Annotated in this window: 65 protein-coding genes (2 of these 65 cut by a window edge); 13 read left to right on the forward strand and 52 right to left on the reverse strand. The window is 63.3% G+C overall.

From position 1 onward, the window contains the following. Together secY and rplO are read right to left on the reverse strand one after the other, a co-directional pair. Nucleotides 1-367: the start of a preprotein translocase subunit SecY gene (secY, locus tag N6L26_RS06285; RefSeq protein WP_263607181.1), read on the reverse strand. Its footprint begins 998 nt before the window's first position; 367 of the gene's 1365 nt are visible here — the first part of the coding sequence; its start codon is at nucleotides 365-367; the stop codon falls past the left edge of the window. A gap of 104 nt (nucleotides 368-471) precedes the next feature. Then, nucleotides 472-996, reverse strand: coding sequence for a 50S ribosomal protein L15 (gene rplO / locus N6L26_RS06290; protein ID WP_263607182.1), 525 nt, complete (start codon nucleotides 994-996; stop codon nucleotides 472-474). 154 nt (nucleotides 997-1150) lie between these two features. Here rplO and N6L26_RS06295 point away from each other — a divergent pair, with 154 nt between their 5' ends. Beyond that, the gene (locus N6L26_RS06295) at nucleotides 1151-2638 is read left to right on the forward strand and encodes an ArnT family glycosyltransferase (RefSeq protein ID WP_263607183.1); all 1488 of its coding nucleotides are present in this window, start codon (nucleotides 1151-1153) and stop codon (nucleotides 2636-2638) included. Between the two features lie 58 nt (nucleotides 2639-2696). Here the strand turns inward: N6L26_RS06295 and rpmD are convergent, their stop codons facing one another. The 27 genes from rpmD to N6L26_RS06430 all read right to left on the reverse strand — a co-directional run bounded on the left by rpmD (nucleotide 2697) and on the right by N6L26_RS06430 (nucleotide 19728). Then, nucleotides 2697-2882 (reverse strand): 50S ribosomal protein L30, encoded by a 186-nt coding sequence (gene rpmD / locus N6L26_RS06300; RefSeq protein ID WP_253515105.1) that lies wholly within the window; start codon nucleotides 2880-2882, stop codon nucleotides 2697-2699. A 5-nt stretch (nucleotides 2883-2887) separates the two neighbouring features. After that, the gene (gene rpsE / locus N6L26_RS06305) at nucleotides 2888-3721 is read right to left on the reverse strand and encodes a 30S ribosomal protein S5 (protein WP_253515102.1); all 834 of its coding nucleotides are present in this window, start codon (nucleotides 3719-3721) and stop codon (nucleotides 2888-2890) included. Next, on the reverse strand, nucleotides 3721-4065 hold the full coding sequence (gene rplR, locus N6L26_RS06310; protein ID WP_263607184.1) for a 50S ribosomal protein L18: 345 nt from the start codon (nucleotides 4063-4065) through the stop codon (nucleotides 3721-3723). The genes rpsE and rplR overlap by 1 nt, the downstream gene beginning before the upstream one ends. 1 nt (nucleotide 4066) lies before the next feature. Beyond that, on the reverse strand, nucleotides 4067-4600 hold the full coding sequence (gene rplF / locus N6L26_RS06315) for a 50S ribosomal protein L6 (protein WP_263607185.1): 534 nt from the start codon (nucleotides 4598-4600) through the stop codon (nucleotides 4067-4069). Next, the gene (gene rpsH, locus N6L26_RS06320) at nucleotides 4600-4995 is read right to left on the reverse strand and encodes a 30S ribosomal protein S8 (RefSeq protein WP_067464745.1); all 396 of its coding nucleotides are present in this window, start codon (nucleotides 4993-4995) and stop codon (nucleotides 4600-4602) included. Before rpsH ends, rplF begins: the two co-directional genes overlap by 1 nt. 11 nt (nucleotides 4996-5006) lie before the next feature. Beyond that, on the reverse strand, nucleotides 5007-5312 hold the full coding sequence (gene rpsN, locus N6L26_RS06325) for a 30S ribosomal protein S14 (RefSeq protein ID WP_221600164.1): 306 nt from the start codon (nucleotides 5310-5312) through the stop codon (nucleotides 5007-5009). Between the two features lie 26 nt (nucleotides 5313-5338). Further along, nucleotides 5339-5917: a 50S ribosomal protein L5 gene (gene rplE / locus N6L26_RS06330; protein ID WP_263607186.1), complete on the reverse strand. Its 579-nt coding sequence runs from the start codon at nucleotides 5915-5917 to the stop codon at nucleotides 5339-5341. Beyond that, nucleotides 5910-6230, reverse strand: a complete 321-nt coding sequence (rplX, locus tag N6L26_RS06335; RefSeq protein ID WP_253515095.1) for a 50S ribosomal protein L24 — start codon at nucleotides 6228-6230, stop codon at nucleotides 5910-5912. Before rplX ends, rplE begins: the two co-directional genes overlap by 8 nt. Then, nucleotides 6230-6598, reverse strand: a complete 369-nt coding sequence (gene rplN / locus N6L26_RS06340; protein WP_050599048.1) for a 50S ribosomal protein L14 — start codon at nucleotides 6596-6598, stop codon at nucleotides 6230-6232. The genes rplX and rplN overlap by 1 nt, the downstream gene beginning before the upstream one ends. 65 nt (nucleotides 6599-6663) lie before the next feature. Beyond that, nucleotides 6664-6954 carry a 30S ribosomal protein S17 gene (gene rpsQ / locus N6L26_RS06345; protein WP_263607187.1) on the reverse strand — a complete coding sequence of 97 codons (291 nt, stop codon included), beginning with the start codon at nucleotides 6952-6954 and terminating at the stop codon, nucleotides 6664-6666. Nucleotides 6955-6964: 10 nt separating this feature from the next. Further along, nucleotides 6965-7174: a 50S ribosomal protein L29 gene (gene rpmC, locus N6L26_RS06350; protein ID WP_253515180.1), complete on the reverse strand. Its 210-nt coding sequence runs from the start codon at nucleotides 7172-7174 to the stop codon at nucleotides 6965-6967. Further along, a complete protein-coding gene (gene rplP, locus N6L26_RS06355; protein WP_253515093.1) occupies nucleotides 7174-7608 on the reverse strand; it encodes a 50S ribosomal protein L16 in 435 nt (144 codons plus the stop codon). Before rplP ends, rpmC begins: the two co-directional genes overlap by 1 nt. Nucleotides 7609-7629: 21 nt before the next feature. Beyond that, nucleotides 7630-8325 carry a 30S ribosomal protein S3 gene (rpsC, locus tag N6L26_RS06360; RefSeq protein WP_253515092.1) on the reverse strand — a complete coding sequence of 232 codons (696 nt, stop codon included), beginning with the start codon at nucleotides 8323-8325 and terminating at the stop codon, nucleotides 7630-7632. 1 nt (nucleotide 8326) lies between these two features. Next, entirely contained in the window at nucleotides 8327-8704 is a 378-nt protein-coding gene (gene rplV / locus N6L26_RS06365) for a 50S ribosomal protein L22 (RefSeq protein WP_253515091.1), read from the reverse strand. After that, nucleotides 8704-8979, reverse strand: a complete 276-nt coding sequence (rpsS, locus tag N6L26_RS06370; RefSeq protein WP_253515090.1) for a 30S ribosomal protein S19 — start codon at nucleotides 8977-8979, stop codon at nucleotides 8704-8706. The genes rplV and rpsS overlap by 1 nt, the downstream gene beginning before the upstream one ends. Nucleotides 8980-8985: 6 nt before the next feature. Further along, nucleotides 8986-9822 (reverse strand): 50S ribosomal protein L2, encoded by an 837-nt coding sequence (gene rplB, locus N6L26_RS06375; RefSeq protein WP_263607188.1) that lies wholly within the window; start codon nucleotides 9820-9822, stop codon nucleotides 8986-8988. 14 nt (nucleotides 9823-9836) lie between these two features. Then, on the reverse strand, nucleotides 9837-10145 hold the full coding sequence (locus tag N6L26_RS06380) for a 50S ribosomal protein L23 (protein WP_263607189.1): 309 nt from the start codon (nucleotides 10143-10145) through the stop codon (nucleotides 9837-9839). Beyond that, nucleotides 10138-10761 carry a 50S ribosomal protein L4 gene (gene rplD, locus N6L26_RS06385; protein WP_263607190.1) on the reverse strand — a complete coding sequence of 208 codons (624 nt, stop codon included), beginning with the start codon at nucleotides 10759-10761 and terminating at the stop codon, nucleotides 10138-10140. The genes N6L26_RS06380 and rplD overlap by 8 nt, the downstream gene beginning before the upstream one ends. Nucleotides 10762-10764: 3 nt before the next feature. After that, entirely contained in the window at nucleotides 10765-11631 is an 867-nt protein-coding gene (rplC, locus tag N6L26_RS06390) for a 50S ribosomal protein L3 (protein WP_263607191.1), read from the reverse strand. A 275-nt stretch (nucleotides 11632-11906) separates the two neighbouring features. Beyond that, nucleotides 11907-12218: a 30S ribosomal protein S10 gene (rpsJ, locus tag N6L26_RS06395; RefSeq protein WP_006831877.1), complete on the reverse strand. Its 312-nt coding sequence runs from the start codon at nucleotides 12216-12218 to the stop codon at nucleotides 11907-11909. Nucleotides 12219-12542: 324 nt separating this feature from the next. Continuing rightward, entirely contained in the window at nucleotides 12543-13718 is a 1176-nt protein-coding gene (gene tuf / locus N6L26_RS06400; RefSeq protein WP_263607193.1) for an elongation factor Tu, read from the reverse strand. Nucleotides 13719-13811: 93 nt separating this feature from the next. Next, nucleotides 13812-15905, reverse strand: coding sequence for an elongation factor G (fusA, locus tag N6L26_RS06405; RefSeq protein ID WP_263607194.1), 2094 nt, complete (start codon nucleotides 15903-15905; stop codon nucleotides 13812-13814). Between the two features lie 134 nt (nucleotides 15906-16039). Continuing rightward, entirely contained in the window at nucleotides 16040-16510 is a 471-nt protein-coding gene (gene rpsG / locus N6L26_RS06410) for a 30S ribosomal protein S7 (RefSeq protein ID WP_263607195.1), read from the reverse strand. A 176-nt stretch (nucleotides 16511-16686) separates the two neighbouring features. Further along, nucleotides 16687-17058 carry a 30S ribosomal protein S12 gene (gene rpsL / locus N6L26_RS06415; protein WP_006831873.1) on the reverse strand — a complete coding sequence of 124 codons (372 nt, stop codon included), beginning with the start codon at nucleotides 17056-17058 and terminating at the stop codon, nucleotides 16687-16689. 394 nt (nucleotides 17059-17452) lie between these two features. Then, entirely contained in the window at nucleotides 17453-18739 is a 1287-nt protein-coding gene (locus N6L26_RS06420; RefSeq protein WP_263607197.1) for a hypothetical protein, read from the reverse strand. A gap of 371 nt (nucleotides 18740-19110) precedes the next feature. Further along, complete coding sequence (locus N6L26_RS06425) at nucleotides 19111-19428, reverse strand: helix-turn-helix domain-containing protein (RefSeq protein ID WP_263607198.1); 318 nt, start codon at nucleotides 19426-19428, stop codon at nucleotides 19111-19113. A gap of 18 nt (nucleotides 19429-19446) precedes the next feature. Then, entirely contained in the window at nucleotides 19447-19728 is a 282-nt protein-coding gene (locus N6L26_RS06430) for a hypothetical protein (RefSeq protein WP_263607199.1), read from the reverse strand. Nucleotides 19729-20298: 570 nt separating this feature from the next. Between N6L26_RS06430 and N6L26_RS06435 the strand changes: the two genes are divergently transcribed. The 5 genes from N6L26_RS06435 (at nucleotide 20299) to N6L26_RS06455 (ending at nucleotide 24752) form a co-directional block, all read left to right on the forward strand. Next, nucleotides 20299-21015: a hypothetical protein gene (locus N6L26_RS06435; protein WP_263607200.1), complete on the forward strand. Its 717-nt coding sequence runs from the start codon at nucleotides 20299-20301 to the stop codon at nucleotides 21013-21015. Between the two features lie 67 nt (nucleotides 21016-21082). Then, nucleotides 21083-21244 carry a hypothetical protein gene (locus N6L26_RS06440; RefSeq protein WP_263607202.1) on the forward strand — a complete coding sequence of 54 codons (162 nt, stop codon included), beginning with the start codon at nucleotides 21083-21085 and terminating at the stop codon, nucleotides 21242-21244. 53 nt (nucleotides 21245-21297) lie between these two features. Then, entirely contained in the window at nucleotides 21298-21618 is a 321-nt protein-coding gene (locus N6L26_RS06445; RefSeq protein WP_263607204.1) for a hypothetical protein, read from the forward strand. A 279-nt stretch (nucleotides 21619-21897) separates the two neighbouring features. Next, nucleotides 21898-23991: a catalase gene (locus N6L26_RS06450; RefSeq protein WP_263607205.1), complete on the forward strand. Its 2094-nt coding sequence runs from the start codon at nucleotides 21898-21900 to the stop codon at nucleotides 23989-23991. Nucleotides 23992-24110: 119 nt separating this feature from the next. Beyond that, on the forward strand, nucleotides 24111-24752 hold the full coding sequence (locus tag N6L26_RS06455; protein WP_263607206.1) for a GNAT family N-acetyltransferase: 642 nt from the start codon (nucleotides 24111-24113) through the stop codon (nucleotides 24750-24752). Nucleotides 24753-24831: 79 nt separating this feature from the next. Here N6L26_RS06455 and N6L26_RS06460 read toward each other — a convergent pair whose 3' ends face one another. The 5 genes from N6L26_RS06460 to N6L26_RS06480 form a co-directional block, all read right to left on the reverse strand. Then, nucleotides 24832-25458, reverse strand: a complete 627-nt coding sequence (locus tag N6L26_RS06460; RefSeq protein WP_263607207.1) for a TadE/TadG family type IV pilus assembly protein — start codon at nucleotides 25456-25458, stop codon at nucleotides 24832-24834. Further along, a complete protein-coding gene (locus tag N6L26_RS06465) occupies nucleotides 25451-26074 on the reverse strand; it encodes a TadE/TadG family type IV pilus assembly protein (RefSeq protein WP_263607208.1) in 624 nt (207 codons plus the stop codon). The genes N6L26_RS06460 and N6L26_RS06465 overlap by 8 nt, the downstream gene beginning before the upstream one ends. After that, nucleotides 26071-27678: a pilus assembly protein gene (locus N6L26_RS06470; protein WP_263607209.1), complete on the reverse strand. Its 1608-nt coding sequence runs from the start codon at nucleotides 27676-27678 to the stop codon at nucleotides 26071-26073. Before N6L26_RS06470 ends, N6L26_RS06465 begins: the two co-directional genes overlap by 4 nt. Nucleotides 27679-27907: 229 nt before the next feature. Further along, on the reverse strand, nucleotides 27908-28705 hold the full coding sequence (locus tag N6L26_RS06475; protein ID WP_263607210.1) for a LysR family transcriptional regulator: 798 nt from the start codon (nucleotides 28703-28705) through the stop codon (nucleotides 27908-27910). A gap of 86 nt (nucleotides 28706-28791) precedes the next feature. Further along, the gene (locus tag N6L26_RS06480; protein ID WP_263607211.1) at nucleotides 28792-30720 is read right to left on the reverse strand and encodes an alpha/beta hydrolase family protein; all 1929 of its coding nucleotides are present in this window, start codon (nucleotides 30718-30720) and stop codon (nucleotides 28792-28794) included. Between the two features lie 260 nt (nucleotides 30721-30980). Between N6L26_RS06480 and N6L26_RS06485 the strand changes: the two genes are divergently transcribed. From N6L26_RS06485 to N6L26_RS06495, 3 genes are read left to right on the forward strand one after another with little or no spacing between them, the layout of a single operon-like run. After that, nucleotides 30981-33155, forward strand: coding sequence for an RNA degradosome polyphosphate kinase (locus N6L26_RS06485; protein ID WP_263607212.1), 2175 nt, complete (start codon nucleotides 30981-30983; stop codon nucleotides 33153-33155). Continuing rightward, nucleotides 33152-34684, forward strand: coding sequence for a Ppx/GppA family phosphatase (locus N6L26_RS06490; protein WP_263607213.1), 1533 nt, complete (start codon nucleotides 33152-33154; stop codon nucleotides 34682-34684). Before N6L26_RS06485 ends, N6L26_RS06490 begins: the two co-directional genes overlap by 4 nt. 60 nt (nucleotides 34685-34744) lie before the next feature. Next, complete coding sequence (locus N6L26_RS06495) at nucleotides 34745-35353, forward strand: DUF305 domain-containing protein (protein ID WP_263607214.1); 609 nt, start codon at nucleotides 34745-34747, stop codon at nucleotides 35351-35353. Nucleotides 35354-35363: 10 nt separating this feature from the next. Here the strand turns inward: N6L26_RS06495 and apaG are convergent, their stop codons facing one another. From apaG to N6L26_RS06510, 3 genes are all read right to left on the reverse strand, one after another. Next, nucleotides 35364-35762: a Co2+/Mg2+ efflux protein ApaG gene (gene apaG / locus N6L26_RS06500; protein ID WP_263607263.1), complete on the reverse strand. Its 399-nt coding sequence runs from the start codon at nucleotides 35760-35762 to the stop codon at nucleotides 35364-35366. Between the two features lie 92 nt (nucleotides 35763-35854). Beyond that, nucleotides 35855-37816: an alpha/beta hydrolase family protein gene (locus N6L26_RS06505; RefSeq protein ID WP_263607215.1), complete on the reverse strand. Its 1962-nt coding sequence runs from the start codon at nucleotides 37814-37816 to the stop codon at nucleotides 35855-35857. Nucleotides 37817-38132: 316 nt separating this feature from the next. Then, nucleotides 38133-38744 carry a 2-hydroxychromene-2-carboxylate isomerase gene (locus N6L26_RS06510; RefSeq protein ID WP_263607216.1) on the reverse strand — a complete coding sequence of 204 codons (612 nt, stop codon included), beginning with the start codon at nucleotides 38742-38744 and terminating at the stop codon, nucleotides 38133-38135. Between the two features lie 53 nt (nucleotides 38745-38797). On the opposite strand from N6L26_RS06510, the gene N6L26_RS06515 reads away from it, so the two are divergent. Both N6L26_RS06515 and N6L26_RS06520 read left to right on the forward strand, forming a co-directional pair. Then, a complete protein-coding gene (locus N6L26_RS06515; protein WP_263607218.1) occupies nucleotides 38798-39112 on the forward strand; it encodes an excalibur calcium-binding domain-containing protein in 315 nt (104 codons plus the stop codon). Between the two features lie 131 nt (nucleotides 39113-39243). Continuing rightward, entirely contained in the window at nucleotides 39244-39657 is a 414-nt protein-coding gene (locus N6L26_RS06520) for a DUF6628 family protein (RefSeq protein ID WP_263607219.1), read from the forward strand. On the opposite strand, the gene N6L26_RS06525 is transcribed toward N6L26_RS06520, so the two are convergent. Then, a complete protein-coding gene (locus N6L26_RS06525) occupies nucleotides 39654-40859 on the reverse strand; it encodes a trans-sulfuration enzyme family protein (RefSeq protein WP_263607220.1) in 1206 nt (401 codons plus the stop codon). The genes N6L26_RS06520 and N6L26_RS06525 overlap by 4 nt on opposite strands. A gap of 83 nt (nucleotides 40860-40942) precedes the next feature. Between N6L26_RS06525 and N6L26_RS06530 the strand changes: the two genes are divergently transcribed. Further along, nucleotides 40943-42214, forward strand: coding sequence for a phospholipid carrier-dependent glycosyltransferase (locus N6L26_RS06530; RefSeq protein WP_263607221.1), 1272 nt, complete (start codon nucleotides 40943-40945; stop codon nucleotides 42212-42214). A 124-nt stretch (nucleotides 42215-42338) separates the two neighbouring features. Here N6L26_RS06530 and N6L26_RS06535 read toward each other — a convergent pair whose 3' ends face one another. From N6L26_RS06535 to N6L26_RS06570, 8 genes are all read right to left on the reverse strand, one after another. Further along, nucleotides 42339-42644 (reverse strand): GIY-YIG nuclease family protein, encoded by a 306-nt coding sequence (locus N6L26_RS06535; RefSeq protein ID WP_263604815.1) that lies wholly within the window; start codon nucleotides 42642-42644, stop codon nucleotides 42339-42341. Between the two features lie 164 nt (nucleotides 42645-42808). Beyond that, a complete protein-coding gene (locus N6L26_RS06540; RefSeq protein WP_412071314.1) occupies nucleotides 42809-43969 on the reverse strand; it encodes a glycosyltransferase in 1161 nt (386 codons plus the stop codon). Between the two features lie 26 nt (nucleotides 43970-43995). Next, nucleotides 43996-45063 (reverse strand): 3-isopropylmalate dehydrogenase, encoded by a 1068-nt coding sequence (gene leuB, locus N6L26_RS06545; protein ID WP_263604816.1) that lies wholly within the window; start codon nucleotides 45061-45063, stop codon nucleotides 43996-43998. A 122-nt stretch (nucleotides 45064-45185) separates the two neighbouring features. Beyond that, nucleotides 45186-45782, reverse strand: a complete 597-nt coding sequence (recO, locus tag N6L26_RS06550; protein ID WP_263604817.1) for a DNA repair protein RecO — start codon at nucleotides 45780-45782, stop codon at nucleotides 45186-45188. 206 nt (nucleotides 45783-45988) lie between these two features. Beyond that, nucleotides 45989-46276: a GIY-YIG nuclease family protein gene (locus N6L26_RS06555; protein WP_263604818.1), complete on the reverse strand. Its 288-nt coding sequence runs from the start codon at nucleotides 46274-46276 to the stop codon at nucleotides 45989-45991. Nucleotides 46277-46444: 168 nt separating this feature from the next. Then, entirely contained in the window at nucleotides 46445-46690 is a 246-nt protein-coding gene (locus N6L26_RS06560; RefSeq protein WP_263604819.1) for an accessory factor UbiK family protein, read from the reverse strand. A 296-nt stretch (nucleotides 46691-46986) separates the two neighbouring features. Next, nucleotides 46987-47535 carry a TspO/MBR family protein gene (locus N6L26_RS06565; protein WP_263604820.1) on the reverse strand — a complete coding sequence of 183 codons (549 nt, stop codon included), beginning with the start codon at nucleotides 47533-47535 and terminating at the stop codon, nucleotides 46987-46989. Between the two features lie 75 nt (nucleotides 47536-47610). Next, nucleotides 47611-48630: an NAD-dependent epimerase/dehydratase family protein gene (locus N6L26_RS06570; protein ID WP_263604821.1), complete on the reverse strand. Its 1020-nt coding sequence runs from the start codon at nucleotides 48628-48630 to the stop codon at nucleotides 47611-47613. A gap of 71 nt (nucleotides 48631-48701) precedes the next feature. On the opposite strand from N6L26_RS06570, the gene N6L26_RS06575 reads away from it, so the two are divergent. After that, a complete protein-coding gene (locus N6L26_RS06575) occupies nucleotides 48702-49817 on the forward strand; it encodes an NAD(P)/FAD-dependent oxidoreductase (protein WP_263604822.1) in 1116 nt (371 codons plus the stop codon). 44 nt (nucleotides 49818-49861) lie between these two features. Here N6L26_RS06575 and N6L26_RS06580 read toward each other — a convergent pair whose 3' ends face one another. The 6 genes from N6L26_RS06580 to gorA all read right to left on the reverse strand — a co-directional run. Beyond that, on the reverse strand, nucleotides 49862-50098 hold the full coding sequence (locus N6L26_RS06580) for a hypothetical protein (protein WP_263604823.1): 237 nt from the start codon (nucleotides 50096-50098) through the stop codon (nucleotides 49862-49864). A 21-nt stretch (nucleotides 50099-50119) separates the two neighbouring features. Next, complete coding sequence (locus tag N6L26_RS06585) at nucleotides 50120-50683, reverse strand: hypothetical protein (RefSeq protein ID WP_263604824.1); 564 nt, start codon at nucleotides 50681-50683, stop codon at nucleotides 50120-50122. 58 nt (nucleotides 50684-50741) lie between these two features. After that, nucleotides 50742-51143, reverse strand: coding sequence for a cupin domain-containing protein (locus N6L26_RS06590; RefSeq protein ID WP_263604825.1), 402 nt, complete (start codon nucleotides 51141-51143; stop codon nucleotides 50742-50744). Between the two features lie 103 nt (nucleotides 51144-51246). Beyond that, on the reverse strand, nucleotides 51247-51876 hold the full coding sequence (locus tag N6L26_RS06595) for a hypothetical protein (protein WP_263604826.1): 630 nt from the start codon (nucleotides 51874-51876) through the stop codon (nucleotides 51247-51249). 63 nt (nucleotides 51877-51939) lie between these two features. Next, nucleotides 51940-52728: an AraC family transcriptional regulator gene (locus N6L26_RS06600; protein WP_263604827.1), complete on the reverse strand. Its 789-nt coding sequence runs from the start codon at nucleotides 52726-52728 to the stop codon at nucleotides 51940-51942. A gap of 91 nt (nucleotides 52729-52819) precedes the next feature. Beyond that, on the reverse strand, nucleotides 52820-54005 hold the 3' portion of the coding sequence (gene gorA, locus N6L26_RS06605; RefSeq protein WP_263604828.1) for a glutathione-disulfide reductase. It continues 167 nt past the right edge of the window; 1186 of the gene's 1353 nt are visible here — the last part of the coding sequence; its start codon lies off the right edge, out of view; it ends in the stop codon at nucleotides 52820-52822.

Below are 54005 nucleotides of genomic sequence, written 5' to 3' on the forward strand. Positions count from 1 at the left end.
ACTGGTTGAGCTTCTGGCGGCCCGCACCGCCTTCTTTCTTGAGCGCGGCGAGGCTGGGATGCAGCGCGGCTGCCAGCTGCACCACGATCGAGGCGGTAATATAGGGCATGACGCCGAGCGCGATGAGACTCATGCGCTCAAGGCTGCCGCCCGAGAAAGTGTTGAACAGGTCGAGGATACCGCCCCGCGTCTGATCGTAGAGATCACCCAGGATCAGCGGATTCACGCCCGGAAGCGGAACGAAACTGAGAAAACGGAAGACGATCAGGGCCGCGATAGTGAACCAGATTCGGTTCTTCAGCTCGGTGGCCTTGGAGAAATTTGCGAGGCTCATATTGCTCGCGATATTATCGGCGCGTGATGCCATGGGAATCTGTTCAATCCTGAATTGACGCCGGTCCCTCCCGGCACAGGAAGGCTAGATAGGGAGCGGGGGACGGATTGTCGAACCCGTCCCCCGAATTATCCCGCTTACTTCGCCTTCTTTGCCTTGTTGGCTTCGGCACGGGCAGCTTTCTTCTCGTGCTCGGGCTTGTCAGCCGCGATCACCTCGACCTTGCCGCCCGCCTTCTCGACTGCCTCGATGGCGCCCTTGGAGGCACCGGCAACCTTGAAGGTGACCTTGGCCTTGAGCTCGCCTTTGGCGAGGAGACGGACGCCGTCCTTGCCACCGCGCGCGAGGCCAGCGGCCCGCAGCGTTTCGTGGTCGAGGACCTTCGAACCGTCGAGCTTCTTGGCGTCGATGAACTTCTGGACCATGCCGATGTTCACTTCGGCAAAGTCCTTGCCGAACGGATTGTTGAAGCCGCGCTTCGGCAGACGCATGTGCAGCGGCATCTGGCCGCCTTCGAAGCCCTTGATGGCAACACCCGAACGGGCCTTCTGGCCCTTCTGGCCACGACCGGCAGTTTTGCCCTTGCCCGAGCCGATGCCACGGCCGACACGGATCCGGCTCTTGCGTGCGCCGGCATTGTCGCGGATATCATTAAGTTTCATAGTGCACTCGCTTTCGCTTTCTAGGCCCCATCACGGGGTTCGCGCTGTTGGGAAGTGGGCGCCGATAGTCTGTTTGGCCGATCTTGTCGACCCCGAATCCGGCGGATCCTGAGAGTGGCGATGCCGGCGGCGATCGGCAAGGGGATGGGGCGATATGGTTCTGCAAAACCGGGCTCACGGGGCCGACAGGTCAGCGCCGCCGCTGGGCGGACGGGAAGTGGTGGCGATTGGCTTCCTGCTGCTCGTCTTTGCGCTGGTAACCCGCATTGCTACCTTCGGCCATCCCGACCTTCATATCGACGAGGCATTCTATTTCGCCGCCGGGGTGGAGATGGTGCATGGCGCGATCCCCTATGTCGATGTGTGGGACCGCAAGCCGCCCGGGCATTTCCTGCTGTTCGGCGCGCTGGCAGCCATTTCGGACTGGTATGTCACCTACCAGATCGCCGCCACGATCTTCGCGGCGGCAACCGCGCTGACGATCTATGGCATGGCGCGGAGACTGACCTCGCGGGGACCCGCGCTGTTCGGGGCCGGAACCTATCTGACCGCGATTTGCCTGTTCCATGGCCACGGCGGGCAGAGTCCGGTGTTCTACAACCTATTTATCGCGGCCGCTGCGGCGCTCACCTTCGCAAGCATACACCGCTTCGAAACCCGTGGCGGGCAGCGCCTGGTGGGGCTGGCCATGCTGCTTGCCGGGATCGCGATCACCATAAAGACTACCGCGGTCTTCGAGGCGATGTTCCTCGGCCTCTTCGCGGTCGGGCTCCAGATCAGGATGGGCGGTCTCGGTCGCACCACCGTGCTGCGCATGGTGGGTTGGATCGCGCTGGGCTTGTTGCCGAGCGCGCTGTTCGCTGCGTGGTATGCGCTCAATGGCTACTGGGATGAATATTGGACCGCGATGGTCCTTTCCAACCTGCGCAAGCCGGTCGAAGACAATGGCGGAATGCAGCGCCTGCTGATCCTCGCGCTGATGCTGCTCCCGCTTGCCGCAGCCGGCATGGTCGCCCTCACCCGGATTTCTGGTATCTATCGCACCTTCTTCGCCGGATGGCTGGTGGCCGCACTGATCGGCTTCTTCTCGGTTCCCGCCTTCTATCTGCACTACGCCTTGCCGCTGCTGGTACCCTTGTGCGCGCTCGCCCCGGCAAGTCTCGCGTGGCCAAGAACCGGCGCCGTCCTGCTGGGCATTGCGGCGGTGATGCCGGTGCTTTTCCATCCCTTCTTCGGCTTTGCAGAAACCCGCGAGGCCCGGACGGCCATGTCCAGGCTCGCCACAGCCATCGAACAGAGCAAGGGCGATGGTCCGCTGCTGATCTATGACGGCCCACCGCTGCTCTACACGCTCACCGGTTCGCGGTTTCCCACGCCGCTCGCATTCCCCAATCACTTGCATCAGGCATCCGAGAGCGATGTCAGTCACATCGCCACGCTGAGCGAAGTCGAGCGGCTACTGGCGCAGCGCCCGGGCGCCATCGTCGACCGCACCACCAAGGTTACCAATACCGCCACCAGCACGCTGGTGCGCGCCTATGCGAAGCGGAACTGCCGCAAGGTGGCGTCGGAACCCCTCCTAAAAGGGTGGAATATCGAGGTTGTGGTCTACGGCCATTGCCACGCAGCCGCGGACCAATAAAAAGGGCCGGACAACGTCTCGCGTTGCCCGGCCCTTCAATTCGGTATGACCCGGTTGTCTAGTCGACCACGGTCACCAGATGCGGGATCTTGGCGATCGCGCCGCGCACCTCGGGGGTGTCCTGACGCTCAACAACCTTGTGCAGCTTGTTGAGACCCAGGCCGATCAGGATCTGGCGCTGGCTTTCCGGACGGCGGATCGGCGAACCGATCTGCTTGATCTTGACGGTTTTCGCTTTGGCCATCGTTATTACTCCACGACTGCCGCGGCGTCGGCTTCAGCCTCGGCCTCGGAAGAACCACCGCGGCCGAGCAGGTCGGCAACCTTCTTGCCACGACGCTGGGCCACCGACTTCGGCGAAGTCTGTGTGGTCAGCGCGTCGAAAGTGGCGCGGATCATGTTGTAGGGGTTCGAGGTGCCGACCGATTTGGTCACCACGTCGGCAACGCCGAGGCTCTCGAACACGGCACGCATCGGACCACCGGCAATGATGCCGGTACCCGGAGGCGCGGTGCGAACGGTAACCTTGCCGGCACCGAAGTGACCCTTGCCGTCGTGATGGAGGGTGCGGCCCTCCTTCAGCGGGACACGGACCATCTTCTTGCGCGCAGCGGCAGTCGCCTTGCTGATCGCTTCGGGCACTTCGCGAGCCTTGCCCTTGCCGAAGCCAACGCGGCCCTGGCCGTCACCGACAACCACGAGTGCAGCAAAACCGAAGCGCTTACCGCCCTTCACCGTCTTGCTGACGCGGTTGATGTGGACGAGCTTCTCGATGATGCCGTCGTCTTCTTCCTCGCGGCGTCCGCCACGACGGTTGTTGTCGCGGCCACCGCGGCCACGGCCACCGCCGCCACCACCGCGATTGTCACGGCCACCACGGCCCTGACGTTCGCGCGGCTGACCTTCGGCACCCTGTGCGGGGCTCTGGTTGGCAGCTGCTTCCGAAGGCGTGTCGGCAACAGCCGGCTCTTCCTTGGTCACAGGCGCTTCGGTTTCGGCCTTGGCCGGAGTCGCTTCAACCTTGGTCTCTTCGACCTTGGTTTCGGCTTCGGTGTTTTCGGTCTTGTTTTCGTCAGCCATCATCAGAACTCCAGCCCGCCTTCGCGAGCGGCGTCGGCCAGCGCCTTGACGCGGCCATGGAACAGGAAGCCGCCGCGGTCGAACACGACGGTGGTCACGCCGGCCTTCTTGGCAGCAGCGGCGATGTCGGTGCCGACCTTCTTGGCCGCATCGACATTGGCGCCCGAGTTCTGCGTGCCGAGCGTCGAAGCGGCGGCGAGGGTCTTGCCCGCGGCGTCGTCGATGATCTGCGCGTAGATGTGCTTGCCGGTGCGGTGCACCGACAGGCGGGGCTTGCCACCCGACACGTTGCGAAGCGCGGTGCGGACGCGGCGACGGCGACGTTCAAAGAGAGAGAGCTTGGCCATCTTACTTCTTCTTCCCTTCCTTGCGGAAGATATACTCGCCGCGGTACTTGATGCCCTTGCCCTTATAAGGCTCGGGCTTGCGCCACCTGCGGACGTTCGCCGCAAACTGGCCCACGGCCTGCTTGTCGATACCGCTGATCTCGATGGTGGTCTGGTCAGGGGTCTTCACCTCGAGGCCTTCCGGCACATCGAGATCGACATCGTGCGAGTAGCCGAGCTGAAGCTTGAGCTTCTTGCCCTGCGCCTGCGCACGGTAACCGACACCATTGATCTCGAGGACTTTGGTGAAACCTTCGGTCACACCTTCGACCAGGTTCGATACCATGGTACGCTGCATGCCCCAGTGGTTGCGGGCAGCGCGGGTATCGTTGGCCGGCTTGACCGAGATCTCGCCGTCTTCGAGCGTGTATTCGATCAGGTCGGACAGACCCATGTCGAGGGTGCCCTTGGGCCCCTTGACGCTGAGCGTCTTGCCATTGATGTTGGCAGTAACCCCACTCGGGATCGCTACTGCCCTTTTGCCGATGCGGCTCATCAGAACACCTCCGCCAGCACTTCGCCGCCGACGTTTTCGGTGCGCGCTTCGGCGTCCGAAAGCACACCCTTGGGCGTCGAGACGATGGTGATGCCAAGGCCGTTGCGCACGATCGGAAGTTCTTTCGAACCCGAATAGACGCGGCGGCCCGGCTTGGAGACGCGAGCGACATGCTTGATCGCAGGTTCGCCCTCGAAATATTTCAGTTCGATCCGCAGCTGTGCGTGCTTGGCCGAAGCGTCTTCGCTGTAGCCACGGATGTAGCCTTCGCGCTGAAGCACTTCGAGAACGTTCGCACGCAGCTTGCTGGCGGGCGAAAGGACACTGTCCTTCTTCGCGCGCTGGCCGTTGCGGATGCGGGTGAGCATGTCACCCAGGGGATCGGTCATAGCCATCTGTCTTTACCTCACCAGCTCGACTTGGTCAGGCCTGGAATCAGGCCCTTGTTGCCGAGGTCGCGCAGTTCGATGCGGTTGAGCCCGAACTTGCGGTAGTAGCCGCGGGGGCGGCCGGTGGTGGAGCAGCGATTGCGCACCCGGGTCGGGTTCGCGTTACGCGGCAGTTCCGCCATCTTGAGACGCGCCATCAGGCGTTCGCTCTCATCCAGCGATTCATCGTCAGCGATAGCCTTCAGCTTCGCAAACTTTTCCGCGTACTGCTTGACGAGCTTCTTACGACGCTCGTTCTTGTTGATCGAACTCAGTTTCGCCATTGGACTTAAGTTCCTCTATTAGCGGCTCACGCCGCCTCCTTCTCTTCCGACACTTCGGCCGGGAACGGGAAACCGAACAGGCGGAGCAGTTCGCGCGCCTCGTCGTCGGTCTTCGCCGTCGTGGTTACAATGATGTCCATCCCCCGGACCTTGTCGATCTGGTCGTAGCTGATCTCGGGAAAGATGATCTGTTCCTTCAGGCCCATGGCATAGTTGCCACGGCCATCGAACGACTTCGGGTTGAGGCCGCGGAAATCTCGGATGCGCGGCATGGCCACGGTCACCAGACGGTCCGTGAACTCGTACATGCGGTCACGGCGCAAGGTGACCTTGCAACCGATCGGCATGCCTTCACGCAGCTTGAACTGCGCGATCGACTTCTTGGCCTTGGTGATAACCGGCTTCTGGCCGGCGATCAGCGCCATTTCCTCGGCTGCAGTCTGAACCTTCTTCTTGTCTTGGCTGGCTTCGCCCACACCCATGTTGAGCGTGATCTTTTCCAGCTTCGGGACTTCAAGAGCGTTCTTGTAGCCGAACTTCTCGGTCATCGCCTTGACGATCTCGTCGTCGTAGCGCTTGCGCATGCGGGGCGTATAATCAGCCATCGATGGTCTCTCCGGACTTTACGGCGACACGAACCTTCTTGCCGTCCTGGTCTTGGAAACGGACGCGCGTGGGCTTGCCATCCTTCGGATCGGCCAGCGCAACCTTGCTGATGTGCATCGGCGCTTCGAAACGGTCGATGCCACCCTGCGGGTTCTGCTGGGTCGGCTTGCGGTGACGCGCGGCGATGTTGACGCCTTCGACGACGATCTTGCCATCCTTGGGCATGACCTTCGCGACGGTGCCGGTCTTGCCCTTGTCCTTGCCGGACAGGACGACGACGCTGTCACCCTTCTTGATCTTTGCGGCGGCCATTACAGCACCTCCGGAGCAAGCGAGATGATCTTCATGAAACCGCGCCCGCGCAGTTCGCGCACGACCGGGCCGAAGATACGGGTACCGATCGGTTCTTCGCTCTTGTTCACGAGCACCGCGGCGTTGCTGTCGAAGCGGATTACGCTGCCATCGGGGCGGCGGACGTCCTTCCTCGTGCGCACGATGACAGCGCGATGAACATCGCCCTTCTTCACCTTGGTGCGCGGCTGGGCTTCCTTGACGGAAACCACGATCACGTCGCCTACGGAAGCAGTCCGGCGCTTGGAGCCGCCCAGTACCTTGATGCACTGGACGCGCTTCGCGCCGCTGTTGTCCGCGACGTCGAGATTGGATTGCATCTGGATCATCGATCCGGTTCCTTCTCAATGGCTTGCCGGGACGTTTGCCCGGCAGTTCCTACGTCAATAAAAGCTCAGTTACCGGCGGCTTCGACGTCGAGGTCAGCCTCGACAGCCTGAGTGCCACCTGCGGTAACGCGATCGATCACCTGCCAGGTCTTGGTCTTGGAGATCGGCTTGGTTTCTTCGATGCGCACGACATCGCCGAGCGTGAACTCGTTCTGCGCGTCATGAGCATGGTACTTCTTCGAACGGCGAATGATCTTCCCGTAGAGGGGATGCTTCACCTTGCGTTCGACGAGCACGGTAACGGTCTTGTCGGTTTTGTCGGAGGTGACGGTCCCGATCAGGATACGCTTGGGCATGGTCTACTCCTTAAGCCTTCGCTTCAGCCGAGCGCGTGCGCTCGCTCTGCAGCGTCTTGATCTTGGCGATCGTGCGGCGCACTTCGCGGATGCGAGCCGGGGCCTCGAGCTGGTTCGTCGCCGCCTGGAAGCGGAGGTTGAACGCTTCGCGCTTGAGCGTGGTCAGCTCTTCAGCCAGCTGGTCGTCCGACTTCTGGCGCAGGTCTTCGGTCTTGGCCATCATTCGCCTCCCAGGTGCGAGGTGTCGCCCAGACGGGCAACGACCTTGGTCTTGATCGGCAGCTTCATCGCTGCGCGCTCGAACGCTTCGGCGGCCAGCGGGCCGGCGACGCCGTCGAGTTCGAACAGGATGCGGCCCGGCTTGACCCGTGCAGCCCAGTATTCGATCGAGCCCTTGCCCTTACCCTGACGGACTTCGGCAGGCTTCTTCGACACCGGCACATCGGGGAAGATGCGGATCCACAAACGTCCCTGACGCTTGATGTGACGCGTGATCGCACGGCGGGCCGCTTCGATCTGGCGCGCGGTGATCCGCTCGGGTTCCATCGCCTTCAGGCCATAGGACCCGAAATTCAGCGTGGTGCCGCCCTTGGCCTTGCCATGGATCTTGCCCTTGAACGCCTTGCGGTACTTGGTTTTCTTCGGTTGCAGCATGGTTCTTTCCTAATCCTGCAATCAGCGCGCCGGACGGACGCCCGAGGTCTGGGCTTCCATCATCAGGCGGTCCTGGGCGGTCGGGTCATGCGCCAAGATTTCGCCCTTGAAGATCCAGCACTTAATGCCGATGATCCCGTAGGCGGTGAGCGCTTCGGCTTCCGCATAGTCGACGTTGGCCCGCAGCGTGTGCAGCGGAACGCGGCCTTCGCGATACCATTCGACACGCGCGATTTCAGCACCGCCGAGACGGCCGCCGCAGACGATCTTGATGCCTTCCGCGCCGAGGCGGAGAGCCGACTGCACGGCGCGCTTCATGGCGCGGCGGAAGGCGACACGGCGGATCAGCTGGTCGGCAATGCCCTGGGCGACGAGCTTGGCATCGATTTCCGGCTTGCGGATCTCGACGATGTTCAGCTTCACTTCACTGTCGGTCATGCTCGACAGCTTGGTGCGCAGCTTTTCGATGTCCGCGCCCTTCTTGCCGATGATGACGCCCGGACGGGCGGCATAGATCGAAATGCGGCACAGCTTGGCCGGACGCTCGATCACGACCTTCGAGATCGCTGCCTGCGGCAGGCTGTCGACGATGTGCTTGCGCAGCTTGATGTCTTCGCTGAGCAGCTTGGCATAGTCACGCCCTTCGGCGTACCAGCGGCTGTCCCAGGTGCGGTTGATCTGCAGGCGCAGACCGATCGGATTGCTCTTCTGGCCCATCTTACGCCTCTTCCTGCTCGCGAACGACGATACGGAGGCGGCTGAACGGCTTCAGGATGCGCGTCGACTTGCCGCGACCACGCGTGTGGAAGCGCTTCATCGTGATCGACTTGCCCACCGAAGCCTCGGCTACGACCAGTGCGTCGACATCGAGGTTGTGGTTGTTTTCCGCATTGGCGATCGCCGATGCAAGAACCTTGGTGGCGTCCTTCGCCATCGCCTTCTTCGAGAAAGCGAGGATGTTGAGCGCCTCTTCAGCCTTCTTGCCGCGGATCAGGCCGGCAACGAGGTTGAGCTTCTGCGCCGAACCACGGATCGTGGTAGCGACGGCCAGCGCCTCGTTGTCCGCCACGCGACGGGGTGCTTTCTGCTTGCTCATCAGCGCTTGCCCTTCTTGTCGGCGGCGTGACCCGGGAAAGTACGCGTAGGTGCGAACTCTCCGAGCTTGTGGCCGACCATTTCTTCCGAAACGGAGACCGGGATGAACTTGTGACCGTTGTAGACGTTGAACGTCAGACCAACGAACTGCGGCAGGATGGTGCTACGGCGCGACCAGGTCTTGATCGGCTTGTTGGCACCCGCGTCCTGAGCGGTCTCAGCCTTCTTGAGAAGGCTGAGCTCGACGAACGGACCTTTCCAGACGGAACGAGCCATGTCGGATTACCTCTTCTTCTTCGCGTGGCGCGAACGGATGATCATCTTGTCCGTCTGCTTGTTCTTGCGGGTACGGGCGCCCTTGGTCGGCTTGCCCCACGGAGTGACCGGATGACGGCCACCGCTGGTGCGGCCTTCACCGCCGCCATGCGGATGGTCGACCGGGTTCTTGGCGACACCGCGGGTCAGCGGCTTGATGCCCATCCAGCGACGACGACCGGCCTTGCCCAGGTTCTGGTTCTGGTTGTCCGGGTTCGACACGGCGCCAACGGTGCCCATGCAGTCGGCGCGCAGGTAACGCTGCTCGCCGCTGTTGAGACGCACGATGACCATGCCGCGATCACGGCCGACCAGCTGGACATAGGAGCCTGCAGCGCGGGCGATCTGGCCACCCTTGCCCGGCTTCATCTCCACATTGTGGCAGATCGTGCCGACCGGCATCTGGCCGAGCAACATCGCGTTGCCGGGCTTGGTGTCGCATTTCTCGGCAGCGATGACCTTGTCGCCGACAGCGAGACGCTGCGGAGCGAGAATATAGGCCAGTTCACCGTCGGAATACTTCACCAGCGCGATGAACGCGGTCCGGTTCGGGTCATACTCGAGCCGTTCGACGGTCCCTTCGACGTCCCACTTGCGACGCTTGAAGTCGACATAACGGTACTTCTGCTTGTGACCGCCAGCCATGCCGCGCGAGGTGACATGACCCTTGTTGTTGCGGCCACCGGTCTTGCGCTTGCCTTCGACGAGCGATTTGACCGGCTTGCCCTTGTAGAGCCCCGACTTGTCGACGAGGATCAGGCCGCGACGGCCCGGGCTCGTGGGTTTGTAATTCTTGAGTGCCATTTCTCTCTAGCCCCTCAGATACCGCTGGTGACGTCGATGGAATCGCCGTCTTTCAGGGTGACGATGGCCTTCTTCATGTCCGTGCGCTTGTAGGGCCTGCCCTTCCAGCGCTTGGTCTTGCCCTTCGTCACGATGGTGTTCACGCCCATCACCTTGACACCGAAGATCGCCTCGATCGCTTCCTTGATCTGCGGCTTGGTGGCATCGTTGGCGACCTTGAAGACGACGGCGTTGTTTTCCGACGCCAGCGTGGCCTTCTCGGTGATGTGCGGTGCGAGCACGACGTCGTAGTGACGCGCTTCCGCTTCCTGCTTTTTAGCCATTGAAACGGGCCTCCAGCTTTTCGACCGCGTCCTTGGTAAGGACCAGCGTGTCGTGCTTCAGGATGTCGTAAACGTTGGCACCCATGGCCGGCAGCACATTGACGCCGGGCAGGTTGCTGGCAGCCTTGCTGAAACCGTCATTGACGCTTTCGCCATCGATCACGAGGACCTTGCCGTTCCAGCCAGCCTTGTCGAAGTGAGCCTTGAGCGCCTTGGTCTTGGCGTCCGTCAGCTCGAGGCTGTCGATGACGACGAGGCCATCCTTCGCCTTGCTCGACAGAGCCATCTTGAGACCGAGTGCACGGACCTTCTTGTTCAGCGACTGCTCGAAGTCACGCTTGCGCGCGCCATGAGCCTTACCGCCGCCGATGAAGATCGGAGCGCCGCGATCGCCGTGACGAGCCGTGCCGCCGCCTTTCTGGCGACCCCACTTCTTGCCGGTGCGCGCTACGTCCGAACGCTCACGCGTCGGGCGAGCGGTGCCGCGGCGGTTCTCGAGCTGCCAGGTGACAACACGATGCAGGATGTCGGCGCGCGGTTCGATACCGAACACGTCATCGTTCAATTCGATGTCGCCCGACGCCTTGCCGTCGATTTTCTGGACCTTCACCTTCACGGATCAGCCCTCCTTGCTATCGTCCGCGCCGGTGTCGGCTGCGGGCGTATCGGTGGTGGATTCGGTGTCGGCACCGGCGTCCTGTTCCTTGAGCAGCTTGGCCTGCTGTTCGGCGGAAACATCCGTCCCGACTTCGTGCTCGGCCGAGCTTTCGACCAGGCCAGCAGCAGCTTCTTCGTGCTCGAACTCTTCGCGGTTGCGATACATCACGCCCGGGAACGGCAGTTCACCGTGGTCGATCTTGACCGCGTCCTTGACCAGCAGCCAGCCATTCTTAGCGCCCGGGACCGAACCCTTGACGAAAAGGAGGCCGCGATCAGCGTCGGTACGAACGATCTCGAGGTTCTGCTGGGTGCGCTGACGGTCGCCCATGTGGCCGGCCATCTTCTTGCCCTTGAACACGCGACCCGGATCCTGGCGGTTACCCGTCGAACCGTGCGAACGGTGCGAGAGCGACACGCCGTGGGTAGCCCGCAGACCACCGAAGCCCCAGCGCTTCATCGCGCCGGCAAAGCCCTTGCCCTGCGTGTGACCGGTGATGTCGACCTTCTGGCCAGCAATGAAGTGCTCGGCCGAAATGCGCGCGCCGACGGGAAGCAGAGCATCCTCAGCTTCGACACGGAATTCCGCGACCTTCATCTTCAGCTCGACGCCAGCCTTGGCAAAAGCTTCGCGCTGCGGCTTGTTGACGTTCTTCTGCTTGGCTTCGCCCGAACCGACCTGGACCGCGAAGTAACCATCGCGATCTGCAGTGCGGTGAGCAGTAACCTGGCAATTTTCCAGCGCAAGAACGGTAACCGGCACATGCCGACCATCCTCCTGGAAGAGGCGGGTCATCCCGACTTTCTTTGCGATAACGCCAGTGCGCATCGTAAAACTCCTAACACAGAGGCACCACGGCCCATCCGAGGTGCTTGCCAGCCCGTTCTATGATGCGTCGCCCCGCCCGGGCTGAGTGCTTCCTCGGCACGAGGCCTGGGAAGCGAGACGGGGGACGCAGACCCGGATAATCCGGCGGTATCCCGATGTCTTGCCGGGCCTTGCGGCCTGGCGGGGCTATCGAGCGCCCCGAAACTTTCCCGGCCGGTTAACGTCCTGCCGGGCAGACGGCAAGTCCCGCATCCACGGAAACTTGCGGCAAACTCTTAGGCGAGCTTGATTTCCACGTTCACGCCCGCAGCCAGGTCGAGCTTCATCAGCGCGTCGACGGTCTGGGCGTTGGGCTGCACGATGTCGAGCAGCCGCTTGTAGGTGCGCACCTCGAACTGCTCGCGCGACTTCTTGTCGATGTGCGGGCCGCGGTTCACGGTGAACTTTTCGATACGCGTCGGCATGGGAATGGGGCCACGAATAAGAGCACCCGTACGACGCGCGGTGTCGGCGATTTCGCCAGTTGCCTGGTCGAGAACGCGATGGTCGAACGCCTTGAGGCGAATGCGGATATTCTGAGCTTCCATTACCTACACCGATGCGAAAGAGCCAATGGACCGCTAACGGCCCACAAAAAAGAAAAGCCCGCCCCGCTTTGTCCGGTTTCCCGGGACGGGCGGCCTTTGTTGAATTGGTTGTTCCAAGGAATACCGAGCGGCGAATCCTTGTCTGTGGCCGCGCATATACGGGTGAGTCCCCAATCTGGCAACCCCTCAATTCCGCGCTGCAGCCATAAGACGGAATATGACACGGCAGACCGTGCCTCTGGTGCCCATCAGGCCCCAGAAAACCGAAGGCCCGCCCCTCATGCAGAGGAGCGGGCCAGCGATTTCGTTACGCGTTAGCGACGATTACTTCGTGATGTTCGCCACGACGCCCGAGCCGACGGTGCGGCCGCCTTCGCGGATTGCGAAGCGCAGACCTTCGTCCATGGCGATCGGTGCGATCAGCTTGACGTTGATCGTCACGTTATCGCCCGGCATCACCATTTCGGTGCCCTCGGGAAGGATCACTTCGCCGGTGACGTCGGTGGTGCGGAAGTAGAACTGCGGACGATAGTTCGCGAAGAACGGCGTGTGACGACCGCCTTCGTCCTTCGACAGGACGTAAACTTCAGCGCTGAACTCGGTGTGCGGCGTAACCGAACCGGGCTTTGCGAGGACCTGGCCACGCTCGACTTCTTCACGGGCAACACCGCGGATCAGGGCACCAATGTTGTCGCCGGCTTCGCCGCGATCAAGCAGCTTGCGGAACATTTCAACGCCGGTGACGGTCGTCTTGGTGGTGTCCTTGATGCCGACGATTTCGCATTCGTCGCCAACATTGACGATGCCGCTTTCGACACGGCCGGTGACAACCGTACCACGACCCGAGATCGAGAACACGTCTTCGATCGGCATCAGGAAGGGCTTGTCGACCGGACGTTCCGGCTGCGGAATGTGCTCGTCGACGGCGGCCATCAGTTCCCTGATGGAGTTTTCGCCGATTTCCGGATCCCGACCTTCGAGAGCGGCCAGAGCCGAACCCTTGACGATGGGGATATCGTCGCCGTCGAAGCCGTATTCGCTCAGCAGTTCGCGAACTTCCAGTTCGACGAGCTCGAGGATTTCCTCGTCATCGACCTGGTCGACCTTGTTCATGTAGACAACCAGTGCCGGAACGCCGACCTGACGCGAAAGCAGGATGTGCTCGCGGGTCTGGGGCATGGGGCCGTCGGCTGCGTTCACGACCAGGATCGCGCCGTCCATCTGGGCGGCACCGGTGATCATGTTCTTCACGTAGTCGGCGTGACCCGGGCAATCGACGTGTGCGTAGTGGCGATTGTCGGTTTCATACTCGACGTGCGCAGTCGAGATGGTGATGCCGCGCTCGCGCTCTTCGGGAGCCTTGTCGATGTTTGCAAAGTCGACGGCCGAACCGAGGACCTTGGTGATCGCCGCGGTCAGCGTGGTTTTGCCATGGTCGACGTGACCGATGGTGCCCACGTTGACGTGCGGCTTGTTACGCTCGAACTTTTCCTTCGCCATTTTCCAATAACCTCTGTCTTAAAATTTGGGATTTATGCGGGGAGGAAACGGCGCCCGCTGAATCAGGCGCCGCCCCTAGACCTCAAAGCTGGCTTACGCAAGCTTCTCCTTGACCTCGGCCGCGACGTTTGCCGGGACCTCGTCGTAGTGGCTGAACTGCATCGAGTACTGGGCGCGGCCCTGCGTGAACGAGCGCAGCTCGTTGACGTAACCGAACATGTTCGCAAGCGGCACGTTGGCTTCGACGGCCTGTGCGTTACCGCGGCTGTCGGTGCCCTGGATCTGGCCACGACGGCTGTTGAGATCGCCGATGACGTCGCCGAGATAGTCCTCGGGGGTGACGACCTCGACCTTCATGATCGGTTCGAGCAGCTTGATGCCGGCACGGTCAGCGACTTCACGCATGGCGCCACGGCCGGCGATTTCGAACGCGATCGCGCTCGAGTCGACGTCATGGTAGGCACCGTCATACAGTTCGACGGTGAAGTCGATGATCGGGAAGCCGACGAGATGGCCGCTTTCGGCCTGCTCGCGGAAACCCTTTTCAATGGCCGGGATGTATTCCTTCGGAATATTACCGCCCTTGATGCTGTCGTCGAAGACAAAGCCCTGGCCGCGTTCACCCGGGGTGACCTTGACCTTGACGCGGCCGAACTGGCCCGAGCCACCCGACTGCTTCTTGTGGGTGTAATCGACGTCGACCGGCTTACCCAGATATTCGCGGTAAGCGACCTGCGGGGCGCCGACATTGGCTTCGACCTTGAACTCGCGCTTCATGCGATCGACGAGAATGTCGAGGTGAAGCTCGCCCATGCCCTTGATGATCGTCTGGCCCGATTCGTGATCGGTGGTGACGCGGAAGCTCGGATCCTCGGCAGCCAGGCGGTTGAGCGCGACGCCCATCTTTTCCTGGTCGGCCTTGGTCTTGGGTTCCACCGACAGTTCGATAACCGGTTCGGGGAATTCCATGCGCTCGAGAATGATCGGCTTGGAGGCATCACACAGCGTATCGCCGGTGGTGGTTTCCTTCAGGCCTGCAATCGCGACGATGTCGCCGGCGAATGCCTCGTCGATGTCCTCGCGGTTGTTCGAGTGCATGAGCAGCATGCGGCCGATCTTTTCCTTCTTGTCCTTTACCGAGTTCAGGACGCTGCCCTTGGTAAGGTGACCCGAGTAGATACGGGTGAAGGTGAGCGAGCCCACGAAGGGATCGTTCATGATCTTGAATGCGAGCGCCGAGAACGGCGCGTCGTCGGACGATGCACGCGTGTCTTCCTCATCGCTGTCGGGCAGGACGCCCTTGATGGCCGGAACGTCGAGCGGCGACGGCATATAATCGACAATCGCGTCGAGCAGGGGCTGGACACCCTTATTCTTGAAGGCCGAACCGCAAATCACGGGCACGAAGTCGCGCGCCATGGTGCCCTTGCGGATCAGCTTCTTGAGCGTCGCCGCATCGGGTTCTTCGCCTTCGAGATAGGCTTCCATGACATCGTCGTCCTGTTCGACGGCGGTCTCGATCAGCTTCTCGCGATATTCGGCGGCCTTGTCGGCGAGGTCGGCGGGGATGTCGACATAGTTGAAGTCAGCACCCAGCCCGTCGTTTTCCCAGACGATGCCGCGGTTGTTGACGAGGTCGACGACGCCCTTGAGGTCGCTTTCCGCGCCGATCGGGAGATAGAGCACCAGCGGGGTCGCACCGAGACGGTCGATGATCGACTGGACGCAATAGTAGAAATCTGCGCCGGTGCGGTCGAGCTTGTTGATGAAGCACATCCGCGGGACGCCGTATTTGTCGGCCTGGCGCCAGACGGTCTCGGATTGGGGTTCGACCCCGGCAACTCCGTCAAAAACGGCGACCGCGCCATCGAGCACGCGCAGCGAACGTTCGACTTCGATGGTGAAGTCGACGTGCCCGGGGGTGTCGATGATGTTGATGCGGTGCTTTTCGCCCTGCCCGTCCTCGTTCTGCCAGAACGTGGTGGTCGCGGCCGAGGTGATGGTGATGCCGCGTTCCTGCTCCTGCTCCATCCAGTCCATCGTCGCGGCGCCGTCATGGACTTCGCCGATCTTGTAGGACTTGCCGGTGTAGTAGAGGATACGCTCGGTCGTGGTGGTCTTGCCGGCATCGATGTGCGCCATGATGCCGATGTTGCGGTACCGCTCCAGCGGATAATCGCGAGCCATAAGGATTTCCTCGAATTCGGGGTTGGCAGGTAGCCCGCCCCATATGGGTAACAGTGTGACCGGTTAAAGACCGGTGCCGCGCGGCCCAGCGCCGCGCGGCCCCGTCCTGGCCGATCGTCAGGCCGCGCCCGGCCCTACCAGCGGTAGTGCGAGAAGGCGCGGTTGGCGTCCGCCATGCGGTGCGTGTCTTCGCGCTTCTTCACGGCGTTGCCGCGGTTGTTGGCGGCATCCATCAGCTCGCCCGAGAGGCGTGCCGACATGGTGGTTTCCGGACGCCCGCGCGCCGCGGTGATGAGCCAGCGGATCGCCAGCGCCTGCGCACGCTCGGGGCGCACTTCGACCGGCACCTGGTAGGTCGCACCGCCGACACGGCGGCTACGCACTTCGACCTGCGGCTTGATGTTTTCCAGCGCGGCATGGAACAGCTCGACCGGGTTCGCCTTGGCCTTCGCCTCGACCACGTCGAGCGCGGTGTAGACGATACCTTCGGCGACGGCTTTCTTGCCGTCATACATCATGTTGTTCATGAACTTCGACAGCACCTGATCACCAAACTTCGGGTCAGGCAGGATTTCCCGCTTCTCGGGACGACGACGACGTGACATTTTTAATCTCCAAAATGCCGGGAGCGCTAGCGACCGTCATCTGATGTCATCCCTGCGAAGGCAGGGACCCAGATAACATCGGCGGCTCCGTAGAACTTACGAACCACCCGGCCACTTCCCTTATCTAGGCCCCTGCCTGCGCAGGGGCGACGGGAGGCGGCGGGCCGGCCCTTCTCTTACTTGGGCCGCTTGGCGCCGTATTTCGAACGGCTCTGCTTGCGGTCCTTGACACCCTGCGTGTCGAGCACGCCGCGCAGCACGTGGTAGCGCACGCCGGGAAGGTCGCGCACACGCCCGCCGCGGATCAGCACGACGCTGTGTTCCTGCAGGTTGTGGCCTTCGCCGGGGATGTAGGAGATGACTTCGCGCTGGTTGGTCAGGCGGACCTTGGCCACTTTACGCAGAGCCGAGTTCGGCTTCTTCGGGGTCGTCGTATAGACGCGGGTGCAGACACCGCGCTTCTGCGGGTTCTGTTCCATCGCAGGGACCTTGCTCTTGGCCTTCTGCGGAACGCGGCCCTTGCGGACCAGCTGGTTGATCGTCGGCATATGAGTTCTTTCTCTTCACCGTATGAAGGTGACGACTAGCGGGATGATCGGCGGTGTGATTTGGTCCAGCGTCACCCCAGCGCAAGCTGGGGTCTGTTTCCGCAAGCGCGACGCAAGCGGCACGAGATTCCAGCTTTCGCTGGAATGACGACTGAACTGAATCACTCCACCCACGGCCCACACGGCCACCGGGTTACTTTGACGGCTGCCCCGAGCGTTCCCATGAGGTGCGCTGCAATAGAAAAGAGCCCGAGTGCATGACGCACCAGGCCCCGGGACATAACCGGCAATGTTCAGCTCTATCTGACCGACGAGGGAATCACGCGAGGCGGTTCCTACACCGGATGGGGGCGCACATAGTTTGACGGGGGGGATGGGTCAAGGGAGAGCTAGGCTACGCCTGACCCAGCTTCCTCAAACCGTCACTATTTCGAAGATAGAATAACAAATACGGATCCACGATCGTCAGCGTCCCGCCTCCTGCACCGGAATCCCATTCAATAATTCGCTGATCAGGGTACATTTCTCTCGCCGCTTTAGCCATTTGCTCGGCTGCGCTCGCAATGCTCTGGCCAGTCGGCGACGTAGTTGAACAAACTGCCTGAGTTCGTTCAACTAGGTTTGCGTAGGGAATATCTGTGATCGGCTCACCTGTCGCTAGCGCAAGCAGGACGGCGCGATAAACATCACCTTTCGTTCCGTCCAGCAGCGTGTGTGACGCCCTCGGAGTACCGCGTATTCGTGGACCAATATGCATGTTTGTAAGCAAGGACCGATAATCAGTTGTATTGGACGCCTCATTCAAGATCACTGACAAGGACTTTTTCTCAACCTTGAAGTTGCCAACTTTGGGTAACTTCTCTTCAACCCCAAAATAAATACAGGTTTGGAGGCAAATCTGCTGCATCAACTGAGGGGACCCGCAGGCTTCAACAGCGAGCAATTGAATCTCTGATTCATCAATTGCCATGTACAGTAGAGGAAAACCCTGAACGCCAATTTGACTCAAGTCATTTACGTCCCAAAAATTAGTGTCAATGTGCGTAGTCCGACCTCTAAGCTCGTGATTACTCCGGACAACATCATCCGAGCGATGTGGAACCGACGCTGTGCAAAACTTAATCCCCTGTCCTGATCCAGCGCGAATTTGCCTCGCAACTTCCGTTTGAACAGGACGGGTCATATAGTGAAAGTCGTCAATGAATATTACGGTGTCACTCCCTCCGATAAGCTTGGCAACTTGCGACAATCCAGATCGACCAAAAGAATTCGTTATACCTGATTTAATTTGCGTTTCGCGCTTCGCGACTTTTTTCGCGCCCACTCCGGTTCCTGGAACGATTTCAGAATTGATGCTTGCCTCGTGGGATTCACTGCGTGACTTAGCGACGGAATTTTCATCAGTGATCGTGTTCGGCTGATTGAGGGCATCAAGCGCTGCGCCCCAGAGGTCGGACGCTCCACCGAGCTCAGCGCCAGATACATAAATAATGTTCTCTTTTCCAATGACCCGTTCAGCCAGAACTGTCTTTCCGCTCTTGCTCGGTCCCGAAACGGATAGAACCGTATTTGGCGTACTCAACGCACGCCTGAAAGCATCCTCCAAATTATTGTCGCCCCGCTCAACGTAGGTGTACACGGGGAAATTATTCGGGGTGAAGACTTCTACTGCTCGCAACATTACGGCTCCTCGGGACGCCAACTTTCTAGGCGCAAACCTTGTTGCTGCCCTAATAAGGCTTGCCGCACAAATTTCTAGCAGAGAGAGGCCCGAAAACGCCTCTTCCCAATCGGGCACTAGAGCGTGCCATGCTGTTTTGATTGGCAAACTTTTCTTGTGACGATCAGCCCCATGGACGGAATGTGAGGGAAATGACGTGAGCATTTTCGCCGATTAGATAGGGCTTCCCCCTAGCATCGTCATCCGCGACGAGACGGCCACATTCTGGATTGTTACAACGGCCGGCTGAACGACCCCACAACAATTTGAGTGTTTTCTGCCTGAACGTCATAGATTCTTGCTCGAGCTACTCAGAATATATATCGAATGCGCTAGTCCACCCTTATTTCTAAATCATTGCCATCCCTCAATGTAAAGACCAACTTCATCTCACCATCTACGCCCAAAAGCTTCTTGAGGGTTGAAATTGATGGATCGGACTTGGCCTCGATTTTTGATATGTTCGATTGACTCGTCGCAAGACGAGCCGCTGCGTCTGCTTGGGATAGCCCCAAAGCATTCCTCAGTTCTTTGAAGCTAGCGCCCTGAAAACGAAAACTATCTCGATATTTGCTAAATCTTTTTTGATCGTCTCCTTCCCAATCAGGGCGCCAATCGACCGTCCCTTGGTCGAAGTTGGACTTAGTCATATTACTCCTTAATGCCGTCTACCGATCACTCACGACCAGGACGTTCTCCTTGGGCTGGCGAATGACGAACCGGCTCCATTCCATTTTTAACTTCATCCAGTAAGACAGCTCATCGAACCCGCCTCCGGTTGCCATCTTCGCGTCTTCAGCGACGCAGTTCGAAGCAGCGAGAACAACATCCACTCCCCATTCGCGCATTGCCTGTACGAACGCCGAGAAATAGATTTGTTCGTCTATACTCCATTTCGTAACCTTACGATGTAAACTCAGACTTAATTCAACTTGAAAATTCTCCGTCATAACAACTCCTAAAAGGCCATCTCGGCCTGCGACGTTTTGCAAAGTTGGTGGTCATCATTTCTTCCTTTAGGTTACTCCTAACCACTACCGGACCTCGTTAAAGACAGCTCCGTGGTGGAAATTCCAATATGGAATATTCTATTTTGGAATGCAACAGCTTTTTCGATCCGTCCACATCCACCAGTCGTGCCTACGGCGCACGACCCTGGAGTAGCTGCTCGTCCCTCCAGATGCGCAGCCACATCCTCGTCCGTTATGGAGGCCCATCTCGAGTCATGTCGGGCACAAGGGGCCAAGCCAGAAACCTTTTTCCTACTTCGCACAGATGTGCATTTTGGGGTGGGCCATGGACAACCCTCGTCCCACAGAACCCTTTGCGTCTTCGCCTCCCGGTGCACGCCACGACGGCGCGATGCTCTCCGATCGCGCGCCACCTAGATATTTCGCGCCGCTTCCACCCCCAGTCATCGCGAGCGTAGCGAAGCAATCCAGTCCAGCCCTCGCTGGATTGTCCTTTGGACAGCACGCTTCGCCGCGTCGCCTGCGGCTCCTCGCAATGACGGGTGAGAGATGACCGAACCCACCCGCAAGATCGCGCGCCAGGCCACCTCCGTCGTCGCGCATACCGCGCCCGAGCCCGAGGATGACGATCCGCTCCTCGCCTTCGCGCCCTTCCTCCACACGGCCCCGCGCCGCAATTCGATCACGCCCGAACTCCAGCGCCGCTTCGTTGCCACGCTTGCCGCAACGGGCATCGTCAAGGTGGCGGCCAAGCGGATCGGGAAGAGCCTCGAGGCGCTCTACAAGCTGCGCGCGCGGCCGGGGGCGGAGGGGTTTGCCAGGGCCTGGGACGCGGCGCTCGAGCGCGGGGCGGCGCGGCTGGAGGACATCGCGCTGGAGCGCGCCATGCTGGGCACGCGCACGCCGATCGTCTCGGGCGGGGAAATCCTCGGCCATTGGGACAAGCCCGACAATGCGCTGCTGCGCTTCCTCCTCCAGCACCGGCTGCCGGGGCGCTATGGCGTGCAGGACCTGAAGCCCGGCCACCCGGTCTATGAAAGCATCCGCGCCGAAGTGCTGGCCGAGCAGGAGCCGCTGGCGGGCGCGGGCGAGGCGGAGGTGCTGGCCTCGCTCAACGCCAAGCTCGAACATATGCGCGCCAACGAGGAAGCGCTGGCGGCGATGACTGCGGCGGAAAAGCGCGAGGCGCTGCGCGAGGTGGGCGCGCAGGCAATGGCCGGGGTGCGCGCGGGCGGCGCGGCGGCGAAGGATGGCGCGGGGTCCTGACCGGCGGGCGGGGCTATCGGAACCAACGCATGGCTTCACGCAATACAAGGGGTGAAGGAGACCGATCATGGCAGACCCGCAGCACCACCCCGACGAGCCCATCCATATCGATGCCGACAAGGCACGCGGGGCGGAGATCATCCTGACCAGGCGCCGCAACCGCGTGATCTTCATCGCCGGACTGGTCGGCTTCGTGCTGCTGGCGCTGCTGCTTGGGCCGCTGCTGTGAGGCAGCGTGCGCGCGGGGCGCGAACCTTGGCCGCGCCAGTGCGTTGAGCCGCCATGGCAGCCGACGAAACCCAGACCGACGAAACCGAGACCGACGAAGCGCAGGGCGAGACGTCCACGCTCTATCTCGTGTGGCACGATCCCGCGGCGACGCCCGACGCGCCGCTCGATCTGCATGGCCACGGGCATCCGCTGGCCGAGGGGCTGTGGCTGATCCGCTCGCCGCTGACCCGCTCCAAGCTCTATCACCGGATCAAGTGGCAGTTGCCGGATGACGCCGCGATCGCCTGCGCGCCGCTGGAGGATGATCCGGCGGGCTGGCCCAAGTTCAAGGGGATGGAGAGCGGGGCGCTGGCCTGGTTGAAGGGGAAGTAACGGGAGAGCGGCGGGTTTTTTGTTTGGACCTCAGGCGCCGGCGGCCGCATCCGCGGCCTTGGCTATCCTCGCTCATGCGACCTGCGGTCGCGTCGCTGCGGGCGGGCGGTCGCCCTTGCCGCGCCTGCGGCGCGGATTGGTGCCTGCCCGCGCGATCTGCGCCTAGGCGGGCTCCGTCATAACTTTTGTGGGGTCTGCAACGATCGCGGGGGTTGCGGGTTCTTTTTGCGACATCGTCCCCCTCTCCCCTCCCCCCCGGACGATCACGGAAGGAACCCCATGGCAGACCAATTCGACCTCTCCGAAGGCGGCGCCAATCACCAGAAGCCGCAGGACGACGACCATGTGATGACCACCGCGCAGGGCCATCCCGTGGCCGACGACCAGAACTGGCTCAGCGCCGGTCCGCGCGGGCCGCAGCTGCTCGAAGACCAGATCGCGCGCGAGAAGATCTTCCACTTCGACCACGAACGCATCCCCGAGCGCGTGGTCCATGCGCGCGGCTATGGCGTGCACGGCCAATTCGAGCTGAAGAAGGCGATCCCGCAATATTCGCGCGCGGCGATCTTCAACCAGGAAGGCGTCAAGGTGCCGACCTTTACGCGCTTCTCCACCGTGGCGGGCAACAAGGGTTCGCCCGATCTGGCGCGCGACGTGCGCGGCTTTGCGACCAAGTTCTACACCAGCGAGGGCAATTGGGACCTCGTCGGCAACAATATCCCGGTGTTCTTCATCCAGGACGCGATCAAGTTCCCCGATTTGATCCACGCCGCCAAGCCCGCGCCCGATCGCGGCTTCCCGCAGGCGCAGACCGCGCATGACAATTTCTGGGACTTCATTTCGCTCAGCCCCGAAGCGATGAACATGGTCATGTGGATCATGTCCGACCGCACGATCCCGCGCAGCTTCCGCTTCATGGAAGGCTTCGGCGTCCACACCTTCCGGCTGGTCAATGCCGAGGGCAAGGCGCATTTCGTCAAGTTCCACTGGAAGCCCTCGCTCGGGCTGCAGTCGGTGGTCTGGAACGAGGCGCTCAAGGTCAATGGGATGGACCCCGATTTCCATCGCCGCGACATGTGGGACGCGATCGACGCGGGCGACTATCCGCAGTGGGACCTCGGCATCCAGGTGTTCGACGAGGAATTTGCGGAGCAGTTCGAATTCGACGTGCTCGACGCGACCAAGATCATCCCCGAAGAACAGGTCCCGGTCGAGATCATCGGCACGCTGACGCTCGACGCCAATGTCGACAATTTCTTCGCCGAGACCGAGCAGGTCGCCTTCTGCACGCAGAACATCGTGCCGGGCATCGACCATTCGGACGATCCGCTGCTGCAGGGGCGTAACTTCTCCTATCTCGACACGCAGCTCAAGCGGCTCGGCGGGCCCAACTTCACCCACCTGCCGATCAATGCGCCCAAGTGTCCGGTGCGGCATTTCCAGCAGGACGGGCACATGGCGATGCACAATCCCAAGGGCCGCGTGAATTACGAACCCAACAGTTGGGGCAGCGGCGACGGCGCGGGAGAGGACCCCGGTCCGCGCGCCTCTGCCGAGCGCGGCTTCCATTCCTATCCGGCCGAGATCAGCGGGACCAAGGTGCGCGAGCGCAGCCCGACCTTTGCCGACCACTACAGCCAGGCGCGGCAGTTCTACGTCTCGCAGACCCCGGTCGAGCAGACCCACATGGGCAATGCGCTGACGTTCGAGCTGTCGAAAGTGCAGCGCATGGATATCCGCAAGCGCATGGTCGGCCATCTGCGGCATATCGACGAAGGACTGGCGCAGGATGTCGCCGACGGCATCGGCCTGACCGAACTGCCCGACAAGGTGCCCTTCGCGCGCAAGTCGATCACCGACCTGCCCGAAAGCCCCGCGCTGTCGATCCTCAAGAACGGCCCCGACAGCTTCAAGGGCCGCAAGCTGGGCATCTACATTGCCGAGGGTGCCGATGCAGCCGTGGTCAAGGCGCTGCAGCAGGCGGCGAAGGATGCCGGCGCAATGGCCGAAATCATCGCCCCGCATGTCGCGGGCGCCAAGCTGTCCGACGGCAAGCTGATGGAAGCCGACGAGAAGATCGATGGCGGCCCCTCGGTCGTCTACGACGCGGTCGCGGTGGTGATGGGCGAGGACAGCGGCAAGCGCTACGCCGAGGACAAGCCGAGCATCGACTTCGTCAACGACGCCTTCGCGCATGCCAAGTTCGTCGCCTATGTCCCCGCGGTCCAGCCGCTGTTCGAAAATGCGGGCGTGTGGAGCCGCCGCGACGACGGCTTCATCGATGTTTCTTCGGGCAAGGACGCGGCCAGCGGCTTTATCGAGACCTGCGGCAAGCTGCGGTTCTGGGATCGCGAGAGCGTGAAGCAGGACTGATACCGGAAATGGAAATGGGGGCATCTGCTGCGGCGGGTGCCCCTTCCCCGCTGGCACAGACCCGGGAATGTCCCTAGGCTGCCCCCGCGCGGCGAGCGTCGTACGGGTGGAGGTCTTGAATGGCGGAAAGCGGGAATATCCCTTTGGAGCTGGCCTCGCATAGCTGCGGCGAGGCATCGATCCATACGCGCCTGGAGGACGGGCGCATGATCTGCATTCGCACCGTCACCCCCAAGGACGAGGACCGCTTACGCGCAGGCATTGCGCGGATGAGCCCGCGCTCACGCTATCTGCGGTTCTTTTCCGGCGGCGCCAGCCCGCCCGACTGGGTAATCGAGCGTCTGCTCGATGCCGATGGCGTGCTGCACCTCGCCTGGGGGGCGCTCGACCTGTCCGACCCCGACCATCCCGCGATGGGGGTGGTCCACGCGATGCGCCCCGACAAGGGCGATGCGGTGGCAGAATTTTCGGTGGGCGTGGTCGATGCCTATCACGGTCTGGGGATTGGCCGGCTGCTGACGGCGACGCTGCTGCTCGATGCCGCGGGCGGGCAGCTCGAGGCGTTTCGCGCGCATGTCCTGTCGGAAAACGACGCGGCGCGCAGTTTCATCAAGCGGCTGGGCGGCCAGCATGTCGCGCAGGATGGACCGCAGGCGGAATACCGGGTCGAGGTCGCGCCCGCGCTGGAACGGCTGCGCGAAGAACGCCATCCGCCGGGTTTGGCCGACATCTTCACCTATTTCGACATCCCGGCGGTTTAGCGCGGGCGGATTGCCGACAAGCCGCAGTCGCACTCGCTTCCTCCCACGGACCGAACTCGAGCGATCGGCGAAAGCCGCCTCAGCAGGTCAGCCGGGTAAGGTTCTGCGTATTGCTGATTTCATTGTTTTGCCGCCCACGCACATTGAACGCGCTTTCATAGCGGATCGTCGGCGGATCGAAGAATCCGGTCGAGACCAGCGGCTGGTAGTCATAGGTCACTTCGACGAACATGACCGCGGTATCCTCTAGCGCCGTGATCCGGTCGCTCCCGGTGCCGAGACCGTTCTCCAGGCTGTCGTCGTCCTCGCCGTCGCCCTGTTCGCCATAGCTCGGGGTCACCGAGGTATCGTCGCCCCAACAGCGCTGCCAGACGATCGTCTGACCTTCACGCCAGTTGCTCCAGCCATTGTGTTCGAGGCTGGAGAGCACCATGCGTCCGTTGGCTTCGAAGTCGAGACCGCTCGAGGCATAATCCGCGCCGGTGAAGACCTCGTAGATATTGGCTTCGTCGATGCCCGAGGTCACACGCCCGGCGTTATCTGCCACGGTCATCGCCATCTGGCTGACGCGCAGATGCGACAGCGCGAGGTTCGACAGTTCGAGCCCGGTCAGCACCAGCATGAGGAAGATCGGCGCCGCGAAGGCGAACTCAGTCAGGGCCAGGCCGCGCGTATCGCGGGCAAGGGTGCGCAGCGACTCAAGCACAAATCACCGCCGCAGTTGCCTGCTTGTCATAGGGTTGGTTGCGGACCGCGGTCTGGAGCGTGTACTCCATGGTCGGGCCCACGCCGGGCAGGAAGTTCTGCAGCGGCAGGATCCGCGGAGTGCTGATCGACGCGCTGTAAAGCACGACATCGTCCGCGCCGCCATTACCGGTTTTGCCGGCGTCGGTATCGTAGCTGCCATTACCGTTGGCGTCTTCCCAGCAATCGTTGTCGTCGGCGTCGAATTGCCCGTTGCCGTTGTTGTCGGTCATCAGTTTCTCCGGATTGCCGATGGCGGAGAATTCGAAATAGCTTTTCTGCGTCACCTCGATCGACGCATTGGGCGCGACATGCTTGACCGTTTCCTCGATCAGGTTTTCGACCTGTTCCTCGACCGTGCTGCCGGGAACGTTGATGATCGGGAATTCGACCGCCGCGGTCCGCGCTGCATCATTGAGCGCGCCCTGCATGGTCGACCGGACATAGCTGTTGTAGCCCAATTCGAGCCCCCCCATCAGCAGCAGCAGCATGGGCCCGACGATGAACGCGAATTCGACTATCGTCGCTCCGCGCTCATCGCTGCGCAGCTCGTGCAAGCTGGTGCGCAGCCCGCTCACCGGGTAAGCCTCAGGTTGCCGATACCGCGTCCGATCGTTTCGAAGATCTGTTCGAGATCGGAACCATCGGAGGTGTAGAAATGCGCGGCACTGGTGGCGCAATCTTCAATATCTTCGATTGCGGTCACATCCAGTGCGATGACCCAAATCGTCGTCCCGCTGGCTTTGGCCCGGTTACAGGTCGCATGAAAGCGCGCGATATGCTTGCCGTTCAAGCTTCCCGAGCCACCGATACGATCGTGCCTGCTGTCCACGCCGTAAGCCGTATAGATGCTACGGTTGGTCGCGATTTCACCATCGGTCATGAACACGATGTGGCGGTTTACCGGGATCGAACCACGCGTCGTCGGGTTATCGCTGGAGAACATACCCGTGGGGGACAGGAAGCGTGCACCCCACAACATGCCGATGTCGTGATAGGTGTTGCCTCCGACCACGTCTGTCACATCGTCGATAGCGTCGTTGAAGGCGCCTTCACTGCCGTAAATCGCAAGCTTGATCGATTCCCCTGGGCAGACCGCACCCCCGTAGTTCCTTCCGCTGCTCGGGTCGTATCGACCCCATTGCAAATCCGTGTCGTTACTGTTTGTGGCCACTGCATCGATATCGGCTTGGCTGATTGTCTGGAGCAGACTGAACGGACTTCCCGGCTGTCCAACGCTTGAGCGCTCTTCGATACATCCATCACCGCTGGTGCGGAATTCAGTCAGGTTCTTGTCGACCGACCATGATCGGCGACCCCACTCGGAGTCTTCGATATGCACGGGGACATCCCGATATTTGGTTTCTTCCTCATAGGTATAGGTATAGTTGTTACCGCTGCCCCTCCAGCCATCACTAGGTACGTCGTCCCTGTCCAAATAAGTATTGGTGACGCATCCCGTCTCTGACCATTTACCGTTGGATCGCCGATAGCTGCAAACCTGCTGATCCCATACCTTGCGATAAAAGAGCTGTTCCACGAGGATATCGTCGTTTCGCAAGCTGCCGGCGACGTTGACGGTCTGCGAGTAGGATACCATTCCAAACCGCGTGACCGATCCATTCTCGGTGTCGTCAAGCGCGCGATAAAGGCCAGACGCTCCTTCGCGAAGGCGGCGGATCTTGCTTTTGCCTCCGATCGTCGAGGGGGACCCACCCATCGAGCCGGTGGTATCGAGCACCAGCATCACGTCGTTGTGACCAAGGTCGCGTTTGGCGTCGCAATTGGCCTGAATCGGCACGTTATCGTAGCCGAAGATATGCATCAGCGATGTCGGAATGACCGCATTGGCGACCCCGATGATCTGCGCATTGTCGTTAGGATCGGTGTCGATCTCGAAGTTGAGGTCCTGCGCCCCCAGCGTGCCGTCGGGGAAATTGAACTGGAAGAACTTGCGCGCCTCATCCTCGTTCGCGTCGGTCCAGCTGTTGCCGTCCATCGACTGGCGGCCGGCCAGCGCCGCGGCGTCGCAGGCGTTCTGGAGTTTGGCCTTGGCCATATAGGCGAAGCTGAGATCGAGACTGCTTCCGATGACGACGACCAGCGGAATCAAGGCCGCGGCGAAGATCGCGAGGGTGTTGCCCTTCGTGTCGTTCCAAAGATTGCGCAGCATACAGATCATAAAGGTAGCCCCCTGTGGGACAGGCGGTAGCCAGCGCACCGTTAAGAACGGCTTTTTCACCATGGTTAACAAATGGCAAAAATTTGTATAGCATGTGAGGAAACCGGGTCTAGTAGCCCGGGGAACAAATAGATCAACTACAAGAAAAGACCAAAATCAGAGTATGCGAATCAATGAATTATTTTCGTATTCTTTTCAGATTGATCTATTTATAGTTTGACGCGGGTTATTATTCGGAAAGAAACGCGACAAGAGACCTGACCTTTTTCGTCCGCCATTGCGGGGTCGGTGCGACCAGCCAGTACGCGCGCTGCCCGGTATGCGGGCCGTCGAGCACCTCGAGCAGGCCCGCGTCGATCGAATCCTTGGCCAGCAGTTCGGGCAGGATCGCCTTGCCCAGCCCCGCCAAGGTCGAGGACAGCGCCTGGCCGGCATTGGACACGGTGACATGCGCCGCCACCCCATCCTGCAGCGGCAGCCCCCAGTCGATCCACTTGTCGGGCGCCCCGCCCTGACTTTCGGGCCGGGCCACGGTAACGCGGCGCGCCTCGTCGAGCTCGATCCCCTGCAATTCGCCCGGTCCGTCGACCAGCCGGATCGCACAATCGAGGTTCGCCTCGGTGAAATCGGCATGTTCGTCGGCGACGAAGGTAAAGCGGATTTCGGGGTTCTTCTCGCCGAACCGCGCCAGTCGCGGCGCCAGCCATTGCGCGTAGAATTCGCGCGGGCAGGCGATGGTATAGCTGTCGAGCGCCTGGCCCGCCTGCATCGCGGACACGCTTTCTTCGAACTTGAGGAAGCCTTCGCGCAGCGCATCGAGGCCCGCGGCACCTTCCTGCGTCAGCTCGAGCCCCTTGCTGGTGCGGCGGAACAGCACCGTGCCGAGGTGATCCTCGAGCGCGCGGATCTGCTGGCCCACGGCGGCCGGCGTCACCGCCAGCTCGTCCGCAGCGCGGGTGAAGGACAGATGCCGCGCGGCGGCATCGTAAACGCGCAGGGCGTTGAGAGGCAGGTGAGTACGCTTCATGGTGGCGTGGAATTAGGCAAGGCTAGGCCGGGACACAAGACGTGTCCTGTTTCCTGTAGCGAAAAGACCGCTTCGCCCGCATCGGCTCAATCCGGCGGATTATGACGCGCCAGGAAGTCCACGAAGGCAGTCAACAGCTTCTCGGCATTCCCTTCCTTGGTCAGCGAATGGCCATCCACCAGCATCAGGGTCTCGAGTTCGATGTCGTTGCGTTCGGCCTGTTCGATCAGGCGATAGTATTGCGCATATGGCACCCGGGCATCGTCCTTGCCCTGCGCCAGCAGGACTGGGCGCGCAAGGCGGCGAATCTGCGCCATTGGCGAGACATCGCTCATGTCGAACCCCTTGCCCTCACCAACAATTTTCGGTTTCCACTCGTCGGAATAATAGCGCCGGCCGAGATAGGATCGGTCATGCAGCAGCAGGGCGTCCCAATCGGTAACGCCCGCCCAACTGGCCGCGCAGCGGTAGAGTTCGGGATTGCGGATCACACCCCATAGCGCAGCGTACCCGCCATAGCTGGCACCGAGCAGGCAGATGCGCGCAGGATCGGCATAACCCCGGGCGATCGCCCAGCGGGTCGCATCGTCGAGATCGTCCTGCATCCGGCGGCCGATCTCGCCATCGCCCGCTTCCTCGAACGCCGCGCCAAAGCCGCTCGATCCGCGAAAATTTGGCTGGAGGACGGCATAACCGCGATTGGCGAGCAGCTGCACCCAATCGTGGTATCCCATGTCATCGCGCGCACCGTAGGGGCCCCCATGAGGCATGACGATCAGCGGCAGGCCCGCCGCCTCCCTGCCGCGCGGCAGGGTCAGATAGGAGCGCATTACCAAGCCGTCGCGGGTCTCAATATCGTGCGCTGTGGTCGGCGCGAGGACACGGAAATCAATGTCCGGGCGCAGGTTGGCGAAAAAGGCCAGCCGCTGTTTCTCTGGCGTGAAGACATACAGCCCTCCGGGATCGTCCGACGCGGTCTGCAACACGAGCATGCGCGAGCCGAAGCCCTTGGAAATGACGCGGACGGGCTTGTCGCCCAGCGCTCGCGCCAGCGCATCCTGCATCGCCTGCATATCCGGGTCGAGCCAGACCTCGCGCTGCCGATCATCGCGGATCGTCACCGAGGCCGGCCGGCCGGAGCGGTTGACGGTCACGCTCTCGACATCCCAATCGGGATTTGCGTAGACGGCTTTTCCCAGCGTTCCTGTCGAATAGTCGAATTCGCGCAGCACGCGGCGGCCGTCTTCCTCGGAGGAAACCGTGTAGCCGATATCCGATCCCGGCTGGAGCCCGAAGGCATCCCATTTGTCGAGCGCGTCTTCATCGTCCCAGTCGACCTTGGCCATGCGGCGGAATTCCTCGCCCGGGCCGGACCGGTAGACGACGATCAGATGACCCCGGCGCGTGCGCCCTCGACCCAGCCGGATCACGCCATCGCTATCGGCCCACCAACGAGTGATATCGCCTTCGTTATCCAGGATGCGCTGGGCATTCTCTGCCCCGGAACCATCGAGCGGGAAACGCCATATCTCGGCTTCCTGCTGCGCGCCGATGCGCAGGTTCAAGAGGACAAAGTGGCCCTGCGGATCGACATGGACGAGGTCATCGCCGTCAAGCGGCGAGCGTTTGAGGCCGACATAGCTCAATTGGCTGGTCGGGAGGTCGAACAGTAACAGCCGCGACATGCGCGCCCAGTAATTGGCGTTGTCAGCCTCTTTCATCACCGACAACAGCAACCGCTCGTCTCCGGCCCAGCGGAACCCGTTGAAATCGTCGGCATCGCCCGCGTCGATCACCCGTTCGAGCGCCAGGGTATCGGCGTCGTAAATGCGGACCATCGACCGCCCGTCGACGATCTGGCCGAAGGCGAGCCTCTTGCCGGTGGCGGACAGGCGAGCATCTTCCAGCTGAAACCCCTCGGCGAAGGCGGTCACCGGAATGGGTTCGGGCCTTCCTGCCGCATCGAGTGCGGGTGGCGCTTCGGCAGGCGTCTGCGCTGCCAGCGGCGTCGCCATGGCGCCCATCATGATGAGCGCTGAAAAACAGCCGGTCCAAGTCCCTCTAATCACGACACTAAACCCCCTGAGAACGATCGCAGCATACCCCGCCCGAACCGTCGGGCAAGTGCACAGGGGGCTGGCTGGGCACCATTTCGACAGCTATGTGGCACAGGTGCCGAAGCCTCGCTTCGCCCGGTGCTTTCCTTTAGCCCGCGAATAGCCCACATGTAACCAAGCCGACATAAACGAGGCCCATGTCCAATAGCCGTAGCCAGATGAGTACGGAAACCCCCTCTCGCGTCGCGGCAAACGATGCCGACACGCCCGCGGAGCCTGCGATTCTGGCGCCCCGGGACCGCTATACCAATCGCGAGCTGAGCTGGCTGTCGTTCAACCGCCGGGTGCTCGCGGAGAGCGAGAACGAGCGCTATCCGCTGCTGGAACGGCTGCGCTTCCTGTCGATCTCGGCGAGCAATCTCGACGAATTCACCATGGTCCGCATTGCCGGGCTGGAGGGGCAGGTCCAGCGCGGGATCGAGACGCAGGCGATCGACGGGGCCAGCCCGCGCCAACAATTGGAGGCGATTCGCGACCAGTTGCTCACGCTGGAGGAACGCCAGCAGAAAAGCTTGGAAACGCTGCGCACGGCGTTGTTCGACGAAGGCATCATGCTCGCCCCGATCGACCGGCTGGCGCAGGACCAGCTCGACTGGCTGGGCGAATATTTCGAAAGCGACATCCTGCCGCTGATCACCCCGCAGGCGATCGATCCGTCGCACCCCTTCCCCTTCGTCGCCAACAAGGGGATCGGGGTGATCTTCCGACTGAAGCGCGGGCGGCGCAAGGCGGACCTGATCGAAATGGTGCTGATCCCCAGCGGCGCGCCGCGCTTCGTCCGCGTGCCGGGCGAAAAGGCGATCTATGTCGCGATCGAGCAATTGGTTACGCGGTTCGCCGGCCAGCTGTTCCCCGGCTTCAAGGTGCTCGGCGACGGCGTGTTCCGCGTCATCCGCGACAGCGATATCGAGGTCGAGGAAGAGGCCGAGGACCTCGTGCGGTTCTTCCGCACGGCGATCCAGCGGCGGCGGCGCGGGCGCACCGTGCTGCTCGAGCTCGACGAGGAGTGCGACGAAACCGCCGAAGTGCTCTTGCGCGAACAGCTTGAGGTCGAGGAGGCGATGATCGTCAAGAGCGATGGCATGCTCGGGCTCGCCGATCTGGCCGTCATCTGCAACGAGCCGCGCCCCGACCTCAAATTCGAACCCTTCAGCCCGCGCTATCCCGAGCGCATTCTCGAGCATGACGGCGATTGCTTCGCCGCCATCCGCGAGAAGGATATCGTCATCCACCACCCGTTCGAAAGCTTCGACGTGGTGGTCGATTTCCTGCGCCAGGCGGCGCGCGACCCGGCAGTGATGTCGATCAAGCAGACGCTCTACCGTGCAGGCGACCAGTCGCCGGTGATCGCCGCGCTGATCGAGGCGGCGCTGGCGGGCAAGGCGGTCACCGCGGTGGTCGAGTTGAAGGCGCGCTTCGACGAGGAGCGCAATATCCACTGGGCGAGCGAGCTCGAACGCGCCGGGGTGCAGGTGATCTACGGCTTCACCGAGTGGAAGACGCACGCCAAGGTCAGCCTGGTGGTGCGCCGCGAGGAGGATGGCTACCGCACTTATTGCCACTTCGGGACGGGCAATTATCACCCGATCAACGCCAAGATCTACACCGACCTCAGCTTCTTTACCGCCGATCCCGCGCTGGGGCGCGACGCGGCCAAGATGTTCAATTTCATCACCGGCTATATCGAACCCGACGATCTCGAACGGATCGCGCTGTCGCCGATCGGGCTGCAGGAAACGCTGTTCGAGCTGATCGACGCCGAGATCGCCAATGCCCATGCGGGCAAGCCTGCCGGCATCTGGGTGAAGCTCAATTCGGTGACCTACAAGCCGATGATCGACAAGCTGTACGAAGCCAGCCAGGCGGGCGTCGAAATCCACATGGTGGTGCGCGGCATCTGCAGCTTGCGCGCCGGCCTGCCCGGCGTGTCGGACAATATCCGCGTCAAATCGATCATCGGCCGCTTTCTCGAACATTCGCGCGTGTGGGCCTTCGCCAATGGCAAGGCGCTGCCCAGCCGCCAGGCCAAGGTCTATCTGACCAGCGCCGACGCGATGAGCCGCAATCTGATGCGCCGCGTCGAGGTAATGGTCCCGATCACCAACAAGACCGTGCACGACCAGGTCCTGGGCCAGGTCATGCTCGCCAATATTCTCGACACCGAACAAAGCTGGCAGCTCGGTCCCGACGGCCAGTATCATCGCTTGCGACAGGAGGAAGGCGGCTTCAACTGCCACCAGTATTTCATGTCCAATCCATCACTATCCGGGCGCGGTGCCGCGCTCGCCGACCATGAGGTCCCGCGCCTGACGCTGCGGGGGTCCTCGCAATGAGCGCATCGCGTTCGGCCAAATGGCAACGGCGGCTGATGCAGCCCCCGCGCGCGGTCATCGATATCGGCTCCAACACCGTGCGCATGGTGATCTACGAAGGCACTGCGCGCGCTCCCGAAGTGGTGTGGAACGAAAAGGTCGCCGCGCGGCTCGGGCGCGATTTGTCCGAGACCGGGCGCATCCCCGAGGAGGCTGCGGAGGAAGCGCTGGCCGCGCTGGCGCGCTATGCGCTGATCATCGGCGATCTCGGGATCGAGGACGTCCAGACGGTCGCCACCGCCGCCGCGCGCGACGCGGAGAACGGGGCGCAATTCCTCGAGCAGGTCGCCGCGCTCGGGCTCGAGCCGCGCCTGTTGACGGGCAAGGAGGAGGCCATGGCCTCGGCAATGGGCGCGCTGGGGGCCTTCCCCGGCGCCCGCGGCGTGGTTGCCGACCTTGGCGGGGGCAGTCTCGAACTGGTCTCGGTCGCGGACAATGCGTGTCACGAGGCGGCCAGCCTGCAGCTGGGCACGCTGCGCCTGCCCGCGCTGCGCAGCGACGGCGGCGACGCTTTCGAGACCGCGGTGCACGAACAGCTCGCCGCGGTCGGCTGGGCGGCGAAGCATCCCGGCCCGATGTACATGATCGGCGGCACCTGGCGCGCGCTGGCGGCCTATGCGATGCGCTATTTCGACTATCCGCTGACCGATCCGCACGGCTTCACCCTGCTGCCCGACGATGCGCGGCGGCTGGCCGGCGAACTGGTCGCTGCCGATCCCGACAAGCTGCGCGAAATCAGCGGGATCAGCCCGATGCGCGCGCATTACCTGCCCGATGCCGCGGCGCTGCTGCGCCCGCTGCTCGACCGGATCGAGCCCGACGAGCTGGTGTTCTCGTCATGGGGCATCCGCGAAGGCCTACTCTACAGCCGGCTCGAACCCGCGCAGATGAAGGCCGATCCGCTGCTCGCCGGAGTGACCGCCTATGCCGCTCCGCGCGATTCCTCGATCACGGAGGCGACGCTGCTGGCGGCGTGGACGGTCGACCTGACCGAAGGCGACGGCAAGCTCAACGAACGCCTCCGGCTCGCCGCGGCGCAATTGTCGGGCGCGCTCCACCGGGTCGAACCCAATCTGCGCGAGAGCCATGCGATCGAATGGGCACTGGGCAAACGCTGGATCGATCTCGACGCGCGCGGCCGCGCGATGATCTGCGCCGCGCTGTTCGGCAGCCTCGGCCGCACCCAATTGCCCGACAAGCTGCGCGTGCTCGCCAGCGATGCCGATCTGCACGAGGGTGTGACCTGGGGTCTGGGCTACCGTCTGGCCCGGCGGCTCGGCGGGGGCAGCCGCGTCTCGCTCACCACCAGCGCGCTACGCCGCAAGAAGAAGAGCCTGATCCTGCGGCTTGACGAAAGCCGCGCCGCGCTGGCCAATTACCCCGCGACGCAGGATTTCGAGAACCTCGCCGAGTGGCTGGGCCTCAAGCCCAAGATCAAGATCGGGAGCTTCAACTTCTCCGGCGCCGGCGAGGACCAGGAAGAAGACTAGGCTTCGTTCGGAACGACGCCCGTCGCTCGCTCATTGGCTCCCCTGACAAGGGGAAAATCGATGGATAGTGAACACAGCGGCGGCCATCACGGCAAATGGCCCACCTTCTTCGCCATGATCGCGACGTCGATCGTGACCATGTTCGTGCTCAAATACTCCGCGCTGTGGGAAGCGGACCACGCCTTCTTCAGCCAGACCCGCATGTGGATGGCGCTGATGATGGGCATGGCGATGATCGTCATCATGCTCGGCTTCATGTGGGGCATGTACAAGAGCCTTGCCGCCAAGCTTGCCGTCATGGGGCTGGCGGGCGCGGGTTTCATCCTGTTCCTGTTCCTTGTCCGCAGCCAGCAGACGGTCGAGGACGAGGCCTGGATGAAGGCCATGATCCCGCATCACTCGATCGCGATCCTTACCAGCGAGCGCGCCGAAATCAGCGATCCGCGGGTGCGTGCGCTCGCCGATGAGATCATCGAGGCGCAGGTGAAGGAAATTACCGAGATGAAGCTGCTGCTGGCGGATATCGAGGCCAATGGCGAATTGGGTGACGGCACTGCCCTTCCCCCGCGCACAGCGGCTCTGACGCCCCAGCTCGAGGCCGAGGCGAAGGCTTCGCTCGAGCGCCCGGTGACTGCGGAGGTGGAAGAGGAACTCGACCCGGGGCGTTAGCCCGGGCAGTTCAGTTCGCCGTGGCGGGCGCTGCGAGCGGGAAGAAGGGGATGCGCACTTCGATCGGCGAGCCGTCTTCGGCATTGAAGGTGTAGAAGCCTTCCATCGAGCCATGCGGCGTATCGAGCGGACAGCCTGAGACATAGTCGTGGCTCTGCCCCGGCATCAGCACCGGCTGTTCGCCGACCACGCCATCGCCATCGACATGGCTGACCATGCCCGTGCCATCGGTGATCCGCCAGTGACGCGTCATCAGCTGGACGCGTTCGTGCGAGCCGTTTTCGATGCGGATGTGATAGACCCAGAACCACTTGCCCGCTTCCGGGCGCGATTGCTCGGGCAGGAAGTTCACCGCGACGCGGACGGTAATCCCGTCGGTCATGGCGGCATGCTGGAAGAGTTCTTTGATCACGGGATACAATCTAGCGTCCCCACCGCCCCGCGCAAGGAAACGCACGAAATTTTCCCATGCCGCGCTTTGCGACCAATGCGCGACCGGGCTCAGTCGGCGGGATTATGCCGGGCGAGGAAAGCGACGAGCTGATCGAGCCATCGCTGCTCGTTTTCGGGCTCGTCGAAAGAATGCCCTTCCTCGTCGAACACCAGTTCCACCGGTGCCACAGGCGCCTTGCGCGCAGCGCGAGTGAACTTGCGGAACTGCGACCAAGGGACGCGATCGTCCTTCTTGCCCTGCGCGATCAGTACCGGGCGGTTGAGCGTCTCGGCGTGGCGATAAGGCGACACGTCGTCGAGATCGAATTCCTCTTCCCCCTCGACGCGCTGGCGCCATCTGAGGCGAGCCTCACGCGTGAAGAACCGCCGATCGTATTTGAGGATCAGGTTCCAGTCGGTCACTCCGGCAAAACTGGCGGCACAGCGGTACCGTTCGGGATTGCGGATGACCGCCCATAGCGCGGCATAGCCGCCATAGGATCCGCCCACCACGCAAACCCGCGCCGGGTCGGCAATGCCCCGCGCGACAGCCCAATCCATCCCGTCGTCGAGATCGTCCTGCATGCCGCGACCGATCTGGCCGACGCCGAGATCGTAGAAATCCTGCCCATAACCGCCCGATCCGCGAAAATTGGGCTGCAACACCGCATATCCGCGGTTGGCGAGCAATTGCACCTTGTCGTCATAATCAAGCTTGTCGCGAATGCCGTAGGGACCGCCGTGCGGCAGGATAATGAGCGGCAAGCCGCTGGCCTCGCGTCCCCGGGGGAGCGTGAGGTAACCGTGGATGCGCGTGCCGTCGCGCGCGGTATAGGCAATCGGTTTGGGCACTGCGAGATGTGTAATGTCGATCTCGGGGCGCATCTCGACCAGCACTTCCATGCGTTTGCCGGTGACATCGTAATTGTAGATGAGCCCGGGATCGGCCTCGCTCCCCGCTCGCACGAGCATCCGCGAATTGTCCTTCGCGCGCGAAATGACCCATATCTCGTTTTGGGTCAGCGACCGTTCGAGCTGCGCATAGGTCTCGGCATAGCCCTGATCGAGCCAGTGCGCGCGATCGCGAACATCGGTGAAGAAGACACCGACAGGCTTGCCGTCGCGAAACAGCACCCTTTCCACGTCATGCTCGGGATGTTCGTAAACCAGGTCCACTGGCTCGCGGGTGGACAGATCGAAAATATACAGCCCGACCCTGCCGCTCGGGCCTTCATGCAGGACATGGCCGTGATCCGACCCGCTAACGATCTGCACGACATCCCAGAACTTGTCCTCGATTTCGTCGGCCTTGAGCTTCTCGATCAGCCGCAAGTCCGCATCGGGGCCCGACCGATAGTAGATCCGCAACCGGCCGCGACGCCAGCCCATACCCAGGCGGACGACACCATTGCGATCGGCATGCCAGGACCACACCCCGGGACGCGGGTCCTGTACCCTCCACCGTTTGCCCCCCGCCGCCAGTTCGTACCGGTAGACCGAGGGATAAGCGCGAACGTTCTTCTGGACCGAAACCAGCGCATAGCTGCCGTCCTCGGCGATGAAGATCACGTCGTCGCCTTCGACGACGGGTTCGTCATTACCGAGGATGTCCGAGGTCCCCGCCGCCAGGTCGAGCAGGAGCAACCGCGTGTAACGCACCTCGTCGCCGAAGAACCTACCCAGGGTGGACAGCGAAACGAGCAATTTGTCGTTGCCCGCCCAGCGAACCCATTCGACGTCATCGTCATCGTTGAGCGCGTAACGCCGCTGCAGCGAATGGTCGGCTGCGTCGAGCACCGCCAGAAACTTGCCCCGCGAAGCAGAGATGTGTGTGACGATGGCCTTGCCGTCGGGTGACAGATGGATCGCGGAAAACGCACTACGCGAAGCGAAGGAGCGCGTCGGAATCAGCGGCGGGCGCGTGTCCTCCGGGCTAGTGGCGGTGGCCGGTGCGGCCTTCTGCGCAAGAACGGCAGGTGCGCCGACCACGGACAAAGCACACAGCGCTGCGAATACCGAAAAACGAGACATGCGCCCCCCGAAGTAATTCCCCTGACCATGAGACTTAAACAGTCCGCGGAGACTGGCAAGCACGGGATCGGGTTAATTTCGGTTTACCGGGACTGGTGAGACTTTCCCAAGGGAGGTGCTGCACAAGGCGCAAACGGGTCGCACCTATTCTTTGTCGGAGTCATTCGGGTCACGCGATCGACGGGTTGGATTCACGACGGGGGAGTCGGAATATGCTGTTCGCATTCATCAGGCGCCTCGTGCGCGATCAGGGCGGCGATTCGCTTGCCGCGATGGTGCTGTGTTCGCCGCTTCCCGCAATGCTCTACCTTTCGATCTAGGGCTTGCCGCCGCCGAGATACTCCTCGATCTGGTCGAGGCGTTCCTTGCCGAACCACATCTCGTCATCGACGAAGAAGGTCGGGATGCCGAAGGCGCCGCGCGCGACCGCGGCTTCGGTATTGGCCGCCAGCTTCGCTTTCACGTCGGGATCCTGCGCAGCGGAGAGCAGGCGCTGCGCGTCGAACCCGGCCGCCGCCAGTTCGGCCCCGACCACTTCGGCATCGCTGCAATCGATGTTGCGCTCCCACACCGCGGGAAGCAGCGCCTCGACCAGCGCCTGGCGTTCGGCTTCATCGGATGCGGCCACCAGCACGCGCTGGAGCAGGATCGAATTGAACGGCAGCGCGGGGTGCATCCGGAACTCGTCCATGCCATGCCGGTCGAGGAAGCGCTGAAACTCGAGCGCGGCATAGGGAACCTTGCCCTTCACATCGGCATCCCGCATCATCGGCGGCGCATTGCCGGTGAGCTTGTGCATCCCGCCGAGGAACACCGGGGTCACCGCCAGTTGCGCCCCGGTGCGCGCGATAATCGGCTTGAGCGGGTACCAAGCCAGATAGGCGTTCGGCGCGGCGAGATCGAAAATGAATTCCAGCGTCTTGGTCATGCGGGGCCTCTCTCTTTTTCATGCGGTAACCGTTTGGTGGTATGGATGCGAGAATGAAACGCTTCGTCCTGCTCCTCCCACTGGCGCTGCTTGCCAGCCCGCCGCTGCCGGTGCTCGCGCATCCCGGCGGGCTCAATGCCGAGGGCTGCCACAACAACCGCAAGACGGGCGAGTACCACTGCCACCGCAACCGCCGCACCACGCAGCCCGCGCCGACCGCGCAATTGCAGGGCGCCGTCTACTTCCCCAATTGCACTGCGGCGCGGCAGGCGGGCGCTGCCCCGATCTATCGCGGGCAGCCCGGTTACCGGCCCGCGCTGGACCGCGACAATGACGGGGTCGCCTGCGAACCCTATCGCGGGCGTTAGTGGCCGGGCTCCAGCCCCCCCGCCCCCTGACGACGCCCCCCTGCCCGCGCGGAATATGGGGACAAGCGCGTGCATTCAGGGTTGCGAATGATTTGCATTAGCATACCATGTGGGTCTGCAAAGGAGACGGCATGGCCCATTCGCACGATTCGACCACTCTCGACCTCCCCCTCCCCGCCCGGCGGCACCAGACGCTTGCGCTGGTCCTTGTCCGCCGGTTGGCCGGGCACGGGCTGCACGATGCGCGCGCGACGATGCTGGCGCTCGATGCAGGGGGCACCGAGTTCCGCCGCCTGCTGGTGCTCGCCCGCGCGCTGGTGGTCGATCTTGCACGGACCTCGCGCCGCAAGATCCTGCTCGCGCCGTGCTGCGCGGCGGGGATGACACGCGACGAAGGGCTGCTGATGGCGATGATCGGCGGCGGCGGGCTCGATATTCACGGCGTGCTGACCGACGATGCCGCATGCGCCATCGCGATGACCACCGCGCATGCGCTGGGCGACGAGCTGGAGCGGATCGCGACCCGCAACGACTGGCGGCGTTAAAGCCCCGCGGCGGCCAGTGCGCGGTCGAGGTCTTCCTTGACGTCCTCGACGTCTTCGAGGCCGACATTGATCCGCAGCAGCCCTTCGGTCACGCCCATCTCGTCGCGCGCCTCCTGCGTCATGCCCGCATGCGTCGTGCTCGCCGGGTGGCACATCAGGCTGCGCGTATCGCCAATATTGTTCGAGATATCGACCAGCTCGAGCGCGTCGAGCAGCGCGAAGGCAGTCGCGCGGTCGCCCACGTCGAGCGCGAAGATCGGCCCGGTGGCGACCATCTGCTGCATCGCGAGTTCGTGGCGCGGGTGGCTGGGCAGGCCGGGATGAAGCAGCCTGGGCACGCGCGGTTCGATGAATTGGCCGAGGTCGAGCGCATTCTCGCTCTGCCGGCGTGCGCGCAGGTCGAGCGTCTCGAGCCCCTTGTGCACCACCCAGGCATTGAAGGGCGCTATATTGGGCCCGGTGTTGCGCTGGAACGGCAGCAACACCTCGTCCACCCATTGCTGCGACCCGCATACCGCGCCCGCGAGCACCCGGCCCTGCCCGTCCATCAGCTTGGTCGCCGAATAGGCCACCACGTCGGCGCCGAAATCGAGCGGCCGTTGCAGCGCGCTGGTGGCAAAGGCGTTGTCGACCACGGTGACGATGCCATGCGCCTTGGCGATACCGCAAACATGCGCCAGATCGACAATGTCGAGCGTGGGATTGGCGGGAGTTTCGAAGAAGAAAACCTTGGTATTGGGCCGGATCGCGGCTTCCCACGCATCATCGTCGGCGCTGTCGATTACCGTGGTTTCGATCCCGAAGCGCGGCAGCAAATGGTCGAGCAGCCAGCGGCACGAGCCGAAGGCCGCGCGCGCGCCGACCACATGGTCGCCCGCCGATAGCTGGCACAGGAGCGCCGCGGTCATCGCCGCCATCCCGCTGGCCTGCGCACGGCACGCCTCTGCGCCTTCCATCAGCGCGATGCGTTCCTCGAGCATGGCGACGGTCGGGTTCTGGAGGCGCGAATAGGTCATCCCCGCAGCCTCGCCCGCGAAGCGGTCGGCGACGGTCTGCGCGTCGTCATAGCTATAGCCGCTGGTGAGGAACAGCGCTTCGCTGGTCTCGCCATGCTCGCTACGCCAGGTGCCCCCGCGCACGGCCTGCGTCGCGGGCCGCCACGTGCCGGTGATCGAGCGGTCGGTGCCGGTGGTCTTCTTCATGCTCGCAGCGTCTAGGCAGGCCTCGGGATAACGGCAAGCAATGGCTGTTGTATCCTTGCAAACGCTCGCTTAATCGGCCCCCCATGAGCCGCGCCCCCCAGCAACCCAAGGATCCGATCGGCTGGTGCGCGGCACTGGCGGTGGCGTTCTGGGTCGCGTGCCTGCCGCATCTGACGGTGGTCGCGCATCCCTATTTCGACGAGGTCCACTATCTCCCCGCCGCGCGCGAGCTGCTGGCACTGGGCGAGTTCACCAATCGCGAGCATCCACTGGTCGGCAAGGAGCTGATCGCGCTGGGGATTGCGCTGTTCGGCGACAATCCGTGGGGCTGGCGTCTGCTGCCGACACTGTTCGGCGCGCTGGCGCTCTTCGCGGGGATGCGCGCATTGTGGTTCGGCACGCACAGCCGCTTCGCCACGCTGGCTTACGGCCTGCTGCTCGCGACCGGCTTCCACCTGTTCATCCATGCGCGCATCGCGATGCTGGACATCTTCTACCTCGCCTTCCTCAGCCTTGCCGCCTGGCAATTCGCCGCGGCGATCCGCCAGCCCGAGGAAGGCCGCTGGCGGCTGGTGCTCACCGGCATGACGCTGGGGCTGGCAATGGGGGCGAAGTGGAACGCGCTGGCAGTGGCGATGCTGCCGGGGCTGGCCTTTCTCGCCGCGCGCGCGCTGGCGGGCCGCCGCCGTCTGTTCTTCAGCCGCCGCGGCGCGCCCGTGCCCGGGATCACGCTGGTCGAGGCCGCGCTCTGGCTCGGCGCGGTGCCGCTGGCGGTCTATGCGGCTAGCTTCGCGCCCGGCTTTTTCTTCCGCGTCCACCCGATTTCGGAAGGGCTCGTGTTCCACCACCAGTTCATGCTGTCGCAGCAGGAACAGGTGCTCAAGGCGCATCCCTACCAGTCGACCTGGGAGCAATGGGTGCTCAATGCGCGCTCGATCTGGTATCTCTACGAACCGGTCGCGGGGGTGCAGCGCGGCATCATGCTGATCGGCAATCCGCTGACGATGCTGCTCGGCCTGCCCGCGCTGGCGTGGTGCGCCTGGCACGGCGTGCTGCGCCGCCACTGGACCGCGCTGGCGGTGGCGCTGGTCTATGCGGTGAGCCTGGGATTCTGGATCGTGGCGAGCAAGCCGGTGCAATTCTATTATCACTATGCGCTGCCCAGCATGGCGCTGCTCGCCGCGCTGGCGCTGGTGTGCGATGCGTTGTGGCGGAACGGCTGGCGCAAGAGCGCGCTCGCCCCGCTGGCGGGCAGCGTGCTGGTGTTCGCGTGGTTCTACCCGATCATCAGCGGCGCCCCGCTGGTGGGCCCCGACAGCTTCGCGGTGTGGACCTGGCTGGAAAGCTGGCGGTAGGAAGGTGGCGGTGCGCTTGCTGGATTGCCGCGTCGCCTGCGGCTCCTCGCAATGACTGGGATACTGAGAGGGTCACCCCTGCGAGAAGTCATTGCGAGGAGCGCAGCGACGACGCAATCCAGGGCTATACCGCGATGTTCCCATAGAGATCCCGCCAAGTCGGATTGAGCGCTTCGATCAGCGTCAGCTTGCGCTTGCGCGACCCAGCCTTGAGCTGTTTCTCGCGCAAGATCGCCAGCTCGATATGATCGTGCCATTCGTACCAGACCAGCAGTTTGCAGCCATACCGAGCGGCGAAACCCTGCCCGATGCCTTCCCGATGCTGCCATGCGCGTTGCAGCAGGTCCGAGGTGACGCCGGTATAAAGCGTTCCGTTGCGGCGGTTCGCCATGATGTACACCGCCGGCTGGAAGTCCTCGCGATAGGCCATGCCCACGCTTTAGCATATCGGCGCGGCGGCGGTTTGCGCGGATTGGATTGCCGCGTCGCTACGCTCCTCGCAATGACTGCGTTCTGATCGCCAGTCATTGCGAGGAGCCACAGGCTCCGTGGCAATCCAGGGCTATCAGGCGCTTACTAGCGGCAAGCTATCCCTCAATACCGACCCCAGACGAAGCGGCTCGACAGGGCGTAGTTCCAGACCGAACCGATGCCGATGCCGACCAGCGCGGCGAGCACTTCGTGGAGGCCGCGGTCGTTGAGCGTGGTGGCCACCGCGACATTGGCGAAGGCGCCGATCGAACAGGCGGCGATGAAGCTGACCCAGCCCCAAAACACCCGGTTGGGTTCCTTCAGGCGGCGGTCGCGGTAGGTGAGGAAATTGTTGAGCCAGAAATTGAAGGTCATCGCCCCGAAGGTCGCGACCGCCTGGCTCCAGCTGAAGCTCGTCCCTGCCACCAGCAGGAAGGCATAGAGGATCGCCATGTGCACGCCGATGCCGATGACCCCGACCGTGCCGAACAGCGCGAAGCGCGTCGGGATGATCCGGCCGAAGCTCTTGTCGTAGAGACCGGCGAGGAAATCGAGCGCGATCGCGCGGTCGAGCTTGCTTTCGCCGGAGCGGCGGGCGGAGAAATTCATCGGGAAATCCTTCACCTTGAGCGGTGTTTCGGAAGTGGCGAGCAGGTCGAGCAGGATCTTGAAGCCGATGCCCGAGAGATTGGGCACCAGCCGCCGCGCGGTGGCGCTGGGCAGCAGGAAGAACCCGCTCATCGGGTCGCTGAGATCGACCCCGGTGAGCTTGCGCGCGAGCATGTTGGCGGCGCTCGACAGCTTTTCGCGGTCGGGGCGGCCCCATTCCTCCATGCTCGCGCCCTCGGCGAAGCGGCTGGCGACGGCGACATCCGCCTCGCCCGCTTTCACGCTGGCGAGCATGTCGACCAGCAGCTTGGGATCGTGCTGGTGATCGGCATCCATCACCGCGACATAGGGTGCGGCGGTGGCGCAGAAGCCCTCGATCGCCGCGCTCGACAGGCCGCGACGGCCGATCCGCTGGAGCACGCGCACGCGCGGGTCGGAAAGCGACAGTCGCCGTGCCTCGTCGCTGGTGCCATCGGAAGAATTATCGTCGACGACCAGCACTTCCCAGCCGGTCTTGCCCAGCGCGCCTTCGATCCGTTCGACCAGCGGCGCGAGATTGTCGCGCTCGTTGAGCGTCGGCAGGATGATCGCCAGGTCTAGCGTGCCGGCACCGGCCGGGTTGGCGGCGGAGGTGGGATCGGCCACGGAAGGCTGCGTCTGCGGTGTCATATCCATTGCATGACCCGGTTATGCCGCAATCCTCAAGATGTGGTTACAATCTTCCTAACAATCGCATCGCCCACTTCGTCGGTCGAGGCGGTCCCGCCAAGGTCGCTGCCGAAGACGCCGTCGGCCAGGATCTCCTCGACCGCGCGTTCGATCCGCAGCGCTTCGGCTTCGCGGCCGAGCGAGTGTCGCAGCAGCATGGCGAGACTGAGCACCGCCGCGACGGGGTTGGCCTTGCCCTGCCCCGCAATATCGGGCGCGCTGCCGTGGATTGGCTCGTAGAGCCCGAATGTGCCGTATTCGGTCTGCCGTTCACCCAGGCTGGCGCTGGCGAGCAGCCCGATCGAACCGACGCAGGCGCTGGCCTGGTCGGACAGGATATCGCCAAACAGGTTTCCGGTGACGATGGTGTCGAACTGGCCGGGCGATTTGACCAGCTGCATCGCGGCATTGTCGACATACATATGGTCGAGCTCGACCTCGGGATATTCGGCGGCGACGGCGATCACCGTCTCGCGCCAGATGCGGCTCGTTTCGAGCACATTGGCCTTGTCGACGCTGGTCAGTTTCTTGCCGCGCCCCATCGCCGCGCGAAACGCGCTGTGCGCGATCCGGCGGACCTCGGCCTCGTTATAGGACATGGTGTCCCAGCCCTCGCGCCCGCCCTTGCTGTCGCGCTCGCCCTTGGCACCGAAATACACATCGCCGTTCAATTCGCGCACCACCAGCAAATCGATGCTGCGCGCGACATCGGGCTTGAGCGAGGAGAGGTGTTCGAGCCCGGGGAAGCCCGCCGCGGGGCGCAGATTGGCGAACAGGCCGAGTTCGCTGCGCAGGCCGAGGATCGCCTGTTCGGGGCGCAGGTCGCGCGGCAGATCGTCGCAGGAAAAATCGCCCACCGCGCCGAACAGCACTGCATCGGCGGCGCGCGCCATGTCGAGCGTTTCTTGCGGCAGCGGGTGGCCGTGGCGGCGATAGGCAGCGGCGCCGACATCACCTTCGAACAGCGTCAGCCCGGGCAGGTCCAGCGTTTCGAGCACGCGCCGCGCCTGCGCGGTGACTTCGGGGCCGATGCCGTCGCCGGCGAATAGTGCGATTTTCAAGCGTGGTTCTCCAGCCTCGTCGCTCCTGCGGAGGCAGGAGCCTATGCGCCCCCACGGGGCATTCAACGGGCCTTATTTAGCCCCCTGCCTGCGCAGGGGCGACGAACCATTCTTGAACGCGGCTAAACCATCCGTGCCAGCCGCTGCCTGAGGAGTTGCCGTGCAGCCAGGACGTCGGCGCGGGTGTCGGCAAGCAGGTAGCGCGCGATCAGCGGCTCCTGCCGGTCGAGAATTTCCAAGGCCTGCCCAAGGCCGGCTATCGCGGGCCGCTGACCGCCATAGCCCAGTTCGCGCAGCAGCAGTGCTTCATAGACCGCCAGCGCCTCGACCCATTGGCGCGCGCTGTCGGCCGAACAGATCGCATCGAGCAAGCCGCCGAGCGCGGAATGGAGCGTAGGATAGGGATTGCGCTCTGGTAGCGCCGAAGCGGTCAGCGCGGTGACCCAGTTGATCGCCGACGCGGCAAGCGGCTCGCCGAGCCACGGCCCGCGGCTGGTGACGAGCTCCAGCCGCGCGAAAGGGAGCTGGCTGTCCGACTTTGCGCGGATGTCCGCCTGGACGATATTGCCGGGGATGACGACCGGGCGCAGCTGCCGTCCGCGCCCGCCCGCGACATAGGCCGCGACCATGCCATGCTGCCCGGTCAGCATGCGCGCGATCACCGCGGTCTCACCATGCGCACGCGCGGCAAGCAGGATGGCGGGGGCGGTGAGCTGCATGGGGCGGCCTTAGCCGCTTGCGGCGATCCTGCGAAGACGGCGGAGTTAACTTGTGCGGCGGCGTATTGCAGGCTGCGCCGTCAGCTGGGCCCCTGCCTGCGCAGGGGCGACGGAGAGAGCCTGGATGGGGTTCGCACTTCGTCCATCAAACCTGCTGTCGCCCCTGCGCAGGCAGGGGCCTAGGTAAGATTAGCGAAATGGCACCATCACAAAATGGTCTCGAACAGGTCGTTCCAGTCGGGATTGTCGCGCCGGATCAGCTTCAACTTCCATTGCCGCTTCCACCGCTTCATCGCCTTTTCGCGCGCGATGGCGTCGTGGATATCCTCATATCGCTCGGCATAGACCAGCCGCGTGAGCCGGTGCTTGCGGCAGAATTCGGACCCTTGCCCTTCGCGATGCGCATGCACGCGCGCGGCGATGTTGCTGGTGACGCCGATGTAGAGCGTGCCGTGCGGGCTGTTGGTCATGATATAGACCCAGCCGCCCGGCATCGATCAGGCCGCGGGCCGAGATGTCGGTTGGGCCCCTGCCTGCGCAGGGGCGACGAGAGTAGATCGGGTGGTTTGTCCCATGACCGCGACTATACCCCCAACCGTCGCCCCTGCGCAGGCAGGGGCCCAGATAAGGTCGCGCGCCGCAAACCGCCAAGCGGCCAAAGCCTACTTGATCCTGGCTTCCAGCGCTTCGACGCGGGCCTTCAAATCTTCCGCTTCTTCGCGCGCCTTGCTGGCCATGGTCTTGACCGCGTCGAATTCCTCGCGGCTGACGAAATCCATCCCGCCAAAGCTTTCCTTGGCGCGTTCGCGCGCGGCATCGCGCGCCTCGCGGCCCATGCCGGCCAGCGTACCGGCCGCCGAATTGGCGAGTTTGACGAAATCGGCTACGAGCGGGTTCTGTGATTGCATCCCGTCCAGATGGGACGGGATGGGGTTTTTGTCTAGCCTCAAGCGCGGGCGGCCGCGTCCGCGGCCTTGGCTATCCTCGCTCATGCGACCTGAAGGTCGCGTCGCTGCGGGCGGGCGGTCGCCCTTGCCGTCCGCTGTCGCGGACGGGACCAGCGCTACTCCAGCATCGTGGCGTTGGTATCCGAGCCGGAGGCGAGGCAAGCGCGACCGCGCGCCCGCAGGGGCCCGGAGCGAAGCGGAGGAACAGCCCCGAGGACGAACCCGCGGATGCGGGTTCGAAAATCAAAGACTCCCCTCTAAATCCTCACCCGCTCGACCGCGCCCTCGGCATAGCCGCCATCGGCATCGGGGTTCAGCTGGAGGAACTGGTAATTCAGCGCGGCGGCGAAGCAGACCCAGGCGAGATAGGGCAGCAGCAGCACCGCGGCGAGCCGCCGGACACGCCAGAACAGCGCGATCACCAGCAGCAGCGTCAGCACGATCGCCACCAGCAGCACCAGCGCGCCGGTGATCTGCTGCGCGCCGAAGAACACATAGCTCCACGACAAATTGAGCACGAAATGCACTGCGAACACCCATAGCGCGGCGGTGCGTCCGCGCGCACCCCAGGCGGAAGCGACCATCGCCACCGACAGGCCGATCATGACATAGAGGATCGTCCAGACGATCCCGAACCATTTGGGCTCGGGATAGATGCCCGGTTTCTCCAGCTGCTGGAACCACGCGGTGTCGGGCCCGCCAAGCTGGCCGGCGATAAAGCCGAGCAGCACACAGAGCGGGACGGTGAACAACGCCCAGCGAATGAAACTTGCGCGCAATTGCCCGCGCGACGCCAGCATGTTCATGTAATTTTCCCGTCAACGATTCGTTTCATGCGTCTTTTGCCGAGCGCCGTGCGGGCTGGCAATGCGGTGGTGGCCTCAGCCCTTCACGATGCCCTTGGCAAACAGGCTGCGGACGGTGTCCTCGATGGTCTGTTCGGCGGGGATGAAGGTATAGCCGAGCACCTGTTCGGTATGCTTGCCCGAAACGTCGCGGACATTGCCGAGCTCGCCCTTGATCTGTTTCATTTCGTCCATGAACAGCGCGAGCAGCCGCACCAGCCAGTTGGGCATCGGCCGGCTGGGCACCTTCTTCGCATGTTCGGGCACGCGTGCGCGGACCACATCGGCCATCTCACGCAGCCAGAGGAATTTCTCCGAGGTCGGGAAACGCTCGCCGCGGACCTTTTCGGCAGGCGCCTCGAGCGCGCGGACATGCGCCTGGGCCACATCGCGGACATCGGTCACGCAGATACCCATGTTGGGGATCAGCGGGATCGAGCCGTCGACGATCTTCTTCACCAGCTCGACGCTGGTCGACATGTCGTCGTCATAGACCGGGCCGAACACCGCCACCGGGTTGACCGAGCAGAACACCATGCCGTGTGCCTTGGTCGCAATCCAGTCGCGCGCGGCGCGTTCGGCCACGGTCTTGCTTTCGATATAGGGCGGGACGCCCGCGGTGAGATTGGTCCAGTCGAGATGGGTGAAATGGTCCTTTTCCGGCTGGCCATAGGCGATCGCCGCGGCGCTGCTGGTCTGGACGAAGCGCTTGATCCCCGCCTTGTCGGCGAATTCGAGCGCGCGCAGCGTGCCTTCGCGCGCAGGCACCACGAGCTCGTCCTTGTCCTTGGGCATGGCCATCGGAAAGGGCGAGGCGACATGTGCCACCGCGTCGCAGCCGGCATTGGCCTCGGCCCAGCCCGCATCGCTCATCAGATCGGCCTGGAACACCGCCAGCCGGTCGCCCGCATCGCTCCAGCGCGCGCGCAGTCTGGGTTCGCTCTTGGCCTTGTCGCGCACGGTGGTGTGGACGCGGTGGCCCTTGGCCAGCAGCTGGTCGATCACCTCCCCGCCGATGTAGCCCGTGCCCCCGGTTACCAATATTGTCATTGCCATCTGTCTGCCCCCCGCATCCTTTGGTATGCGGAGAGGTAGGCAGAATGGTTGCAAGGGGCAACGCAGTTGCGATGAAACAGGTCGATTACCTCGTGATCGGGGCCGGGATCGCCGGTCTTTCGGCAGCCGCGCGGCTGGCGCGGCATGGAGACACGCTGGTCTGCGAGACGGAGGACGCGCCGGGAGTGCATTCCTCGGGTCGCAGCGCCGCCTTTGCGCATTTCGACATGGACGCGTGGCTCGTCCGCGCGCTGACCGCGGCCAGCATTCCGCTGTTCGAAGCGCCGGGCGCGCAGCCGCACCCCGCGCTGTTCGTGGCGCTGGCGGGGCAGGAGGATGCGCTCGACCGGCTGGAGGCCAATTACCGCGAATGGGCGCCGCATGTCCGGCGGCTGTCGGTGGCGGGGGCACAGGAACTGGTTCCCGTGTTACGCGAGGGCGACGGCGGTATTGTCGGCGCGCTGCTCGACCTGCAGGCGCGCAAGCTCGACGCGCATGCAATGCTGGAGGCGCATCGCAAGGCGCTGATCGAAGCAGGCGGATCGGTGGCGGCCAAGGCGGCGGTGACCGCGCTGCGCCATGATGGCACGCGCTGGATCGTCGACACGCCGGGGGCAAGCTATGCCGCCCGCGTGGTGGTCAATGCCGCGGGCGCGTGGGTCGATACGGTCGCGCAGACGGGCGGGATCGCCCCGCTCGGCATCACCCCGCTGCGGCGCACGGTCATCACCTTCGATGTGCCGGTCGATGTCACGGGCTGGCCCTTCACCAAGACCGTGGGCCCGGGTTTCTATATCGAGCCCGAAGGCAGCGGCCGCCTGCTCGCCAGCCCGATGGACGAAGGGGAAAGCGCGCCCTGCGATGCGCAGCCCGAGGAAGAGGACGTCGCGCTGGCAGCCTGGCGAGTGGAGGAAGCCACTACGCTCACCGTGCCGCGTCTCGCAAGCAAATGGGCGGGCCTGCGCACCTTCGCGCCCGACCGGCTTCCGGTGGCGGGTTTCGACCGCGCGGCGCCCGGGTTCTTCTGGCTGGCGGGACAGGGCGGCTTCGGCCTGCAAACCTCCCCCGCAATGGCGCTGGCGGTAGAGGCGCTGGTGACGGACGGCGCATGGCCCGAGGACTTGCGCGCGGTGGGCGTCACGCCCGAGATGCTGGCGGCGGAGCGGTTGCACACGGGCACAGAGTGATTTTGCGCCTGCCGGCCTAGTCCCCCCGGTCTCTCACCTGCCGGCTAGTATCCACCCGGCGGATCGCTCGCGGGGAAGCTTTCGTCCAGATCCTCGTCGGTTTCGGTCCATTCGCGCGCGGCCGGATCGCGCATCGCGCCGGGACCGGCATCGCGTACGTCGGTATGAAAATCATGCGGCTGGTCTTCCGCAAAGGCAGCGTTGTGGGGCGCGTCCTTGCGCTTGAACAGCGTGTAACCGGCGAGCCCTGCAAGCCCGAGTGCCACCATCTTCCCGATCACCGAACTTCTCCTGTTATCCGTTCAACTCTGCGGCGCGCCGTGCACATGGACATCGTGTCCCGAATGCTTCGTCAGGATGTCGACCGCGCGGCGTTCGTCGCCGCTGTCCCAGGTGCGCACCCAGAGCAGCAGGCCGCCATGTTCAAGCTGGTTCTGCAGGTTTTCGGCGTGCCGGTCACCCACCAATTTCGCCAGACCGGTGCCCAGCGCGCCCCCGGCCCCGCCCGCAACCGCCGCGCCGACGATCACCGCGAGCAGCGAGCCGCCCGATGCCACGATGGCGCCGATCGCGGTCGCCGCCGCGATATAAAGCGGCGTGGCGATCAGCGCGCCTTGCGCGTCGCCGATCGATTCCTTGGGGATGTAGATCGCGCGCGGCACGGCGGGATCGTCCTCCAGCTCGGCGACCTTGTGATAGCGGTGGCCCAGCTGCTCCTCGACCGTCTTCTCGGTCGCCAGCAGGCTGATTTCCGCGCGGTCGAAGCCCGAACTGAGCAGCTCGTCGATCGCTTCCTCGAGCTCCTTGCTCGCATCGAAATAGGCGACGGCCTCGCGAATGTGGAAGGCATCGGGTGCGGTGGTCATATATTTTGCTCCTGCGATCGGACTATGCGCCTGCGCTGCTGCGGCGCGGGGCAGCGTATCATTCGGTCGTACCGCCGTCCCATTCCTCGTCATGGTGGCGTGCCTCGGCATCGGCCTTGGTCGCATGGATCACGCCCTCCATATGCTCGGGCGGACCGTAGACGGTATACAGGCGCAGCGGTTCGCTGCCCGTGTTGCGGACGTTGTGACGCGCGCCGGCGGGCACGATCACCGCGAAATCATCCTCGACGGGATTCTCCACGCCGTCGATGTCGACCACGCCCTTGCCTTCCTCGAAGCGGAAGAACTGGTCGCGGTCCTCATGGACCTCCTCGCCGATGTCGCATCCCGGCGGCAGAGTCATCACCACGAGTTGCAGGTGTTTGCCGGTGTAGAGGACCTGACGGAAGTTGTCGTTCTCGACGGTACGCTGCTCGATATTGTCGCAATAACCCTTCACGGTCGTTCCCCTTGTCGTCCGCCGCTGAACCACGCCACGCTAGGCCGGGAACGCCGCCGGCGCAATCGGGTGGTGGGCATTGCGGCAGGCGGACCGGCCCGTCTCAGGGTCGGGAGGCGTGGATCCGATTGGCTGCGTAGGCTTCGACCTCGAGCGGCATGTTTTCGTGCCCGTAGGCCATGAGTTGCTTCATGTATTTTTCCACGAAGGCGCCGAAACTCGCATTGCGCTCGATCTGCTGCACATGGACCAGTTCGTGGGCGAGCAGCGGCCATGTCAGGTCGAAACCGTTGCGCACCCAGATGGTATAACCGAACGCCTGCGCATTGTTGGTGATACCCGGTCCGACAAAGCCCAGCTCCTCGCCGATCTTGCGCATTTGCGGATCTTCCGACGGAAAAGGTATTTCATCGACATATACCAGCCGCACATTCTCCGGATGCTCGATCCCGATCCGGGTGGCCAGCTCGACCTGCGCCGGCGTCAGCGCGATGCCGCGCGCCTGCCCGTCGATTTCGATGGTTCTCACCCATTCGACATAATTCGCGAGGAAGGTCGCGTATGGGCTGCTGGCTTCACCCGAGGCCGGGCGATTGGCTTCAACGTCCTGGCCCGCCGCTGCGGCGTTCGCAGGACCGGCGAGAGCAGCGCAGGCCGCTGCCACTGCCGCCAGCGCAGCCGTTTTCAGCGTCTGCGACCGAAAGGTGGCGGTAATCGAGCGAGAATTCTTCATGGTATGGTCCCTGACAAGCCTTTCAACGGGGCCTAGCCGGGCGCTCCAGACCTGTCTTGAACGTCATTGCTCACGATAGCGAGCGGGCGAGATTCCGACCATGCTCTGGAACTGGCGCGTGAGATGGCTCTGGTCCGCGAAACCCAGATCGGCTGCGACGTCGGCCAGTGGCGTACCCGCCAGCACCATTTCCTTGGCCGCATGGATGCGCCGCTGGGTGCGGTAGGCAAGCGGGCTGAGGCCGTGCGCACGCGTGAAACTCCGCGCCAGATGGTACTTGGTCACACCCGCGGCATCGGCCAGTTCATCGAGACCGAAATTCTCGTCATAGTGCGCGTCGATATACCCCTTCGCCCGGCGAACTGCCTCCGGTAGCCGGTCGTCTCGATCCGGTTCGACGGCTGCGTCGAACGCGATACCGACTATTTCCGCAAGCGCGGTGTCTTCTTCCAGCCTGTCGCCGGTCCCCGCTTCGAACCAGCGGTGCAGTTCCAGCAGCCGCTGGGCGCACGCGGGGTCGCAGCGCACCGGTGTCGGAAAGCGCAGGCCAGAGCGGCCGACATAGGACCGCGCCACCTCGGCACGAATGTAGAATACCCGGTAGCGCAAGGTCGCGTCTCCGAGCGTGGCGTTGGCATGCGCCGTGCCCGCATCGATAGTGATCATGTCGCCTTCACCAACCACATACGAGGCGCCATCGATGGTCAGTGTTTCGCCGCCGCTTTCGACCACGCCCACCACATACTGGTCGTGCATGTGCACCGGAAAGCTGCGGTTGCGATAGGCCACCGACACAAGCTCGATGTCGACGTGCTTGGGGCGCGTAAAGCTGGCGGACGACGGCTTTTCCATCGTACCGGCCTAAGCACCGGGCCGAGCGCTTCGCAATGCACGGGTATCGACTCTTCCACGCCGCTCGGGCGTTGGGGCCGATGACGACGCCCTAGCGCATCAGCACCAGTTCCTCGGCCATGGTCGGGTGGATCGCGGTGGTCGCGTCGAAATCGGCCTTGGTCAGCCCGGCCTTCACCGCGACCGCGGCGGCCTGCATCATTTCGGGCGCTTCGGGCGCGATCATGTGGACGCCGACGATCCTGCCGGTGTCGCCATCGCAGATCATCTTGATCAGGCTGCGTTCGTTGCGCCCCGCGAGCACGTTTTTCATCGGGCGGAAATCGGACAGATAGACCTTCACGCTACCCAGCTTGTTCTTGGCCTCGCCCTCGGTCATCCCGACCGCGGCGATCGGCGGATGGCTGAACACCGCGCTGGGGATGCAGCTGTGGTCGACCGCCACCGGCTCGCCGCCGCCGAACACGCTGTCGGCAAAGGCCTGGCCCTCGCGGATCGCCACCGGGGTGAGCTGCACGCGGTCGGTCACGTCGCCGACGGCATAGATGTGGTCGACATTGGTCTTGCTGAAGCGATCGACCTTGACTTCGCCATTGTCTCCCAGTTCGACGCCAGCGCTGTCCAGCCCGAGCCCTTCGGTATTGGGCACGCGGCCGACGGCGAACATGACCAGATCGGCCTTCTCCTCGTCGCAATCGGACATCTTGACGAAATAACCGCCTTCCGAACACGGCTTGATGTATTCGAAGGTGGTGTTGAAGCGGAACTGGATGCCCTTCGTCGTCGAGATCTGCAGCAGGCGGTCGCGCACCGCCTCGTCATAGCTGCGCAGCAGCCGGTCGCCGCGATTGACGATATGAACTTCGCTGCCGAACTCGTTGAAGATGCCGGCGAATTCATTGGCGATATAGCCGCCGCCCGCGATGATGATTTTCTTGGGCAATTCGTCGAGATGGAACGCCTCGTTCGAACTGATCGCATGTTCGGCGCCCTGGCATTCGGGCATGCGCGGACGCGCGCCGGTGGCGATCAGGATGGTCTTCGCGGTCACGACCTTGCCGCTCGCCAGCGTAATCTCGTGCGGGCCGGTGATCTCGGCGCGCTCCTTGAAGATCGTCACCTCGTGGCTTTCGAGCGTCTCGGTATAGGCGCCCTCGATCCGCTTGACGTCGTTAAGCACATTGTCGCGCAGCGTGATCCAGTCGAAGGTCGCGTTCTCGGTCGACCAGCCGAAATTGCGCGCGTCCTTCAGGTCTTCGGCGAAATGCGCGCCATAG

The organism is Qipengyuania sp. SS22 (assembly GCF_025736935.1).
Classification (GTDB): domain Bacteria; phylum Pseudomonadota; class Alphaproteobacteria; order Sphingomonadales; family Sphingomonadaceae; genus Qipengyuania.

Excerpts from the sequence above, each read along its gene's own strand:
- rpsH (WP_067464745.1), bottom strand. The coding sequence starts at position 4,995 with ATGGCTATGACCGATCCCCTGGGTGACATGCTCACCCGCATCCGCAAC.
- rpsN (WP_221600164.1), bottom strand. The coding sequence starts at position 5,312 with ATGGCGAAACTGAGTTCGATCAACAAGAACGAGCGTCGTAAGAAGCTC.
- rpsE (WP_253515102.1), bottom strand. The coding sequence starts at position 3,721 with ATGATGGCTGACGAAAACAAGACCGAAAACACCGAAGCCGAAACCAAG.
- rplC (WP_263607191.1), bottom strand. The coding sequence starts at position 11,631 with ATGCGCACTGGCGTTATCGCAAAGAAAGTCGGGATGACCCGCCTCTTC.
- rplX (WP_253515095.1), bottom strand. The coding sequence starts at position 6,230 with ATGGCCGCCGCAAAGATCAAGAAGGGTGACAGCGTCGTCGTCCTGTCC.
- tuf (WP_263607193.1), bottom strand. The coding sequence starts at position 13,718 with ATGGCGAAGGAAAAGTTCGAGCGTAACAAGCCGCACGTCAACGTGGGC.
- N6L26_RS06510 (WP_263607216.1), bottom strand. The coding sequence starts at position 38,744 with ATGACCAAGACGCTGGAATTCATTTTCGATCTCGCCGCGCCGAACGCC.
- N6L26_RS06540 (WP_412071314.1), bottom strand. The coding sequence starts at position 43,969 with ATGGATATGACACCGCAGACGCAGCCTTCCGTGGCCGATCCCACCTCC.
- N6L26_RS06480 (WP_263607211.1), bottom strand. The coding sequence starts at position 30,720 with ATGGCGACGCCGCTGGCAGCGCAGACGCCTGCCGAAGCGCCACCCGCA.
- N6L26_RS06595 (WP_263604826.1), bottom strand. The coding sequence starts at position 51,876 with ATGAAGAATTCTCGCTCGATTACCGCCACCTTTCGGTCGCAGACGCTG.
- N6L26_RS06515 (WP_263607218.1), top strand. The coding sequence starts at position 38,798 with ATGAAACGCTTCGTCCTGCTCCTCCCACTGGCGCTGCTTGCCAGCCCG.
- rplP (WP_253515093.1), bottom strand. The coding sequence starts at position 7,608 with ATGCTGCAACCGAAGAAAACCAAGTACCGCAAGGCGTTCAAGGGCAAG.
- N6L26_RS06440 (WP_263607202.1), top strand. The coding sequence starts at position 21,083 with ATGGCAGACCCGCAGCACCACCCCGACGAGCCCATCCATATCGATGCC.
- N6L26_RS06475 (WP_263607210.1), bottom strand. The coding sequence starts at position 28,705 with ATGAAGCGTACTCACCTGCCTCTCAACGCCCTGCGCGTTTACGATGCC.
- N6L26_RS06525 (WP_263607220.1), bottom strand. The coding sequence starts at position 40,859 with ATGAAGAAGACCACCGGCACCGACCGCTCGATCACCGGCACGTGGCGG.
- N6L26_RS06565 (WP_263604820.1), bottom strand. The coding sequence starts at position 47,535 with ATGAACATGCTGGCGTCGCGCGGGCAATTGCGCGCAAGTTTCATTCGC.
- N6L26_RS06600 (WP_263604827.1), bottom strand. The coding sequence starts at position 52,728 with ATGGAAAAGCCGTCGTCCGCCAGCTTTACGCGCCCCAAGCACGTCGAC.
- rplO (WP_263607182.1), bottom strand. The coding sequence starts at position 996 with ATGAAACTTAATGATATCCGCGACAATGCCGGCGCACGCAAGAGCCGG.
- rplE (WP_263607186.1), bottom strand. The coding sequence starts at position 5,917 with ATGGCTGATTATACGCCCCGCATGCGCAAGCGCTACGACGACGAGATC.
- rplB (WP_263607188.1), bottom strand. The coding sequence starts at position 9,822 with ATGGCACTCAAGAATTACAAACCCACGAGCCCGGGCCGTCGCGGCCTG.
- rpmD (WP_253515105.1), bottom strand. The coding sequence starts at position 2,882 with ATGGCCAAAGCGAAAACCGTCAAGATCAAGCAGATCGGTTCGCCGATC.
- N6L26_RS06470 (WP_263607209.1), bottom strand. The coding sequence starts at position 27,678 with ATGATCTGTATGCTGCGCAATCTTTGGAACGACACGAAGGGCAACACC.
- rpmC (WP_253515180.1), bottom strand. The coding sequence starts at position 7,174 with ATGGCCAAGACCGAAGACCTGCGCCAGAAGTCGGACGACCAGCTGGCT.
- N6L26_RS06485 (WP_263607212.1), top strand. The coding sequence starts at position 30,981 with ATGAGTACGGAAACCCCCTCTCGCGTCGCGGCAAACGATGCCGACACG.
- N6L26_RS06585 (WP_263604824.1), bottom strand. The coding sequence starts at position 50,683 with ATGACCACCGCACCCGATGCCTTCCACATTCGCGAGGCCGTCGCCTAT.
- rplR (WP_263607184.1), bottom strand. The coding sequence starts at position 4,065 with ATGGCCAAGCTCTCTCTCTTTGAACGTCGCCGTCGCCGCGTCCGCACC.
- N6L26_RS06495 (WP_263607214.1), top strand. The coding sequence starts at position 34,745 with ATGGATAGTGAACACAGCGGCGGCCATCACGGCAAATGGCCCACCTTC.
- rpsC (WP_253515092.1), bottom strand. The coding sequence starts at position 8,325 with ATGGGCCAGAAGAGCAATCCGATCGGTCTGCGCCTGCAGATCAACCGC.
- rpsG (WP_263607195.1), bottom strand. The coding sequence starts at position 16,510 with ATGTCACGTCGTCGTCGTCCCGAGAAGCGGGAAATCCTGCCTGACCCG.
- N6L26_RS06450 (WP_263607205.1), top strand. The coding sequence starts at position 21,898 with ATGGCAGACCAATTCGACCTCTCCGAAGGCGGCGCCAATCACCAGAAG.
- N6L26_RS06455 (WP_263607206.1), top strand. The coding sequence starts at position 24,111 with ATGGCGGAAAGCGGGAATATCCCTTTGGAGCTGGCCTCGCATAGCTGC.
- rplF (WP_263607185.1), bottom strand. The coding sequence starts at position 4,600 with ATGAGCCGCATCGGCAAAAGGGCAGTAGCGATCCCGAGTGGGGTTACT.
- N6L26_RS06530 (WP_263607221.1), top strand. The coding sequence starts at position 40,943 with ATGAGCCGCGCCCCCCAGCAACCCAAGGATCCGATCGGCTGGTGCGCG.
- N6L26_RS06430 (WP_263607199.1), bottom strand. The coding sequence starts at position 19,728 with ATGACGGAGAATTTTCAAGTTGAATTAAGTCTGAGTTTACATCGTAAG.
- N6L26_RS06575 (WP_263604822.1), top strand. The coding sequence starts at position 48,702 with ATGAAACAGGTCGATTACCTCGTGATCGGGGCCGGGATCGCCGGTCTT.
- N6L26_RS06420 (WP_263607197.1), bottom strand. The coding sequence starts at position 18,739 with ATGTTGCGAGCAGTAGAAGTCTTCACCCCGAATAATTTCCCCGTGTAC.
- rpsL (WP_006831873.1), bottom strand. The coding sequence starts at position 17,058 with ATGCCGACGATCAACCAGCTGGTCCGCAAGGGCCGCGTTCCGCAGAAG.
- N6L26_RS06445 (WP_263607204.1), top strand. The coding sequence starts at position 21,298 with ATGGCAGCCGACGAAACCCAGACCGACGAAACCGAGACCGACGAAGCG.
- N6L26_RS06380 (WP_263607189.1), bottom strand. The coding sequence starts at position 10,145 with ATGGCTAAAAAGCAGGAAGCGGAAGCGCGTCACTACGACGTCGTGCTC.
- N6L26_RS06295 (WP_263607183.1), top strand. The coding sequence starts at position 1,151 with ATGGTTCTGCAAAACCGGGCTCACGGGGCCGACAGGTCAGCGCCGCCG.
- N6L26_RS06490 (WP_263607213.1), top strand. The coding sequence starts at position 33,152 with ATGAGCGCATCGCGTTCGGCCAAATGGCAACGGCGGCTGATGCAGCCC.
- N6L26_RS06560 (WP_263604819.1), bottom strand. The coding sequence starts at position 46,690 with ATGCAATCACAGAACCCGCTCGTAGCCGATTTCGTCAAACTCGCCAAT.
- rpsJ (WP_006831877.1), bottom strand. The coding sequence starts at position 12,218 with ATGGAAGCTCAGAATATCCGCATTCGCCTCAAGGCGTTCGACCATCGC.
- rplN (WP_050599048.1), bottom strand. The coding sequence starts at position 6,598 with ATGATCCAGATGCAATCCAATCTCGACGTCGCGGACAACAGCGGCGCG.
- fusA (WP_263607194.1), bottom strand. The coding sequence starts at position 15,905 with ATGGCTCGCGATTATCCGCTGGAGCGGTACCGCAACATCGGCATCATG.
- rplV (WP_253515091.1), bottom strand. The coding sequence starts at position 8,704 with ATGAGCAAGCAGAAAGCACCCCGTCGCGTGGCGGACAACGAGGCGCTG.
- N6L26_RS06505 (WP_263607215.1), bottom strand. The coding sequence starts at position 37,816 with ATGTCTCGTTTTTCGGTATTCGCAGCGCTGTGTGCTTTGTCCGTGGTC.
- recO (WP_263604817.1), bottom strand. The coding sequence starts at position 45,782 with ATGCAGCTCACCGCCCCCGCCATCCTGCTTGCCGCGCGTGCGCATGGT.
- rpsQ (WP_263607187.1), bottom strand. The coding sequence starts at position 6,954 with ATGCCCAAGCGTATCCTGATCGGGACCGTCACCTCCGACAAAACCGAC.
- N6L26_RS06570 (WP_263604821.1), bottom strand. The coding sequence starts at position 48,630 with ATGGCAATGACAATATTGGTAACCGGGGGCACGGGCTACATCGGCGGG.
- N6L26_RS06425 (WP_263607198.1), bottom strand. The coding sequence starts at position 19,428 with ATGACTAAGTCCAACTTCGACCAAGGGACGGTCGATTGGCGCCCTGAT.
- N6L26_RS06520 (WP_263607219.1), top strand. The coding sequence starts at position 39,244 with ATGGCCCATTCGCACGATTCGACCACTCTCGACCTCCCCCTCCCCGCC.
- N6L26_RS06435 (WP_263607200.1), top strand. The coding sequence starts at position 20,299 with ATGACCGAACCCACCCGCAAGATCGCGCGCCAGGCCACCTCCGTCGTC.
- N6L26_RS06555 (WP_263604818.1), bottom strand. The coding sequence starts at position 46,276 with ATGCCGGGCGGCTGGGTCTATATCATGACCAACAGCCCGCACGGCACG.
- N6L26_RS06535 (WP_263604815.1), bottom strand. The coding sequence starts at position 42,644 with ATGGCCTATCGCGAGGACTTCCAGCCGGCGGTGTACATCATGGCGAAC.
- rpsS (WP_253515090.1), bottom strand. The coding sequence starts at position 8,979 with ATGGCTCGTTCCGTCTGGAAAGGTCCGTTCGTCGAGCTCAGCCTTCTC.